54 protein-coding genes are annotated in these 57,671 nt (G+C 46.0%); 37 read left to right on the top strand and 17 right to left on the bottom strand.

The annotated features are described in order from the left end of the window. The first annotated feature begins 85 nt into the window (after window positions 1-85). On the top strand, window positions 86-820 hold the full coding sequence (locus tag H8K55_RS18945) for a lysophospholipid acyltransferase family protein (protein WP_186943636.1): 735 nt from the start codon (window positions 86-88) through the stop codon (window positions 818-820). A 26-nt stretch (window positions 821-846) separates the two neighbouring features. Here H8K55_RS18945 and H8K55_RS18940 read toward each other — a convergent pair whose 3' ends face one another. The 5 genes from H8K55_RS18940 to H8K55_RS18920 form a co-directional block, all read right to left on the bottom strand. Then, window positions 847-1,668, bottom strand: a complete 822-nt coding sequence (locus tag H8K55_RS18940) for a symmetrical bis(5'-nucleosyl)-tetraphosphatase (RefSeq protein WP_186943635.1) — start codon at window positions 1,666-1,668, stop codon at window positions 847-849. A gap of 7 nt (window positions 1,669-1,675) precedes the next feature. Beyond that, entirely contained in the window at window positions 1,676-2,782 is a 1,107-nt protein-coding gene (gene hemH / locus H8K55_RS18935; RefSeq protein WP_186943634.1) for a ferrochelatase, read from the bottom strand. Between the two features lie 69 nt (window positions 2,783-2,851). Next, a complete protein-coding gene (recN, locus tag H8K55_RS18930) occupies window positions 2,852-4,498 on the bottom strand; it encodes a DNA repair protein RecN (protein WP_186943633.1) in 1,647 nt (548 codons plus the stop codon). Window positions 4,499-4,678: 180 nt separating this feature from the next. After that, complete coding sequence (locus H8K55_RS18925; protein ID WP_186943632.1) at window positions 4,679-5,572, bottom strand: NAD kinase; 894 nt, start codon at window positions 5,570-5,572, stop codon at window positions 4,679-4,681. A gap of 170 nt (window positions 5,573-5,742) precedes the next feature. Beyond that, a complete protein-coding gene (locus H8K55_RS18920; protein WP_186943631.1) occupies window positions 5,743-6,213 on the bottom strand; it encodes a GNAT family N-acetyltransferase in 471 nt (156 codons plus the stop codon). A gap of 152 nt (window positions 6,214-6,365) precedes the next feature. Between H8K55_RS18920 and H8K55_RS18915 the strand changes: the two genes are divergently transcribed. From H8K55_RS18915 to H8K55_RS18900, 4 genes are all read left to right on the top strand, one after another. Then, complete coding sequence (locus tag H8K55_RS18915; RefSeq protein WP_186943630.1) at window positions 6,366-7,616, top strand: FAD-dependent oxidoreductase; 1,251 nt, start codon at window positions 6,366-6,368, stop codon at window positions 7,614-7,616. A 79-nt stretch (window positions 7,617-7,695) separates the two neighbouring features. Beyond that, window positions 7,696-8,385, top strand: a complete 690-nt coding sequence (locus H8K55_RS18910; RefSeq protein WP_230408713.1) for an HAD family hydrolase — start codon at window positions 7,696-7,698, stop codon at window positions 8,383-8,385. A gap of 69 nt (window positions 8,386-8,454) precedes the next feature. Next, window positions 8,455-9,501 (top strand): heat-inducible transcriptional repressor HrcA, encoded by a 1,047-nt coding sequence (hrcA, locus tag H8K55_RS18905; protein ID WP_186943628.1) that lies wholly within the window; start codon window positions 8,455-8,457, stop codon window positions 9,499-9,501. A 51-nt stretch (window positions 9,502-9,552) separates the two neighbouring features. After that, window positions 9,553-9,948, top strand: a complete 396-nt coding sequence (locus H8K55_RS18900) for a response regulator (protein WP_186943627.1) — start codon at window positions 9,553-9,555, stop codon at window positions 9,946-9,948. A 92-nt stretch (window positions 9,949-10,040) separates the two neighbouring features. On the opposite strand, the gene fur is transcribed toward H8K55_RS18900, so the two are convergent. Then, window positions 10,041-10,469 carry a ferric iron uptake transcriptional regulator gene (fur, locus tag H8K55_RS18895; protein ID WP_186943626.1) on the bottom strand — a complete coding sequence of 143 codons (429 nt, stop codon included), beginning with the start codon at window positions 10,467-10,469 and terminating at the stop codon, window positions 10,041-10,043. A 124-nt stretch (window positions 10,470-10,593) separates the two neighbouring features. Between fur and H8K55_RS18890 the strand changes: the two genes are divergently transcribed. The 24 genes from H8K55_RS18890 (at window position 10,594) to sodC (ending at window position 36,775) form a co-directional block, all read left to right on the top strand. Then, window positions 10,594-11,118, top strand: a complete 525-nt coding sequence (locus tag H8K55_RS18890; RefSeq protein WP_186943625.1) for an outer membrane protein assembly factor BamE — start codon at window positions 10,594-10,596, stop codon at window positions 11,116-11,118. Window positions 11,119-11,130: 12 nt separating this feature from the next. Next, complete coding sequence (dapB, locus tag H8K55_RS18885) at window positions 11,131-11,937, top strand: 4-hydroxy-tetrahydrodipicolinate reductase (protein WP_186943624.1); 807 nt, start codon at window positions 11,131-11,133, stop codon at window positions 11,935-11,937. A 73-nt stretch (window positions 11,938-12,010) separates the two neighbouring features. Continuing rightward, window positions 12,011-12,670, top strand: a complete 660-nt coding sequence (locus H8K55_RS18880) for a MotA/TolQ/ExbB proton channel family protein (protein ID WP_186943623.1) — start codon at window positions 12,011-12,013, stop codon at window positions 12,668-12,670. 10 nt (window positions 12,671-12,680) lie between these two features. After that, window positions 12,681-13,166, top strand: a complete 486-nt coding sequence (locus tag H8K55_RS18875) for an ExbD/TolR family protein (protein WP_230408712.1) — start codon at window positions 12,681-12,683, stop codon at window positions 13,164-13,166. 121 nt (window positions 13,167-13,287) lie between these two features. Next, window positions 13,288-15,915 (top strand): leucine--tRNA ligase, encoded by a 2,628-nt coding sequence (gene leuS, locus H8K55_RS18870; protein ID WP_186943622.1) that lies wholly within the window; start codon window positions 13,288-13,290, stop codon window positions 15,913-15,915. Between the two features lie 341 nt (window positions 15,916-16,256). Continuing rightward, a complete protein-coding gene (locus H8K55_RS18865; RefSeq protein ID WP_186943621.1) occupies window positions 16,257-16,775 on the top strand; it encodes an LPS-assembly lipoprotein LptE in 519 nt (172 codons plus the stop codon). A gap of 12 nt (window positions 16,776-16,787) precedes the next feature. Then, window positions 16,788-17,804 carry a DNA polymerase III subunit delta gene (holA, locus tag H8K55_RS18860; RefSeq protein ID WP_186943620.1) on the top strand — a complete coding sequence of 339 codons (1,017 nt, stop codon included), beginning with the start codon at window positions 16,788-16,790 and terminating at the stop codon, window positions 17,802-17,804. Between the two features lie 186 nt (window positions 17,805-17,990). Beyond that, complete coding sequence (locus H8K55_RS18855; RefSeq protein WP_186943619.1) at window positions 17,991-19,277, top strand: glutamate-5-semialdehyde dehydrogenase; 1,287 nt, start codon at window positions 17,991-17,993, stop codon at window positions 19,275-19,277. 41 nt (window positions 19,278-19,318) lie between these two features. Then, window positions 19,319-19,741, top strand: a complete 423-nt coding sequence (locus tag H8K55_RS18850; RefSeq protein WP_186943618.1) for a CopD family protein — start codon at window positions 19,319-19,321, stop codon at window positions 19,739-19,741. A gap of 96 nt (window positions 19,742-19,837) precedes the next feature. Continuing rightward, window positions 19,838-20,440 (top strand): 2-hydroxychromene-2-carboxylate isomerase, encoded by a 603-nt coding sequence (locus H8K55_RS18845; protein ID WP_186943617.1) that lies wholly within the window; start codon window positions 19,838-19,840, stop codon window positions 20,438-20,440. 257 nt (window positions 20,441-20,697) lie between these two features. Next, a complete protein-coding gene (locus tag H8K55_RS18840; protein ID WP_186943616.1) occupies window positions 20,698-21,918 on the top strand; it encodes a THUMP domain-containing class I SAM-dependent RNA methyltransferase in 1,221 nt (406 codons plus the stop codon). Window positions 21,919-22,175: 257 nt separating this feature from the next. Continuing rightward, window positions 22,176-22,331: a hypothetical protein gene (locus tag H8K55_RS18835; RefSeq protein WP_186943615.1), complete on the top strand. Its 156-nt coding sequence runs from the start codon at window positions 22,176-22,178 to the stop codon at window positions 22,329-22,331. A 197-nt stretch (window positions 22,332-22,528) separates the two neighbouring features. Next, window positions 22,529-22,987 (top strand): hypothetical protein, encoded by a 459-nt coding sequence (locus H8K55_RS18830; RefSeq protein ID WP_186943614.1) that lies wholly within the window; start codon window positions 22,529-22,531, stop codon window positions 22,985-22,987. 364 nt (window positions 22,988-23,351) lie between these two features. Next, window positions 23,352-24,824: an NAD-dependent succinate-semialdehyde dehydrogenase gene (locus H8K55_RS18825; protein ID WP_186943613.1), complete on the top strand. Its 1,473-nt coding sequence runs from the start codon at window positions 23,352-23,354 to the stop codon at window positions 24,822-24,824. A gap of 262 nt (window positions 24,825-25,086) precedes the next feature. Beyond that, on the top strand, window positions 25,087-26,304 hold the full coding sequence (locus H8K55_RS18820; RefSeq protein ID WP_186943612.1) for a multidrug effflux MFS transporter: 1,218 nt from the start codon (window positions 25,087-25,089) through the stop codon (window positions 26,302-26,304). Window positions 26,305-26,752: 448 nt separating this feature from the next. Further along, on the top strand, window positions 26,753-27,772 hold the full coding sequence (locus tag H8K55_RS18815; protein WP_186943611.1) for a porin: 1,020 nt from the start codon (window positions 26,753-26,755) through the stop codon (window positions 27,770-27,772). 293 nt (window positions 27,773-28,065) lie between these two features. Beyond that, window positions 28,066-28,599 carry a DUF3016 domain-containing protein gene (locus tag H8K55_RS18810; RefSeq protein WP_186943610.1) on the top strand — a complete coding sequence of 178 codons (534 nt, stop codon included), beginning with the start codon at window positions 28,066-28,068 and terminating at the stop codon, window positions 28,597-28,599. Between the two features lie 286 nt (window positions 28,600-28,885). Then, entirely contained in the window at window positions 28,886-29,566 is a 681-nt protein-coding gene (trmB, locus tag H8K55_RS18805) for a tRNA (guanosine(46)-N7)-methyltransferase TrmB (protein ID WP_222612543.1), read from the top strand. A gap of 216 nt (window positions 29,567-29,782) precedes the next feature. Then, complete coding sequence (locus H8K55_RS18800) at window positions 29,783-30,949, top strand: MGDG synthase family glycosyltransferase (protein WP_186943608.1); 1,167 nt, start codon at window positions 29,783-29,785, stop codon at window positions 30,947-30,949. A gap of 140 nt (window positions 30,950-31,089) precedes the next feature. Then, window positions 31,090-31,521: a hypothetical protein gene (locus H8K55_RS18795; protein ID WP_230408716.1), complete on the top strand. Its 432-nt coding sequence runs from the start codon at window positions 31,090-31,092 to the stop codon at window positions 31,519-31,521. A gap of 147 nt (window positions 31,522-31,668) precedes the next feature. Continuing rightward, window positions 31,669-34,542: a M16 family metallopeptidase gene (locus H8K55_RS18790; protein WP_230408711.1), complete on the top strand. Its 2,874-nt coding sequence runs from the start codon at window positions 31,669-31,671 to the stop codon at window positions 34,540-34,542. A gap of 94 nt (window positions 34,543-34,636) precedes the next feature. Beyond that, complete coding sequence (locus H8K55_RS18785) at window positions 34,637-35,593, top strand: peptidylprolyl isomerase (RefSeq protein ID WP_186943607.1); 957 nt, start codon at window positions 34,637-34,639, stop codon at window positions 35,591-35,593. A gap of 123 nt (window positions 35,594-35,716) precedes the next feature. After that, complete coding sequence (locus tag H8K55_RS18780) at window positions 35,717-36,124, top strand: VOC family protein (RefSeq protein WP_186943606.1); 408 nt, start codon at window positions 35,717-35,719, stop codon at window positions 36,122-36,124. Window positions 36,125-36,262: 138 nt separating this feature from the next. Beyond that, window positions 36,263-36,775, top strand: coding sequence for a superoxide dismutase family protein (gene sodC / locus H8K55_RS18775; protein WP_186943605.1), 513 nt, complete (start codon window positions 36,263-36,265; stop codon window positions 36,773-36,775). Window positions 36,776-36,900: 125 nt separating this feature from the next. Here the strand turns inward: sodC and H8K55_RS18770 are convergent, their stop codons facing one another. After that, window positions 36,901-37,164 carry a DUF2249 domain-containing protein gene (locus H8K55_RS18770; protein WP_186943604.1) on the bottom strand — a complete coding sequence of 88 codons (264 nt, stop codon included), beginning with the start codon at window positions 37,162-37,164 and terminating at the stop codon, window positions 36,901-36,903. Between the two features lie 420 nt (window positions 37,165-37,584). Between H8K55_RS18770 and aqpZ the strand changes: the two genes are divergently transcribed. After that, on the top strand, window positions 37,585-38,277 hold the full coding sequence (gene aqpZ / locus H8K55_RS18765; RefSeq protein WP_186943603.1) for an aquaporin Z: 693 nt from the start codon (window positions 37,585-37,587) through the stop codon (window positions 38,275-38,277). Between the two features lie 244 nt (window positions 38,278-38,521). On the opposite strand, the gene H8K55_RS18760 is transcribed toward aqpZ, so the two are convergent. Both H8K55_RS18760 and H8K55_RS18755 read right to left on the bottom strand, forming a co-directional pair. Further along, the gene (locus H8K55_RS18760) at window positions 38,522-38,713 is read right to left on the bottom strand and encodes a helix-turn-helix transcriptional regulator (RefSeq protein ID WP_186943602.1); all 192 of its coding nucleotides are present in this window, start codon (window positions 38,711-38,713) and stop codon (window positions 38,522-38,524) included. Continuing rightward, complete coding sequence (locus tag H8K55_RS18755; RefSeq protein ID WP_186943601.1) at window positions 38,710-39,126, bottom strand: hypothetical protein; 417 nt, start codon at window positions 39,124-39,126, stop codon at window positions 38,710-38,712. Before H8K55_RS18755 ends, H8K55_RS18760 begins: the two co-directional genes overlap by 4 nt. Window positions 39,127-39,837: 711 nt before the next feature. Here H8K55_RS18755 and H8K55_RS18750 point away from each other — a divergent pair. From H8K55_RS18750 to H8K55_RS18740, 3 genes are read left to right on the top strand one after another with little or no spacing between them, the layout of a single operon-like run. After that, window positions 39,838-40,557 (top strand): hypothetical protein, encoded by a 720-nt coding sequence (locus H8K55_RS18750; RefSeq protein WP_222612537.1) that lies wholly within the window; start codon window positions 39,838-39,840, stop codon window positions 40,555-40,557. Continuing rightward, complete coding sequence (locus H8K55_RS18745) at window positions 40,547-41,248, top strand: hypothetical protein (protein WP_186943600.1); 702 nt, start codon at window positions 40,547-40,549, stop codon at window positions 41,246-41,248. The genes H8K55_RS18750 and H8K55_RS18745 overlap by 11 nt, the downstream gene beginning before the upstream one ends. Before the next feature lie 12 nt (window positions 41,249-41,260). Continuing rightward, a complete protein-coding gene (locus H8K55_RS18740) occupies window positions 41,261-42,823 on the top strand; it encodes a Dyp-type peroxidase (RefSeq protein ID WP_186943599.1) in 1,563 nt (520 codons plus the stop codon). A 146-nt stretch (window positions 42,824-42,969) separates the two neighbouring features. Here H8K55_RS18740 and H8K55_RS18735 read toward each other — a convergent pair whose 3' ends face one another. Then, window positions 42,970-43,314 (bottom strand): hypothetical protein, encoded by a 345-nt coding sequence (locus H8K55_RS18735; protein ID WP_186943598.1) that lies wholly within the window; start codon window positions 43,312-43,314, stop codon window positions 42,970-42,972. 713 nt (window positions 43,315-44,027) lie between these two features. On the opposite strand from H8K55_RS18735, the gene H8K55_RS18730 reads away from it, so the two are divergent. Continuing rightward, window positions 44,028-45,581: a S10 family peptidase gene (locus H8K55_RS18730; protein WP_186943597.1), complete on the top strand. Its 1,554-nt coding sequence runs from the start codon at window positions 44,028-44,030 to the stop codon at window positions 45,579-45,581. Window positions 45,582-45,725: 144 nt separating this feature from the next. Here the strand turns inward: H8K55_RS18730 and H8K55_RS18725 are convergent, their stop codons facing one another. The 7 genes from H8K55_RS18725 to H8K55_RS18695 form a co-directional block, all read right to left on the bottom strand. Continuing rightward, window positions 45,726-48,125 carry a DUF6600 domain-containing protein gene (locus H8K55_RS18725; RefSeq protein ID WP_186943596.1) on the bottom strand — a complete coding sequence of 800 codons (2,400 nt, stop codon included), beginning with the start codon at window positions 48,123-48,125 and terminating at the stop codon, window positions 45,726-45,728. Window positions 48,126-48,416: 291 nt separating this feature from the next. Continuing rightward, entirely contained in the window at window positions 48,417-49,634 is a 1,218-nt protein-coding gene (locus tag H8K55_RS18720) for an ABC transporter permease (RefSeq protein ID WP_230408710.1), read from the bottom strand. Next, complete coding sequence (locus tag H8K55_RS18715) at window positions 49,583-50,740, bottom strand: ABC transporter permease (protein WP_186943595.1); 1,158 nt, start codon at window positions 50,738-50,740, stop codon at window positions 49,583-49,585. Before H8K55_RS18715 ends, H8K55_RS18720 begins: the two co-directional genes overlap by 52 nt. Before the next feature lie 22 nt (window positions 50,741-50,762). Further along, window positions 50,763-51,506, bottom strand: a complete 744-nt coding sequence (locus H8K55_RS18710; RefSeq protein WP_186943594.1) for an ABC transporter ATP-binding protein — start codon at window positions 51,504-51,506, stop codon at window positions 50,763-50,765. Then, complete coding sequence (locus H8K55_RS18705; protein WP_186943593.1) at window positions 51,503-52,756, bottom strand: efflux RND transporter periplasmic adaptor subunit; 1,254 nt, start codon at window positions 52,754-52,756, stop codon at window positions 51,503-51,505. The genes H8K55_RS18710 and H8K55_RS18705 overlap by 4 nt, the downstream gene beginning before the upstream one ends. A 198-nt stretch (window positions 52,757-52,954) precedes the next feature. Beyond that, on the bottom strand, window positions 52,955-53,881 hold the full coding sequence (hslO, locus tag H8K55_RS18700) for an Hsp33 family molecular chaperone HslO (RefSeq protein WP_186943592.1): 927 nt from the start codon (window positions 53,879-53,881) through the stop codon (window positions 52,955-52,957). 72 nt (window positions 53,882-53,953) lie between these two features. Further along, window positions 53,954-54,484, bottom strand: a complete 531-nt coding sequence (locus tag H8K55_RS18695; protein ID WP_186943591.1) for a gamma carbonic anhydrase family protein — start codon at window positions 54,482-54,484, stop codon at window positions 53,954-53,956. Between the two features lie 66 nt (window positions 54,485-54,550). On the opposite strand from H8K55_RS18695, the gene H8K55_RS18690 reads away from it, so the two are divergent. The 3 genes from H8K55_RS18690 to H8K55_RS18680 all read left to right on the top strand — a co-directional run bounded on the left by H8K55_RS18690 (window position 54,551) and on the right by H8K55_RS18680 (window position 57,459). Further along, window positions 54,551-55,402: a ferritin-like domain-containing protein gene (locus H8K55_RS18690; RefSeq protein ID WP_186943652.1), complete on the top strand. Its 852-nt coding sequence runs from the start codon at window positions 54,551-54,553 to the stop codon at window positions 55,400-55,402. 13 nt (window positions 55,403-55,415) lie between these two features. After that, the gene (locus H8K55_RS18685) at window positions 55,416-56,405 is read left to right on the top strand and encodes a flagella assembly protein FlgT middle domain-containing protein (protein WP_186943590.1); all 990 of its coding nucleotides are present in this window, start codon (window positions 55,416-55,418) and stop codon (window positions 56,403-56,405) included. Between the two features lie 172 nt (window positions 56,406-56,577). Beyond that, window positions 56,578-57,459, top strand: a complete 882-nt coding sequence (locus H8K55_RS18680) for an alpha/beta fold hydrolase (protein WP_186943589.1) — start codon at window positions 56,578-56,580, stop codon at window positions 57,457-57,459. Window positions 57,460-57,671 lie beyond the last annotated feature (212 nt).

Below are 57,671 nucleotides of genomic sequence, written 5' to 3'. Positions count from 1 at the left end.
CTCATCCCTCAAGTTGAATAGCTTGAGGGATTTTTATTGCCCGAATTTGCGTATTTATTTTTATTATTCTTCTGTTTGGTGATGCATGCCTAAATTGCGATTTGCCCGTGTACTTTTGCATGTATTTGTTGGTGTTTTGACCTGTGCGTTTATCTTTCCATTTATTGCTGCGGCGAAGCGCGAGGCTTTGGTTAAACGTTGGTCATTTCAGTTGCTCGCTTTATGCAAAGTCAAAGTGAAATTGCTTGATCAAAGTGGCGGGCAAATTCCTGAACATGCATTAATTATTGCCAATCACGTATCGTGGCTGGATATTTTTGTAATTAACTCGTGGCAAGCTTGTCACTTCGTGGCTAAAGCCGATATCCGCAGCTGGCCTATTGCAGGTTGGCTCAGTGCTCAAGCCGGAACCATCTTCTTGGCTCGCGGCAAGCAACGAGAAGTGCGCCGTATTTATGAAGGTCTGGTGCATCAATTGCGAGACAATAAGCGCATTGCTTTTTTTCCAGAAGGCACCACGGGTGCACAGGGCGGCGTATTGCCATTTCATGCGAACTTGTTCGAAGCTGCGATTGAAGCTCAGGTGCCGATTTTGCCATTTGCTGTGCGTTACGTTGACGCAAAAGGAGAATTGCATCCCGCGGCAGACTTCATCGGTGAGATGACATTTGCAGAAAGTATGCGATTGATTTTGCAATCAGAAGCAATGATCGCTGAATTGATACAACTGCCAATGATTTCCACTGATGGTGCACATCGCAGAGAAGTCGCGCAAGTTGCAAGAGAGGCAGTGGCGGATGCTTTGGGCGTTAAATTATGATCGTCGAGAATTATAATCGTCGAGAATTAAAATGGAGATTGATGTTGCGGGCTATCGACTTGCACGACTAAACGATCTTCTAAACGCACTGCCGTCAGTTTTCCACCCCACACACATCCAGTATCCAGACTGATCAGATTGTCGCGCAGCAGCAGTCCCAAGGTTGACCAATGCCCAAAGATCACTATGCAATCTTGCGTTTCGCGTGACTCTACATCGAACCAAGGTGTCAGATGTTCAGGCGCATTCGCTGCACCTTCTTTTAAATCAAAATCCATACTGCCATCGGCGTGGCAAAAGCGCATACGGGTTAAACCATTGATGATGCAGCGCAGACGTTCTGCACCTTCTAAGTCCTTGTTCCACTGCGTTGGTGTGTTGCCATACATCGTGTTGAGTATTGAGACATAGTCGTCACTGCGCAATTGGGTTTCAACTTCATGTGCAAATTGCAGAGTGGTGGACTTAGTCCAATTGGCGAACACGCCAGCGTGAACCAATAAATGCTGACCGATTTCTATGGCTAGTGGTCGATGACGCAACCAATCTAATAAATCGGCGCAGTCATCCGCTGCGAGTATTGCCTCTAGCGTGTCACTGCGATGCGAAGTTCGAATGTGATTGGCGACTGCTAGCAAATGTAAGTCGTGATTGCCCAATACGGTGTCGGCACGTGCACCCAGATTTTTTACCAGACGCAGCGTTTGTAAAGATTGAGGTCCGCGATTTACCAGATCACCGGCAAATAGTAATCGTGCCTGTGGATCGATGGCATCGATTTGAGCAATCAACTCGACTAATTGATCGTAGCAACCTTGGACGTCGCCGATAACAAAAGTGTTCTGCATATTGAATTTATTGTTCCGCGCCCACGCGTTTGGCTTCAGCACGACTGAGCAGTGCTTGCTGTTTTTCTTGTTCACGCATGCTGGCAGTTATCATAGTTGGCCAGCCTATTAAATGTTGCTCACTGATTTCTGCTAATGCGCGCAAGCCGTCAGGTGATTCATTTAGGCAGGGAATGTAGTTAAAAGTTTGGCCGCCAGCGGTTAAGAAGGCTTGTCGAACCTCCATCGCGATTTCTTCTAAGGTTTCTAAACAATCTGCCAAAAAGCCAGGGCAAACGACATCAATACGTTTGATGCCTTGCTTTGCTAATGCTTGTACAGTTGGTTCGGTATAAGGCTGCAACCATTCTGCTCGACCCAAACGCGATTGGAAAGTCACAACGTAGTCGTCCTTGCCCAAACCTAATTGTTCTGCGAGCAGGCGTGCCGTCTTATAGCATTCGCAATGATAAGGGTCGCCGCGCAATAAAAACGCTTTTGGCAAGCCATGAAAACTCATGACTAATTTTTCTGGCCGGCCATTTCTTTCCCATGCGTGCAAAATAGAATTTTTCAGCGCTTGTATATACGCTGGGTGATCATGGTAATGCTTGATAAAACGGAGCTCAGGTATATTTCGCGTTTGTTGATAGTGCTGTGTAATGGCGTCGAAGTTCGATGCCGTAGTGGTCGCAGAATATTGTGGATAGGCTGGCAAAATTAAGATGCGATCATAGCCCTCCGTTTTGAGTTGATTTAATACGTCAGGAATAGATGGGGAGCCATAACGCATTGCGTGCACAACATTGACTTCGTGCCCGCGTTCACCCAGATAGCCCTTCAGTAACAGTGCTTGCTTACGCGTATGAACCAGCAAAGGCGAGCCATCATTCGTCCAGATAGAAGCATATTTCTCAGCTGATTTCTTGGAGCGAAAAGGCAGAATGATCAGGTTTAAAATTAACCACCAGACTGCACGCGGAATTTCAACGACGCGTTGATCCCACAAAAATTGTTTGAGGTAACGTTTGACAGCACTAGCGGTTGGCGCATCAGGTGTACCAAGGTTAATTAAGACGACCGCTGTTTTTACTAATTTACCGTGTGAATAATCAGGTTCTTTGAGAAATGCCATGCTGTTCTTTCAGTCTTTAAATTTAGTAAGTGCGACTTCATAACTTCATGACTTCGCAACTTCATAACTTCATAGGGCAAGTAACTCACGCGCATGTTTGCGGGTGGTCGCCGTTATTTCTAAACCACCCAACATACGGGCGATTTCTTCCACGCGTTGCTTATTGTCGAGTGCGTTAATTTGTGAAAATGTCTGGTTGTTTTCTTGCGTCTTGCTGACTTCAAAATGTTGATTACCTTGACTCGCGACCTGCGGTAAATGGGTCACGCACAATACTTGGCGGTCTTGTCCCAAACGTTTAAGCAATCGTCCGACTACTTCGGCGACACCGCCGCCGATGCCACTATCGACTTCGTCAAAAATTAAAGTTGGGGTCGCCGTTGCACAGGAAGTAATGACAGAAATCGCTAAGGAAATTCGTGCTAATTCGCCACCTGATGCGACTTTGGCGAGTGGGCGTAATTGCACACCCGCATGGCCGGCGACCATGAATTCTATATTTTCTAACCCAGTTGAACTTGGTTCGCATGCGACTAAGTCAATTGCAAAACGTCCACCTGCCATACTTAGATCTTGCATCGCAGTACTTACCGCATTGCCCAAATCGCGAGCAATAGTCTGACGTTTTTCGCCGAGAGTATGTGCGTCTTTCAGATAGGCTTGCAGTGCCAGTTCTTCTTGTTTTTTGAGAGAATCTATGTCGGATGCGCCAGATAATTGTTCAAGTTGCTGCTGCAAATTTTCTAGCTCACTGATCAAGCCTTCTGGTTCTACATGAAAACGTCGCGCTGTGCTGTGCAGAGTTTCGACCCGCTGTTCCACCTGTCGTAACCGGGCTGGATCGAGTTCGACTCGACCTAAATAATCATTTAGGGCATAAGCACATTCTTGTAAATTAATTCGGGCGGATTCCAAAGACTCGATAATCGGTTTGAGTTTGCTATCAAATTCTTCTAATCTGCTCAATTTTTGCAAGAGCGCAGAGACTTGTGACAACACAGGATGGTCTGATTCGGAAATCGTATCCGCAGCCTCTTGCGCGCCTTCTAATAAGCTCGCGGCATGTGCTAAACGGCTGTGTTCTTGGGTAATTTCGTCCCATTCACCTTTTTTGAGTTGCAATTTGTCGAGTTCACCAACTTGCCATTCCAGGCGCTGACGTTCTTGCAAAATGTTTTTGGCATTCTGTTCAAATTCTTCTCTTTGTTTTGCCAGATTGCGCCAGTGCTTATATTTGCGACCAAGTTCGCTAGTCAGGGTTTGTAGACCACCTTGCATATCCAATAGATTTCTTTGCGCTTCACTTTTCAATAAAGATTGATGGGCGTGTTGGCCGTGGATGTCGACCAACAATTCACCCAACTCTCGGAGCTGTGCTGCGGTCGCGTTGATGCCATTGATGTAGGCTTTAGAACGTCCGGCATTATCGATGACCCGACGGATCAAAAGTTGATCATCTTCGGCGCTAAAGTCATGTTCCGCTAACCAATTCGTGGTCGCAAGATTGCAGGAAAATTCGGCGGAAATATCAGCTTTTTGCGCGCCTTCCCTGACCATGCTGGCATCACCACGCCCACCCAAAGTTAATGCGAGCGCATCAATCAAGATAGACTTACCTGCACCAGTTTCTCCGGTGAACACGGTAAAGCCAGCAGAAAATTCAAGTTCTATCGCATCAACGATAACAAAATCACGAATAGCAAGCGTACGCAGCATAGGTTTTGATCTATGTATAAATGAATTGAGATGAAATGAGGTGAAATGAGTTGAAGCGCGCTTGGCATAAATGCGCTCCAGCACAGGTTTGCGTATTTTACCTCAGGGAATTAAGCTGAGTACGACAAAATACTGTATTAATTCACAGGTCTTTGCGGGACAAAAGTCGGCGAAGGCACATTAATTGAGCGCGCCTTCTACCGATGGGTATTCATTCCAATGGAGTTTTTCACGCAAGGTATGGTAATAGTTCCAGTCCTCGGGATGTAAGAAAGTAATGTGATGGGTAGAGCGGCTAATGATAATTTTGTCTTTGTGATTGAGATTCGCAAAAGATTGCATATCAAAATTCACACTGGCATCGCGTCCCGCGACAATTTCAACACTGATGACACTGGTTTCGGGCAAGACGATCGGGCGGTTAGACAAAGCATGAGGGGCAATTGGCACCATCGCGATCCCACCCAAACTAGGATGTAATAAAGGGCCGCCAGCTGACAAAGCATAAGCAGTCGAGCCAGTGGGTGTTGAGACGATCAAGCCGTCCGAACGCTGGTTATACATGAAATGCTGATCGACTTCGACCCGCAATTCAATCATGCCCGAACCGGCACCGCGTGACAGTACGATGTCGTTAAACGCCACTCCGCTAAAAATTTGTTCGCCATCCCGAATTACGATGGCTTCTAACATGCAGCGCTGTTCGGCAATATGTCGACCATCCAAAATTTGCGTTACCGCAGGGATCATCTGGTCGCGCGGAATATCGGTGATAAAACCCAGTCTTCCTTGGTTAATGCCGATTAAGGGCACATCGTATGGCGCTAATTGACGGGCAATCCCCAGCATAGTGCCATCACCACCTAGCACAATCGCGACATCCGCAGTGCGGCCAATGTCTGTGACAGATAAGGCTGGAAAATGATTGAGTGCCAGATTCTGTGCTGAGTCCGTGTCGAATATCACGACATGCCCGGCAGCAGCTAAAGAATTTGCCAACTCAGTCAATGACTCACCCATGCCTAGGGCATTATATTTACCGATCAAAGCAATGGTTTTGGGTGATGTTGTCATAGGGCAGACGTTGGGGGTGAGTGAAGGCTTTAGATTACACTATTCTTAGGTAATTGGCGGTGTCTGCGAGATTAAAGTCCGCGCTTTGTTGTAGAGAAATGCAAGTAGGCATTTGTAAAACAAGCGGCACACACAAAGTATTCACAATAAGGCCTAACACCATACCGCGATTATTCTTGGTGTACGGTGACATTTTGCAGATCTAGAAAATAGAAAAATTCAGAATTTTTTCGATAACCTAAGGACTCATATAAAGCTTGTCCTTGGAAGTTGTCGCGTCCGGTTTCCAAGAATAGTCCTTTCGCTCCGGTCTCCATGGCAAACCGACGCGCTTGGTTCATCAATGCTCTGGCAACCCCGCCACGTCTGGCAGATTCACTGACAAACAAGTCGTTTAAAATCCATAGTCGTCGGGCAGATACTGACGAAAAACTCGGATAGAGCTGGACAAAACCTAATCCGTTTCCATGATTGTCGATCGCAAAAAAAATGACCGATTCCTCTCTTTGCAAGCGTTCATTGAGAAATTTGGTCGCCAAATTCAAGTCATCGTTTTGCTGATAAAACACACGATATGCATTAAAAAGTGGCGCGACAATGGCAAGCTCATTGACAGTGGCTCGTTGAATTGTGATGGTCATGCGAGATGCTCTCAGAAGTTGTGAAAATGGTGGTGTGTTGAAGCGGGCGGTGGGTTGAAGCGAGTACATAGTCTATAAAATCGTATAATCGAAACAATTTAATTGAATACCTCATTTAACACCGCATTTAACACTTTCGTTCATACTTTTTTATGCCTCATATTGCTATCGCTGGAGCCGGTATCGCCGGACTTGCATCCGCTATTTTACTCACACGTCAGGGACAGCAGGTAACTGTGTTTGAACAGGTCGCAGATCCGACGCCGGTTGGTGCAGGTTTATTGTTGCAACCAAGCGGGCAGATGATGTTACAAAACTTGGGATTGCTAGATCTGGTGCGCGATAAAGCGGCAATCGTGCATAGTTTAGAAGGTTATTCCGGCTCTTGGAAAACTTTGGATTTGCATTACAGTGCAGTACAACAAGAGTGGCATGGATTGGGCATACATCGTGCGCAATTGCATAGTATTTTGTGGAACTGTGCTTGTGAATCCGGCGTGAATATACAACTGGGAAATGGCATTGTCGATTTTGCGCAAGACCAGCAACAAGTTGTGGTCAAGCATCAACATGGAGAGTCCTTAGCGGATGGCTTGATTATTGCGAATGGCACTCGCTCGCAATTACGTGATCGTTTGGCGATTAAGCGAATTCATAAGCCTTACCCGTGGGGAGCTTATTGGGCAGTGTTAGATAGAGACGATTGGCCATTTCCTCATATCTTGATGCAGCGCTATCGTGGCGCGCATATCATGCTGGGAATCTTGCCAACCGGGATAAATCCATCGACCAATAAAACTTGTTACTCCCTGTTTTGGAGCCTGCCTAAATCCTCGTTTGCCGATTATCAAACTGCTGGCATGCCCGGATTAATAGAGCGCATACGTGCCGTCTGGCCAGAAGTGGCAGAGTGGTTGGCAAGTGCTTCATCTGACACATCAATTGCGATTGCCGAATATGCGGACGTCAGATTGGCGACGTATCATCAGCAAAATGTGGTCGTGCTCGGCGACGCTGCACATGCGATGAGTCCGCAACTAGGGCAGGGCGCGAACATGGCTTTGATCGACGCAACTATCTTGGCGCAATGTTTAATGCCGACTTCTGATTTTGATAAGCGCGATCATCTTGCTAGTGCCGCGGTGGACAACTCTTATTGTCCAAACATCGCTCAAGCATTCGCGCAATATTCGCATCGACGAAGCAAGCATATTGCTTATTATCAAATGGCCAGCCGTATCATGACACCTTTGTATCAATCCCGTTATTCCTTGGGATGGTTGCGAGATGTCGGTACTGTGGTAGGTCGCCATTTGCCAGCCGTGTATCGGCAATACATGCTGACCTTGTGTGGCGCAAAACAAGGGACTTGGGATTTGCGGGCTGAAATTGCCGATTTATAGTGTTTCTAACGCCTGTCGCTAAGCGGCTTAGGGTTTTCGTTTACACTAAATGCTTTATCGCTCGGAACACTTCGTCCCTATGAAAATCAAAGCATTAATATTTGACCTCGACGATACATTGTGGCCCGTCGTACCTGTGATCCAACATGCAGAAGCGACTTTGCATGACTGGATAACGACGCAGCTACCTTCAGTGACGGCGTCTTATTCAATTGCAGATTTGCGTGAGCGCCGACAAGCATTGGTATCGACTGATCCACGTTTTAGTTATGATCTGTGGGCATTGCGTCATACTTTGTTGCAGCAAGTTTTTGCTGAGCACGGCGCCGCGCCAGCTTTTGCTGATGAAGCAATGCAAGTGTTTGCCGAAGCACGTAATCGGGTGACTTTTTTCCCTGACGTAATACCCGTTCTTGATGTATTGAAAGATCAGTATATTTTAGGTTCGATTTCAAATGGATTTGCCGATATCAAGGCAATTGGCCTCGATCAGCATTTCTCTGTGTCGCTGGCTGCACATACGTTTGGATGCGCTAAGCCAGACTCAAAAATATTTCTGGCAATGCTTGATCACTTGAAATTGCCTGCTGCAGAGGTCATGTACATCGGCGATGATTTGCGTTTAGACGTCGGTGGTGCGCAGCAAGTTGGTATGGCAACTGCTTGGGTTAATCGGCGAGATGCCACGAATGCAGATTCGATGCCTTTGGAATTTAAGCCTGATTTCATTGTTAAAGACTTGCAAGAACTGTTGCGTCATCTTAAATAAGTCCCAAAGTGATTGTTGGGACGCGACAAAAACGATGCGTTTCTGCCTAAGCTAGCCTAAAATAAAACTATGCAACTCGATAATCGCGCCCAAACCTTATTAAAAGCCCTGGTAGAACGGTATATAGCCGACGGCCAGCCTGTTGGCTCACGTGAACTTTCTAAAATTTCTGGTCTGGAATTATCACCTGCGACGATCCGCAACGTGATGTCTGATCTGGAAGAGATGGGCTTCGTTACTAGCCCGCATACATCCTCGGGCAGAATTCCTACGCCACGCGGTTACCGCGTGTTTGTCGATCAATTATTGACGGTTCAAGAGTTAGATGAATCTGCTTTGGAGTCAGCCTTAGGTGTCAGACTGCAATCTTCGATTATTACGGGTTCGCCACAGAAAATTATTGCAAATGCGGCACAAGTGTTATCGTCATTGTCGCAATTTGCGGGTGTGGTAATGACTGCGCGTCAGGAGTCGATATTTAAGCAGGTCGAGTTCCTGCGTTTGTCCGAAAAACGCATACTGTTAGTGGTAGTTGCGCCGAATGATGAAGTGCATAACCGTTTATTGTTGACCGACGTTGATTACACGCCAACCCAATTGATACAGGCCGCCAATTATCTGAATCAGCATTTTGGCGGCCAAAGTTTCGATCAGGCTAGAATGAATATCAATCGGGAATTGCGGGAATTGCAAGGAGATATGAATCGCTTGATGCACGCTGCGCTGCAGGCGGGTGGTGAGGCGATGGAAGAGAATGTAGAAGATATGGTCATTTCTGGCGAACGTAATCTATTGAATGTGAGCGATTTGTCATCCAATATGAGTTCATTACGACGTCTGTTTGATTTGTTTGAGCAAAAGAGCGGTTTAATGCAATTATTGGACGTGTCGAGTAATGCATCGGGCGTCCGGATTTTTATTGGCGGCGAATCTCAACTAGTTCCTATGGAAGAAATGAGTGTGGTGACGGCGCCGTATGAAGTCAATGGCAAAATTGTCGGTACTCTGGGGGTGATAGGGCCTACTCGCATGGCTTATGAGAGAGTGATCCCAATTGTCGATATAACTGCCAAACTTTTGTCAAATGCTTTAAATCCTAATCCTTTGAATCATTAATGAAATCGTCAAAAGTAAGCTAAATAAACACTTATTTAAATATTTGAAAATATGTCAGACAATAAAGATATTTCAGTGTTAATTGTGGACGACAATGACATGACACGTGAGACTCTACGTGTAATTTTGCGTCACGATGGGTATAACGTTGTAGGCGAAGCGCATGATGGGGACAGTGCTTTGGAGGCTGCAACTCGATTAAAGCCGGATATTATTTTGTTGGATGTAGTGATGCCAAAAGTTAGCGGTATCGAGGCATTAAAAAGCATACGTATGATCATGCAGGATGTTTTTGTGCTAATGGTGACTGCGAATAAAGACCAGGATACGGTTTCCGAGGTAGTGAAAAGTGGCATTAGTGGTTATATTATCAAACCATTCAATGCTAAAAAGGTATTAGATACAGTGCAGGCAGTTGCGCTTAAAGTGCGGGCAAAACGTCAATAGAGGATTGGGGACTAGGCGGAGAAAGTGGCGTGTGATTTAGACTGCAGGCGAGGCAAGTTAAGTTGCGCTCGCCATATTTTTATGTAAGAGGTTTATTTCTTATTGGTGCAATTGACTTTAGTGCAATTTCCATACAATGCCAATGAATGTTCGGCAATCGCAAATCCACGTTCCTCTGCAATAGCGTGCTGGCGTTTTTCAATTTGATCGTCAAAAAATTCTTCCACTCGACCGCAATCCAGACACACCAAATGATCGTGGTGCGATCCTTCATTTAATTCGAAAATCGCTTTGCCGGTTTCAAAATGATTGCGATGCAGCAGCCCAGCTTGTTCAAATTGCGTTAAGACGCGATACACCGTCGCCAAGCCGACATCCATATTTTCAGTCAGTAAAATCTTGTACACATCTTCAGCAGTCAGATGACGGACGGTACTATTTTGGAAAATTTCTAAGATTTTCAGGCGAGGCAGGGTAGCTTTCAGTCCGCTAGCTTTCAGATCGGGCGTGTTATTTGTCATGTTTTCAGTCAAAAGAAGGCTAAGTGCTTTATGATATAGGGTTTTAGAGCTTGGTAAGAAATTTCTGTTATCTTATCTGAAGTTTCCCAGTTCGACATTCTTGCTTGAAAATTTGAGGTAGTTTATGCGATTCACTCCGTTTACAAAAATTCCTAAGCAATTGGCATTGCTCAGTGCAACATCTTTATTCGTATTGCTCTCTGGCTGCGCGACCCAGCAAGCCGTTGTGGCTGAAGCTGACGCGAATGCCGTTAAAGGCACGCAAATTGTCAAGCCAACTGGAGTTGATAAGTTATTTGGTTTTATTTCTCCGTACCGTATCTCGATTCAGCAAGGTAATTTTGTCTCACAGGAAATGGTGTCGCAGTTAAAAGAAGGTATGACGCGCGAGCAAGTTAGGTTTTTGTTGGGAACGGCTTTGTTGACAGATATGTTTCACGAAGATCGTTGGGATTATCCTTTCCGCATGATTAAACCGAATGGCGAAGTCATTTCTAGCCGTTTGGCGATTTTCTTCAAAGATAATACCGTCGCCAAATTTGAAGGTGGCAATTTACCTAACGAAAAAGAATATCTGGCGCATATTACAAACGCGGCAATTACATCGCGTAATGAAGGTTTGCCAGTCGAAACCCCTAAGAAAAAATAAGTTGAGTTAATTATGTCAGGTATGAAAATCGCTGTGGCCGGTGCATCTGGTCGCATGGGTAAAATGTTGATTGAAACTATCGTTGCTGCGGATGATGCAAGTCTCGCAGGTGCTTTGGATATTCCACAATCTGCCTTTTTGGGCACAGATGCGGGAATGTCGCTCGGTAAGCATACAGGTGTCAACATTGAATCTGAGTTCGCAACAGCTTTGGCTAATGCGGAATTTCTTATCGATTTTACCCGCCCTGAAGGCACGCTGGAGCATCTGAAATACTGCGCCGAACATGGCATCAAAATGATCATCGGCACGACCGGTTTTGACGATGCGGGCAAAGCGGCGATCGCTGAAGCTGCGAAAAAGACTGCCATCGTGTTCGCGCCAAATATGAGTGTTGGTGTCAACGTCACACTCAAATTGTTAGAAATGGCGGCGAAGAGTTTTTCCCATGGCTACGATATAGAAATCATCGAAGCTCACCACCGGCATAAAGTAGATGCGCCATCCGGTACTGCGCTCAAAATGGGTGAAGTCATAGCCGATACGCTGGGTCGTGATTTGAAAGAAGTTGGTGTGTTTGCACGCGAAGGCGTGACGGGTGAACGCGATCCATCATCGATAGGTTTTGCAACTATTCGCGGTGGCGACATCGTCGGCGATCATACCGTTTTATTTGCTGGGATTGGCGAACGCGTTGAAATAACGCACAAGTCGTCGAGTCGTGTGACCTATGCGCATGGTAGTTTGCGTGCTGCGCGTTTTTTGGTAGATAAAACGACTGGCTTGTACGATATGTACGATGTATTGGGATTGAATTAAGCCCTACCAAACTAAGCACAAACCAAATCAAAACTGCAGAAAACTGCGTTAAAGTTAAGCAAGAGAGTTATCGATGCCTATCACCTTGAGTCAATATTGGATGCAACTGGACGATTTAAGTCGCTCAGTGGCGGTATTTCTGATTTTGATGTCACTAGTAAGCTGGTTCACTATATTTGCTAAGTCTTGGTCTTTCTGGCGGATACGCCGCAGTACCTCTGCTTTGCACGCTTTTTGGAGTGCGCCTACGATAGAAGACGCGGTGACCGTGTTAGATGCACTTGACGTAGAGAGTATCTATACACCGATGGCAAAGCTAGGATTGGCAGCTGCTAATCCGCAAGCCAGAGCCAGATCCATTATGGCCAAAACTGATCTGAGCGACGTGATGACACGCGTTTTGCGCGAAGAATTAAATCGTGTAACAGTGCGTTTGGAGTCAGGTTTGACATTGCTAGCGTCAATCGGTGCTACTGCGCCATTCGTCGGTTTACTTGGCACAGTTTGGGGCATTTATCATGCTCTGACTGCGGTTGCAGGATCAACGGCAATTCAAATAGATTTGGTAGCTGGCCCTGTTGGCGAAGCTCTGGTCATGACCGGACTGGGATTGATCGTTGCGATCCCCGCCGTATTGGCGTACAACGCTTTCAATCGTATCAATCGCATTACTTTTGCCGAGTTAGATGGGTTTGCATTTGATTTGCACGCTCATTTGACGAAGGTGAACTGAGTATCTTGCTATGGGGTTTGGTCAATTCAAAAGCTTAGGTGGACGTTCTGGTAAACCTATGACGTCGATGTCCGACATTAATGTGACGCCTATGGTTGACGTGATGTTGGTGTTGCTGGTGATTTTTATTCTCGCGGCGCCGCTATTGAATCACGCGATTCGCCTTGATTTGCCGCAAGCACAAACGCAAGCTTTACCTCAAGATGCAAAAACTATCACACTGTCTTTTGATGGTAATGGTAAGTTATTTTGGGATACTGAATTGACTACGATAGATGATATCGAGCAGCGCCTGGCTTTGAGCGCAAAACAAAAGCCGCAGCCAGAAATTTTGCTGCGAGCAGATAAATCAACGCGATTCGAATTAATCGCGGAAGTGATGGCAGCAGCGCAATCCCAGGGATTGACCAAGATAGGTTTTGCCACAGAACCGAAAACATCTACAGCATCCGCAAAATCATCTGCGAAATTACTTGCAAATACCCCTAAAAAGTAAGCGAAAGCTGGCTTTTTCTCCTCTTGCTCCCTCAAATAACAGTGCTTTAGCCTTATAATCTAAGGTTCTAGTAAGTATCGCATTTCCTCAAAATTTAATTTATTTCTTCAATAGAATCGTCATGCAAGAAAAATACAGCCCAGCAGAAGTTGAACAAGCCGCCCAGCAGCATTGGACCGAGTCAAATGCGTTTAAAACGGTAGAAAACGATCCACGTTTCCCAAAAGGTAAATACTACGCCTGTTCTATGTTGCCTTACCCATCTGGTAAGTTGCATATGGGTCACGTGCGTAACTACACCATCAACGACATGCTGGCGCGTCAATTACGCATGAAGGGTTATAACGTCTTGATGCCTATGGGCTGGGATGCGTTTGGTTTGCCTGCAGAAAATGCAGCGATTGCCTACAAAAAATCACCGGCTGAATGGACTTACGCGAATATCGAAGACATGAAATCACAAATGCAGCCTTTGGGCTTGGCATTTGACTGGTCACGCGAAGTCGCGACTTGTGATCCAGATTACTATCGTTGGAATCAGTGGTTGTTTTTGAAGATGCTGGAAAAAGGCGTCGCCTACAAAAAAACGCAAGTCGTGAACTGGGATCCGGTTGATCAAACTGTATTGGCGAACGAGCAAGTGATTGATGGTAAAGGCTGGCGTTCAGGCGCCGTGGTAGAGAAACGCGAAATTCCAGGCTATTACTTCGGTATCACGCAATATGCAGAAGAGCTTTTGTCCAGCATCGATCAACTCGATGGCTGGCCAGATCAGGTGCGCACTATGCAGCGCAACTGGATCGGTAAGAGCGAAGGCGTGCGTTTCGCCTTCAGTCATGAGATCAAAGATGATTCTGGCGCACTGGTGCAAGACGGTAAGATGTATGTGTTCACGACCCGTCCTGACACGATTATGGGCGTCACTTTCTGCGCAGTCGCGGCAGAACATCCACTCGCCACAGTCGCTGCAAAAAATAACACTAAATTAGCCGCGTTCATTGAAGAATGCAAAGCCGGTGGCACCACCGAAGCTGAAATGGCGACCAAAGAAAAAGAAGGTTTGCCTACAGGTTTATTCGTCACCCATCCATTGACCGGCGAACAAGTTGAAGTCTGGGTTGGTAATTATGTTTTGATGACCTATGGCGACGGCGCAGTGATGGGCGTGCCAGCGCATGATGAACGTGATTTTGCGTTTGCGAAAAAGTATGACATCGCGATCAAACAAGTCGTTGCTGTCGAAGGTGAAACATTCACGACTGACGCTTGGGCGGAATGGTATGGCGACAAACAAAAATGCGTGACGGTAAATTCCGGCAAGTACGATGGCTTGAGCTACAAAGCAGCAGTTGATGCTGTTGCCGCTGACCTCGTCGCTAAAGGCGTAGGCGAAAAGAAAACCACCTGGCGTTTGCGTGATTGGGGTATTTCTCGTCAACGTTATTGGGGCACACCTATCCCTATCATTCATTGCGATGATTGCGGTGACGTGCCTGTACCTTATGAAGATTTGCCGGTGGTATTGCCTACCGAATGCATCCCTGACGGTTCTGGCAATCCTTTGAAAACGCATGCCGCTTTCTTGAACGTGCCTTGCCCGAAATGCGGCAAGCCAGCGCACCGCGAAACCGACACGATGGATACCTTCGTGGATTCCAGCTGGTACTTCATGCGTTATACCTGTCCAGATGCAACAACGATGGTCGATGAGCGCAATGACTATTGGATGGCGATGGATCAATACATCGGCGGTGTGGAACATGCGGTTTTGCATTTGCTGTATGCACGTTTCTGGACTAAAGCCATGCGCGATATGGGCTTGGTGAAAATTGATGAACCATTTAAAAACTTGTTCACGCAAGGTATGTTGCTCAACGAGTCTTACTATCGCGAAGAAGCAAGTGGTAAAAAGATTTGGTTCTATCCAAATGAAGTTGAAGTGCAACATGACGAAAAAGGCCGTCCGATTTCTGCCAGTTTGAAGAGCGATGGTCAGCCTGTGCAAATGGGTGGCGTCGAGAAGATGTCTAAGTCCAAAAATAACGTGGTGGAACCAAAAGACATTATCAGCCAGTTTGGTGCAGATACGGCACGTCTGTTCACGATGTTCGCAGGTCCGCCAGATCAAAGTGCTGCGTGGAGCAGTAGTGGTGTGGAAGGTGCATCACGTTACTTGCGCCGTTTGTGGGCAACAGCTTTGAAATTTTCCCCAAGCATTGCAGCAGGTGTAACTCCAGCAGCGAATTATGCGGCGGATGTGAAAGCATTGCGCTTTGAGGTACACAGCACGCTGAAACAAATCGATAGCGATTACGACCGTTTGCAGTACAACACGGTCGTATCTGGTGCGATGAAATTATTGAACACCATTGAATCGTTCAAATCTGAAGCAGAAGGTTCTGCCGCTGCAGTACGCGAAGCCTTCGGTATTTTGTTACGTGGCTTGTATCCAGTCTGCCCGCATATTACGCATGCTTTGTGGAATGAACTTGGCTACGTACAAGACTTGGGCGGCATCATCGATGCACCGTGGCCACAAGTTGATGCGGCTGCCTTGGTGCAAGATGAAATCGAATTGATGGTACAAGTGAACGGCAAATTGCGCGGTAGTATCAAGGTGGCGAAAGATGCCGACAAAGCGACTATCGAAGCGGCTGCGGTGGCGAATGAAAGCGCTGCACGTTTTATTGAAGGTGCGCCGAAGAAGATTATTGTTGTGCCGGGTAAGTTGGTGAATATTGTTGTTTGAGTTTGAGTTTGAGATTCAACTGCATTGCCGCAGAGTACGCAGAGACATTGTAAGTCTAATCCCCTCTCCCGCAAGCGGGAGAGGGCTAGGGGCGAAGCAGGGGTTTCGATCAGCATGCTGATCGCCTGCGTAGCGATACTCGCGTGATAGCGAGTATGCGCCCTGCAAGGGAGGGTGGTTCAGGAACGATGGAATTATTCAGAGGCGAAAAACAGTGTGGAATACCGCCTGTCGCCTTCAGTAATTTTATCCAAAACTGACCCCCCCTCATCCCCGACCCTTCTCCCGCTTGCGGGAGAAGGGAGTTTGAAATTCCTGTTGTAGAAAGAGTGAAAGCCTCCATGAGCATAAATCGTTTTCTGAAAATTGTTACTTATCTCGTTCTCGCAACGAGCATCAGTGCTTGCGGTTTTGCTCTGCGCGGCGCAGTCGTGTTTCCATTTCAAAGTATTTACGTAGGCCTGCCAGAAAGCTCAGCTTTAGGAGGTGAGCTCAAACGCAATCTGCGCGCTAACGGAAAAACCGAAGTGACGGCACAAGCCACCAATGCAGAAGTGATTTTGGATGTACTCGGCGAAACGCGCGACAAAGTGATTTTGTCCTTGAACAGCCAAGGTCGTGTCCGTGAATTTAATTTGATTTACAATTTAAAATTCCGTTTGCGCGACAAAGCCGGACGTGAAGTCTTAGAACCTACGACAATCAGTTTGAAACGTAATCTCAGCTTTAAAGAAAACGAAGTCTTAGCGAAAGAAGCGGAAGAAGCTTTGCTCTATCGCGATATGCAATCCGAATTGGTGCAGCAAATTATGCGTCGCCTAGCCGTCGTTAAGATGGATGCGCCAGCTAAATCAGATTAAGGCCAATCAGAAATGCAATTACGCTACGACGCTATTGATGCTCATCTCGCCAAAGGCTTGGCGGCGATCTATGTCATCTCTAGCGACGAGCATTTGCTAGTGCAAGAGACTGCTGACAAGATACGCAAAATCACCAAGGCGCAGGGTTTTTTAGAACGTGAGATTCTCACAGTTGAACGCTATTTTAAATGGGGCGAACTACTGGCAGCGAATCAATCACAATCCCTATTCGGCGATAAAAAACTGATAGACCTGCGCATCCCAACGGGTAAGCCAGGCAAAGACGGCGGCGCGGCTTTACAAGAATATGTACGTGATCTGTCGCCTGATAACATCACTTTAATTACCTTACCCAAACTCGATTGGGCAACGCAAAAAGCGGCCTGGGTCACGATGCTGCAACAAGCGGCGGTGTATATCGACATCCCGCTGATCGAGCGCCTTGCTTTACCGAATTGGATAGGACAACGGCTGGCAGCACAAGGACAAAGCGCCGATCGTCAAAGTCTGGAATTTATCGCGGATCGTGTCGAAGGTAATTTACTGGCTGCACATCAAGAAATACAAAAATTAGGATTACTGCATCCACAAGGCAAGCTCAGTTTTGAAGTGATCCATGATGCGGTCTTAAATGTCGCTCGTTACGATGTCTTCAAATTAAATGAAGCAATGTTGGTTGGCGATGTGGCACGCCTAGTCAGAATGTTAGATGGACTCAAAGGCGAGGGCGAAGCCCTGCCTTTAGTCTTGTGGGCGATGGCAGAAGAGCTGCGCACACTACTCAAATTAAAATCCGGCGTCGCACAAGGGCGCCCATTAGGGGCACTCTTAAAAGAGTACCGTATCTGGGGGCCAAGAGAAAAACTCATGGAGCCAGCACTACGTCGCGTCAGTTTAGCGACCTTGCAAGCAGCACTACAAGACGCTGCGCAAATCGACAAAATGGTCAAAGGTTTACGCGCACCGAAGTTCGCCGGAGATGCCTGGGATGCGCTTTTACATTTAGGCTTGCGTGTAGCGAAGGCATAAGGTTTTCAAAAGAAACGCTTAGCCGCAGAGGCGCAGAGATCGCAGTGATTTTGTAGGGTGCGCCATGCGCACCAAAACGCTGAAAAATCTCTACACTTCTTCGTCACCATTATGCAAAAAAACGGTGCGCACGGCGCACCCTACGTAAAATAGATTACGCAAAACAGATTTCAAAGTGAATAAAAAATGAATACGGTAACTGATGCGGATAGCATCCAACATTACATGCAAACGCTAGGTCAAAAAGCGCGCCAAGCATCGCGCGCCATGGCGAAAGCAGACACTGCCACCAAGAATCAAGCCTTACTGGCAATTGCAACAGCGATACGTCGTGAAGCACCAGCTCTGCGTGCAGCAAATGAACTAGACTTGGCTGCCGCCAAAGCTGCAGGTATGGAAGCGGCGATGCTAGATCGCCTGGCACTTAGCGATAAAGCGATTGCTACGATGGCTGAAGGCTTAGAGCAAATTGCGCGTTTGCCAGATCCAATTGGTGAAATCTCGAACATGAAATATCGCCCATCCGGCATACAAGTGGGACAAATGCGTGTACCACTCGGAGTGATTGGCATCATCTATGAAGCACGTCCTAACGTGACTGTCGATGCTGCTGGATTGTGTATTAAGAGCGGTAATGCAACCATCTTGCGTGGCGGTTCCGAAGCGATTAACTGCAATCGTGCTCTAGCCAATTTAGTTAAAGAAGGTTTGCGCACAGCCGGTTTGCCGGAGCAAGCGGTGCAAGTCGTCGACACTACAGATCGTGCAGCGGTGGGGGCACTGATTACCATGCCCGAATACGTCGATGTGATCGTGCCACGCGGTGGCAAGGGTTTGATTGAACGCCTGATGCGTGAGGCGACAGTACCGATGATCAAGCATCTGGATGGTATTTGTCACGTCTACATTGATGATAAAGCGGATATTCAAAAAGCCGTTAATATAGGATTCAATGCAAAATGCCATCGCTACGGTACTTGCAATACGATGGAAACTTTACTGGTGGCAGAGGGTATCGCCGCACAGGTATTGCCATTGTTGGCCGAGCGCTATTTAACTGAACAGGTCGAATTGCGTTGCGATGAAAAAGCTGCACAAATTTTGCATGCTTATCCGCATTTAGCGACTGCACAAGCGGCAGATTGGTCCACCGAATATTTGGCACCGATCTTGTCCGTCAAAGTTGTCGCAGATATGACGGCGGCAATCGAGCATATTAATCATTATTCATCCAAACACACGGAATCCATCATTACTGAAGACTACAGTCGCGCCATGGCATTTTTGCGCGAAGTCGACTCAGCGTCGGTTATGGTGAATGCTTCAACCCGCTTTGCCGATGGTTTTGAATACGGGCTCGGCGCAGAGATTGGTATTTCTAATGATAAACTGCACGCACGTGGGCCGGTTGGTCTGGAAGGTTTAACCTCGTTGAAGTATGTCGTGTTTGGTCATGGTGAAGTTCGCAAGTAAGTAAGACAAGCAAATAAGATACAACAATTAGAAAGTCCCCTATGCTATACGTGAAAGCATTTCACATTGTGTTCATCGCCTCTTGGTTTGCAGGCTTATTTTATTTACCAAGAATATTCGTGAATTTGGCGATGGAGACAGAGCCATCCACCACAGAGCGCTTATTAATGATGGCACGTAAACTCTATCGATTTATGAGTTTGTTAATGATCCCAGCTTTGATTTTGGGGCTATGGCTGTGGTTGGGCTACGGTATCGGAAAAGGACCAGGCAACGGCTGGATGCATGCGAAGTTAGCCATCGTCGTTTTGCTGATTGGCTATCACCACGCTTGCGGTAGTATTCTGAAAAAATTTGAAAATGGTCAGAACAAACGCAGCCATAAATGGTTCCGTTTCTTTAATGAAGTGCCCGTGTTGATGATGATTGTTGCGGTGATTTTGGTGGTGGTTAAACCATTTTAAGCCGTTTTAAAAATCGTGGTTTGAAAGTAGGGCGGGCGTAAGCCGCCAACGATGGTAAGTGGATGCATTGATTGACTAATCTGTGGAGTATCTTGCATGAGCAAAGTTTGTGATTACTATTTCGCCCCACATTCACCTTGGTCTTATTTAGGACATCAACGCTTCATCGACATCGCAACAAAACATAAAGTTAAAGTAGCGATAAAACCCTGTGATCTCAGTAGGGTTTTTGCTGCATCAGGTGGTTTGCCATTAGCCAAACGTGCACCACAAAGACAAGCATATCGCTTGATTGAGCTGCAACGCTGGAGTGATTTTTTGCAAGTGCCACTGCATGTGCAACCGCAGTTTTTTCCGGTAACGCCTGATCCAGCAGCGCGTTTGATTATTGCCGCCCAAATCGCGCATGGCAATGAAGTCGCATTGACTTTATCGACTGCGATCATGCGAGCTATGTGGTCAGAACAAAAAAATATCGCGGATGAAGCGACTCTGATTGGCTTGGCTTGCGATGCCGATTTAGATGGGAAGCAATTAGTAAAATCGGCGGAGACTTCAGCCGTTCAAGCCGACTACGATCGCAATACGAATGACGCGATTGCCGCCAATGTCTTCGGCGCCCCTTGGTATGTGTATAAGGATGAAGGTTTTTGGGGACAGGATAGACTAGATTTTTTAGAGCGTGAATTTGCTAGATAGATTGAAAGGTATTAGCTGCAGAAGCGCAGCGTACATAGAGCACTTGTAGGGTGCGCCATGCGCACCAGATCATTGCACATCACCGTATGTTTTATGTGGCAGAACAAAAAGACGGTGCGCATGGCACACCCTACTGGTTCAAATGATTCTCTATATACGCTGCGCCAGAAAAAAGATTTTGTAGTAATTTTTAGCAAGCCCTCAGGACACGCAGCGTGTTCAGAGTTTTTAAAACCATGACGGAAAAAAGGTCCCCCATGAAAACACGTTATTCCTATTTTTGCCCATGCCCACGCGGCTTGGAAACTGCCTTAGCAGAAGAACTCAACGAGATCGCTGATCTCAAATCCCCTAAGACTATCCACGTGCACACGCAAGTGCCGGGTGGTGTGCATTTTTCTGGCGAAATCACTGATGCCTATCGCGTCAATTTGCATTCTCGTATCGCTTCCCGCGTGCTGCTGCGCATGGCGCATGGCGGTTACAGCAACGAGAACGATATCTACGATATGACGCTAGAACAACCGTGGGAAGATTGGTTTGGCTATCACCACACCATCCGCGTCGATGTCACCGCAGTTAAGTCTCCACTCAAGAGTTTAGAGTTCACTACACTCAAAATTAAAGATGCGATCTGCGACCGTTTCCGCGACCAATTCACCCAACGCCCATCGGTCGATACCAAACAACCGGACATGCGTATCGTTGGCTTTTTAGACGCGCACAACTTCACGGTTTATCTTGACACCTCAGGCGAAGCGCTATTCAAACGCGGCTGGCGTTTAGAAACAGGGGATGCTCCATTGCGCGAAAACTTGGCAGCAGGTTTGCTCCGCACTTCAGGTTGGAAACCAGGCGTACCTTTATTCGACCCTATGTGCGGCTCAGGTACCATTCTGATCGAAGCGGCACAAATGGTCGCAGGCATTCCACCAGGCATGCGCCGCGAATTCGCCTTTGAAAAATTCGGCAGCTTTGTCGAAGAAGAATGGCAAGACATCAAAAACAGCATACGTGCCAATCCATTACCAACTGAACCTACGATTTTTGGTAGCGATATTTCTGGCGACATGGTTATCATGACGCGCAATAATTTGAACAAAGCGGGCATCAAATTTGAAGTCCCATTGAAGCAAATTGAAGCGCAAGAAATCAAAGCACCGACTGAAACACCAGGTATTCTTTTAACCAATCCACCGTACGGCGAACGTATCGGTGTGCGAGGTGATCAAAGCTTTGAACCCGACGATTTAGCACGCGAATTTTTCTCTGCGTTCAGCAGCACACTCAAACAGCGTTTTTCAGGCTGGAGCGTGTTTCTATTCACCGCGGATTTGGGTTTGCCAAAACTGTTGCGCTTAAAAGAATCTCGCAAAACACCGTTTTTTAACGGTGCATTGGAATGTCGTTTGTTCCGTTTTGATATGGTGGCTGGGTTTAATCGTAGAGAGGCGGCTAAGCCAAAAGACGCTGAGTAATTTTGATGTTTCGTAGGTGCGAATAGCTTAGCGTATTCGCACGTATGGACTCATCGAAATGGGGCATGTTAAAGCGTAGCCAATTATCTGCACATCGAACAATGCGAACACCGAATATACGTGCGACTACGTTTCACTAATCACATCTACGGTGCTGGGAAGTTTAGTGTTATGTTTTATTAAGTTTTGGGATGGTAAGGGATACGGATAATCCGCTGCGAGAATAGTAGAACCCGCCCCTTTTTATCCCCGGTGCGATGGCAATCACACCGTTAGGTAGCCAATGGCGCTGGCCGATCCATATTCTCGTGTGGGCAACGACACCAGCAAGTCCAGTAACTACCAAAGAACGGCCACCATTCATGGCGGTCGATCAGGCCTGGTTCGATCGCTTATTCGTGAGAAAATCATGATTAAGATAAAAACCAAAGCAGTAAAGGTGGAAATCAATCTTTGGGCAATTACAGCAATTTTACAAGTGCTCATTAATTGGCTTTCCTCCTAGTGTAAAGTGAGGCGGCTAGCGCCGCCTCACCTACCTAACAACATCCAAATATAGCCTTACAATCGACGAAAACTTCGTCTAATCTGTTTAACTTAAGGTGTCACAGTGTCTATTCTCACATTTACGCTACATAGAAAAACGCTCAAAGTGTCTGCGCTGGAAGGTAGGTTTACCGAGAAATTGTCGTTTGAAGCCAGATTTCCTAAAGGAGACAGCTTGTCTACACAAGAAGGCAAGCAAGTGAAAACTGGATATGTTGAAATAGTTTTTGAAAAAACGGAATACGAAACCGAAAAAATTTATTTCATAGATGCATCAGAAGACATTGATACTGGAACTGTTTACCCTCCAAGCATTTCTTTCTTTGCAAAAGTAACGCCAGATATTTTCGCGTTAATCAGAGACTCAAACACGAACACCACATTATCATTGAAACTACAGACAGACATGTTGGGGCCTATTCAATTCAATGATCCAATGGGAGAAGCGAAACTTTGGGATATATCACTACAGAATCCCGTTGTAGTTGAGTCATATGAAATCACTCTGTCACATTCCGAATGATACCAATCGAATAAGGTTAGATCATGAAAAAGCGTCACGATTTGAGTCGTTTCTTGGACGAGCCATGTTTCCTTATGCGTGAATGAGGGCATATGCAAAAAGCTTTTGCTAAGTTCCGCGAGAATTAGCTTTGTCTGAAACTATAAAAAAGAAAGTTACGAATAACCTGGTTCCTAACGCCGATCCATCAATCAATCGCCTGAAGCTGTCGATAGCTCTTAGCCTAAAACAAGCAAGCCAAACACTTTTGGCGTATCCTTACATCTTTCCATACAGCATGAAAGTTAGGCGTTTCTCCAAAGCGCGACTATTCTTTTTGCTTGCCATCTCATCACTCTCAAATTCGCTTCATTGACTGAACACCATGACTTCCTACACACGTCCTCGACTCAAAGACAGCGCACTAATCCATGACCAAGCTTTTATCCAAAACAACTGGATAGAAACTTCCACAAAATTCACCGTCAATAACCCAGCAACTGGAGCCTTAATCGCCGAAGTAGCGAACCTAGACATCTCACATGCACAAGACGCGATCCACGCCGCGCAAACTGCCTTACCAGCCTGGTCGGGTTTAACAGGCAAAGAGCGCGCGAATATTTTGCGTAAGTGGTTCGATTTAATCGTGGCGAATGCGGATGATCTTGCCGCCATCATGACCGCGGAGCAGGGTAAGCCTTTGGCGGAGGCGAAGGGCGAGGTTTTGTATGGCGCGAGTTTTGTTGAATGGTTTGCCGAGGAAGCGAAGCGAGTTTCTGGTGATGTGCTGGCATCGACCTGGGCGGATAAGCGCACTTTGGTGTTGAAGCAGCCTATCGGTGTGTGTGCGGCGATTACGCCTTGGAATTTTCCTTTGGCGATGATCACACGTAAGGTCGCACCGGCTTTGGCGGCGGGTTGCACGATAGTGATCAAGCCTGCTGAGCAGACACCTTTGTCGGCGCTGGCTTTGGCGGATTTGGCTTTGCGTGCGGGCATGCCTGCTGGTGTGTTGAATGTGGTGACTGGTGATGCTGAGCAGTCGATCGCAATAGGCCGCGTGCTGTGTGGTAGCTCGGTGGTGCGGCATTTATCGTTTACTGGTTCGACGCCAGTCGGTCGTATTTTGATGCTGCAGTGCGCGCCGACTTTGAAGAAGCTCGCTTTGGAGTTGGGTGGCCATGCGCCGTTTATTGTGTTTGAAGATGCGGATGTTGATGCAGCGGTAGAAGGTGCCTTGCAATCGAAGTTTCGCAACGCTGGACAAACCTGTGTCTGCACCAATCGCTTCTATGTACACGAGTCTCTGTATGAACAATTTTTAGAAAAATTTGCACTGGCAAGTAAGAAAGTGAAAGTCGGCGATGGTACTGAGGTTGGCGTTAAACAAGGACCTTTGATTGATCAGCAAGCCTTGGAAAAAGTGGAGGCACATGTTGCCGATGCGATTGTACATGGCGCTCGTTTGATGGCAGGTGGTAAGCCGCATGAAAAAGCGGGATTATTTTTTGAACCAACCATCATCGCTGACGTCAATCATCAAATGCTAGTCATGCGTGAAGAAACTTTCGGTCCGGTAGCAGCCGTGATGCGTTTTAGTAGTGAAGAAGAAGTAATCGCCGCGGCGAACGATACGGATTTTGGTTTGGCGGCGTATTTTTATTCGCGTGACATTGGTCGCGTTTGGCGTGTTGCTGAGAGATTGGAATACGGTATGGTCGGTGTGAATACCGGATTGATCGCGAATGAAGTGACGCCGTTTGGTGGTGTGAAGCAATCGGGGTTGGGGCGCGAGGGTTCTAAGTACGGGATGGATGAGTATTTGGAAATGAAGTATGTTTGTATGGGTGGTCTTTAGGATGTTGAGCGCCAATCTTGGGAGATCGTTTGTTGTCAATTGATTTGCGGTGCGCACGGCGCACCCTACGTGCTTTAATGGCTTTTGTTGTTATGGCTTGAAAAGGTGTTCCTTAGTAGGGTGCGCTATGCGCACCGTTTTGAACCTTGTCGGTTGATGTTTGGTGCGCACGGCGCACCCTACCGCGCAACATTAGTTTGTAAGTGTTGGTTTGTAAATGTTCGTTTGTAAATGTTAGCTTGTAAGTAAGTGAAGGAATTTCATGCGTTCCAAAATTAAACTCAGTAATGCTGGACTAGCGACTCTGCTGGCAGCATTGTCTATGCTGGGGCCATTTTCTATTGATACCTATTTGCCTGCGTTTGGTTCTATTCAGGCCAGTCTGCATGCTTCTCCCATCGAGGTGCAGCAGACTTTGACGGCGTATATGTTGTCATTTGCTGTGATGACCTTGTGGCATGGTGCTTTGTCGGATTCGTTTGGGCGTCGTAATGTGGTGCTAATTGCTTTGGTGGTTTTTGCGATTGCATCGTTTGGGTGTGCGTCTGCGCATACCGTGCATTATTTGTGGGTGTTCCGCATCATGCAAGGTGTGGCCGCGGGGGCAGGGATGGTGATTGGTCGCGCGATTGTGCGTGACTTGTATGAAGGTGCGCCTGCTGAGCGCCTGCTTTCTATGGTAACGATGATCTTTTCAATTGCACCAGCGATCGCGCCGATTATTGGTGGTTGGGTTGTTTATCACTCTGATTGGCGCACGATTTTCTTATTATTGTTTATTTATACCATCTTGCTCTTTATCGGCTGTTACCGTTATTTGCCGGAATCATTGCCAGTAGAAAAACGTCAGGCATTTAATGTGGATTTTTTATGGACCAGTTATCGCTCTGTGTTTAAATCGCCCGGCTTCCATTTTATGGCAGGTACGATTGCGTGTAATTTTGCGGGTTTATTTTTGTTTATTTCATCTGCGCCCGCGTTTATTACGCAGCATTTAAAACTCGATGCACAAAGTTTTGGCTGGCAATTTATTCCTATGGTCAGTGGAATTTTTCTCGGGTCATTGGCCGCAAATCGTTTGGCAGGGCGGCTTAAAATTGCACGGCAAGTGGCGATAGGTTTTATGTTCATCATTAGTGCTGCCAGCGTCAATTTAGTATTTCACTTCTTCTTTCCACCGATGCTGCCATGGTCAGTAGTGCCAATGTTCTTATATGCTTTTGGTATGTCCATCGTGTTTCCTGGTGCGACTTTGATGGTGTTGGAATTGTTTCCCCATATTCGCGGCATCGTGGCTTCTTGTCAGTCTGCTTCAGTGACTTTGTTAAGTGCATTTGTCGCAGGTGTATTGGCGCCGGCACTTGATCATTCGGTGTTGTCATTAGCGCTCGGACAGTTTACGTTCGCTGTGCTTGGTTTATGTTTATGGTACGCCGGTCGTTCGTATTCCCGTTCGCACAGTGATGCTGGACATCATTGAACTTAACATTTCGTATTCAATTCACGTACTCGCTACCTCCACTCTCACGCACTAAATGACCACATGGTTTGTGGTCAATTAGTGACAATCAAAATTCCCCTGCAGAAAAATTGTTACGTCATCAAGTTGTCATTTTTGCTGACTACACTGCGTGCTGTCGTTGGATCGCTGTGTTGGTTCAAGGCTTTAACCCAGATATTCCATTAGGCGCACCTGCTGTGCTATTTGTGAGTTGACGGTGCATTTTCGGTCACTTTTGCTGCTCTTCGTTGTCAATAGCTCGCTATTGACGCCTCATTCGCAACAAAATTGTCTCAAAAAGTGCATCCGCCATCATCACAAATCCTAATGGAATATCTGGGTTTAAATAGACTTGTATACCGTTTTTGCGGCAAGTTTTTATCTGTTGCAGCAAAAAACAATTTTTTAATTTTCAGGAACTAAAACTATGAAAAAATCAATTCTTGCACTGGCCGCTTTGTCTACATTAGGTGCATTTTCCAGCGCAGCTATGGCGCAAACATCTGTCACTGTCTACGGTATCGTTGACGCTGGCGTAGCTTACAAAGATGCAGGTGCAGGCAAGCTCACTTCTTTGGATAGTGGTTTGAATTCCACATCACGCCTGGGCTTTAAAGGTACTGAAGTGTTGAATGGTGGCTTGAAAGCAAACTTCAATTTGGAAATGGGTTTGAAATCTGACACAGGCGCAAACGATGCAGCATTGTTCGCACGTGGCGCATGGGTAGGTTTGTCTGGTGATGATTTTGGTTCTGTGAATTTGGGTCGTCATAAATCTTTGACTTACATCTACGGCGCACAAATCGATCCGTTCATGGATGGTTTGTTGGGTAAGACAGATCTGATGTTCAAGATCAATAATGTACGTGACAACTCCGTCACTTACACATCAAATAGCTTCAGCGGTTTCTCAGTTGCTGCTCAATACGGTTTCGGTGAAAAAGCGGGCGATGCAACAGCAAACCGTGTGACTAGCGTTGCTGCTTCTTACATCAATGGTCCGTTGAACGCGAACATCGTTTGGGATCAAATGAAAGATGCCAATGGTAATACAGCAGTTGGTGGCGAAAAATTATTGGCTGGTGCATCCTATGACTTCGGCAAAGATTTCTACGGCATTAAATTGAATGCGATGTATGAAGAAATCAAAGGTACGACAAGTTTGACTAACTTGAAAGAAACCAAAGAACAGTTATACGTTGTTGGTGCTTCTATCAAAGAAGGTGCAAACACATTCATCGTTAGCTACACAGACTCTAATGTTAAAACTAGCGTGAACGCAAATTCAAATCGTATCGCTTTGGGCTATACCTACGATTTGTCTAAGCGCACGAACTTGTACGCTTCTGTTGCAAACGTGAAAAATGAAAAGTCGATCAAAACTTTGGCTGACGTGAACGGTGCAACTGCACGCTTGTTCAACTTCGGTATCCGTCATAAGTTCTAATACTGAAGTCTTAATACTGAAGTCTTAATTTTGAAATCTTAGTGCCGAGATTTGAACTTCTCAGTATTTAATTAAGACCAAGTTTAGGCTTACATCAAGTCATGATGCCGCTCAGCAAATTGTTGAGCGGCATTTTGTTTTGGCTCAAAATTTTGTTGATTCTTATCAATAACTTCGTACTGCGTAGTTTGTCTAATTTTGTCTCAAAATATTAAGTAAATGTAATAAGCCTTGTTGCCGACTTTTTTTGCTCTACAATGCAAGATAATTGATTTTGTAAGCGAGGTGACATCATGAAAAAATTCTTATTAACATTATTCGCGTTGACTTGTTATTCAAGCTTTGCGGCGGCAGGCGAAGTGAAAGTTAACTGGGGTAAATTAGACGACTTTACTGAAATAAATCCAGGACATGAGACTAAAGAACATTTTCGCGAACGTCTGACGAAAGAGTTTGAAGATGTTTTTGCTGCTTTGGCAAAAAAATTACCTGATGGTTATCAATTGACGGTCAATGTCAGTGATATCGATTTAGCAGGCGATATTCGCCCTGGTGCTTCCTTCAGTGTGAGTCAGATTCGTATCATGCGAGAAATTTATTGGCCGCGTATGAATTTCAGTTATGAGTTGAAAAATTCTCAACAAGAAGTGATTGCTCAAGCAAAAGAAGAACTGCGTGACATGGATTACTTGCATAGAGTTCGAATTCCCTCTGGCAGAACATCGTTTGAATATGAAGAAAAAATGCTCAATGACTGGTTTAAAAAACAAGTGATGACCGGAGTTTTTCCAAACAATGATGTAAAAGCCGTTACTGCGAATAAATGAACTTGCTTTATTGAATTATTAAAATAGTCATTAATGCGAAAGCCAAGCCCACTTCAGGTTTGGCTTTTTTATTTTGAGTTTGCTGATTGCGTCTGCCAATTGAGTTTGCCAATTACGGCGTAAGCCACGTAAAATGGCGCCTTCCCGAATTTAGTCGCTATGCACTTGCCTCCAGCAAAGGCCGTGCGCGCTAATTCCTGTTTTAGCTCTTCAAAATATACTCATGTCTACAGATCAATCCCCGCAAGATGACACGCCTGTGTCAAGTGATGAACCGCGCAAACAAATGTTTTACGATCCGACCGAATATAGGATTCGTAGTTTCGTGACTCGCGCTGGACGTGTGTCAGAGGCGCAATCCAAAGCGATTGAGAATCTGGGACCGAAGTTCATGATCCCTTATCAAAAAGCGATTCTCGATATTGACACTGCATTTGGTCGCCAAGCACCAACTATTTTTGAAATTGGTTTTGGTATGGGCGAAACTAGTGCGAAAATTTCTGGCCTGATGCCTGAGAAGAATTTCATCGGTGTCGAAGTGCACACGCCGGGGGTTGGCAACTTATTGAAACTGGTGGATGCCGAAGGTTTGCAAAATCAGCGCATTATTCAACATGATGCTTACGAAGTTTTGACGAATATGATTGCGCCAGAATCCTTAGCTGGCGTGCATGTGTTTTTCCCTGATCCATGGCACAAAGCACGACATAATAAACGTCGTTTGATTCAAGGTCCTTTGGTCGCTTTATTGGCGTCGCGTATTCGGTCTGGTGGCTATATTCATTGCGCGACGGATTGGGAAGAATATGCAGTGCAAATGTTAGAAGTATTAGGTGCGGAACCTAGTTTGAAAAACACGGCGGAAGGCTATGCACCGCGACCAGATTATCGCCCAGTTACTAAGTTTGAAAACCGCGGTTTGAAGTTAGGACATGGTGTGTGGGATTTAGTGTTTGAGAAAAAATAATTAGCTTCGATTAGCTTTATTTAGCTACGTTCACCTTGGTGTCAACACCAGATATGCTTGATTAAAATGCAGAGTGATTGATAAATCTCTCTGCGTTTTTTATTTGCAGTCTATTGATTAAATTTTGCTTTCATGTTTTGTCACTTTATTTGTCACCTCATTTGTCACCTTATTTGTCACCATCTTGACATCTAAGATCTCTACAATCTGCCGACTATGGCAGACAATACTCAACATTCCGGTAAAAAAATTCTCCTCTTAAGTGTTTCCGCTGGCGCCGGGCATGCGCGCGCCGCCGAAGCGATACGCGCTTATGCCGCTATCGCAGATCCCGCAAGCACGGTGATTCATCTGGATGTGATGGATTATGTGACCAGCGGATTTCGTCAGATTTACACTGATTTTTATCTCAAGTTGGTAAATCATGCACCGACTCTATGGGGCTATCTGTATAACTTTACGAATGAAGTGAAGCGCGATAGTTCGATAGAGAAATGGCGGCGCGGACTAGAACGTTGGAATGCCAAAAAGCTCTTGCGTGAAATTCAATCCTTCCAAGCGGATGCCATCATCTGTACGCATTTCTTGCCTGCCGAAATGTTATCCCGTCTGATTGCGCGGCAAGAATTAAATTGCCCAGTGTGGGTGCAAGTGACAGATTTTGATTTGCATAGAATGTGGATACATGAGGGCATGGCGGGCTACTTTGCAGCGAATCAAGAAGTGGCGTTTCGCATGCGTTCGCAGGGAATAGCTGCTGAACGTATTCATGTCACAGGCATCCCCATCATGCCCGCTTTCGCGCAAGCACCCACACGTGCAATTTGTGCGTCTGAGTTCGGACTCGATCCCTCCAAATTGACCATCATGCTAATGGCGGGCGGCGCTGGTTTAGGTCAGTTAGATCAGTTAGCAGCGCAGTTATTGCAGATGCGATTTGAGCAGATGGATGAGGCGATTCCATTTCAATTAATTGTCTTGTGCGGAAAAAATACTAAAGCTTTGCAAGCACTGCAAAATTTGGCGTTGACTTGCCCGCGGCGCTTATTTCCGATTGGCTTCACTTCTCAAGTTGAGCGACTGATGGCTTGCGCTGATTTGATCGTCACAAAACCTGGTGGCTTGACTACCTCAGAATGTCTGGCGATGGCTTTGCCCATGATTGTGAATGCGCCGATACCAGGGCAAGAAGAACGTAATGCAGATTATGTGATGGAGCAGGGGGCTGCGCTCAAGGCAATTGATAATCTGGCGTTGGAATTTCGTATCAGAGAATTGATTGCACATCCCCAACGACTCAACACGATGCGAGAACAGGCAAGGCGTCTTGGGAAAGCAAATGCAGCACAATCGGTCTTTGATATTGTCAGCGCAAATTTGTAATCATGTAGCGTATCTAACAGGAAAAATTCATGCAGATCAGTGGGAATCGTGGCGCAAAACTTGATGAGGCAGTCAATGGAAACGTCAATGCAGCATTCAATTTTAAAGGCCTGTTACTAACGATACTGTGGGTTAGCTTGATGGCAGTTTTTTTTGCCGAGGTAGAAATACAGATCGAAGGTGGAGCCGGTTGGGCGACTAGTTTGCCAACCTGGCGTATCGAGCAACACTGGCTACTCGATATCTTTTGGGGCGGACGTGCCATGACGGGCTACCATGCCTGGGTGTTTCCATTCATCGCGATGATCTTTCACTTGCCGTTCTTCTTTCTGCAAACCTGGAGCTGGAAATTGCAAGCACGGGCTTTGGCCTGCATTATGTGGTTTTGGATAGTGGAAGATTTTTTGTGGTTTATCTTGAATCCGGCTTTTGGCTGGGCGCGCTTTAATCCGCAAGTGGTGTTTTGGCATAAACACTGGTGGTGGGGCGCGCCACAGGATTACTGGACTTTTTCTGTGATCGCTGTTGTATTTTTTTGGTGGTCATTTCGACACAAGTTGCGGGTGCATTAAGAGTTTTTCACAGTGTAAAAAGTCAGTTCGCGTGCTTAGAATTTGATCTGTTGCAGATACGGGCTAGGTTCGCGACGATAGGATTTGTTTTATTTGCAAAATGAGAGTAATTTGCCCGCTATTCTTGTTTATTTATGTGGAAATTGTATGCGTGCATTGATGTCTCGTTTCTCCGCTGTATGCTTGTTGTCTTCTCTTACGTTTTCCACCTACGCAATTTCTGCAGTTCCGACTACGCCGCATGTCGCTAGTGCTGATACCAGCGTAAATCAATTTGCAGCGCAGAACTTGATTCCTTATTCGCCTAAGTTAAGCAAAGGGCGCTTGGCAAATGGCTTGACTTACTATATTCAAAAAAATACTAAGCCTGAACAAAAAGCCGAATTGCGTCTGGTCATCAAGGCGGGATCGATTTTGGAAGACGAGGATCAGCTCGGGCTTGCGCATTTCACCGAACACATGGCATTTAATGGCAGCAAACACTTTCATAAGAACGCCTTGATTTCTTATCTGGAGTCGATAGGCGTGAAATTCGGTGCGGATTTAAATGCTTATACGAGTTTCGATGAAACCGTCTATATCTTGCCGATCCCTACTGATAAACCAGACAATTTAAGTAAGGCCATGTTGGTCTTGGCGGATTGGGCAAATGGCCTGCAATTGGATCACGCTGAGATTGATCGTGAACGTGGTGTGGTATTGGAAGAAGCGCGTTTAGGTAAAGGCGCTGTAGACAGATTACAGAAGCAAATTTTACCGAAGATTTTGCACGGATCTTTGTATGCTGATCGTCTGCCTATCGGTAAAGAGCAGACGCTCAAGACTTTTTCTTACGATGCGCTCAAGCGCTTTTATCGTGATTGGTATCGGCCTGACTTAATGGCAGTCGTGGTCGTGGGGGATGTTGATCCAGTCAAAACAAAAGCGCTGATCGAGAAAAATTTTTCCACATTAAAAAATCCAGTAAAACCACGACCAAGAGCGGTGGCGACCATTCCTTTGCAAAATATTGCAGAAGTAGTCATTGCCACCGATAAAGAAGCCAATCTTTCCACTGTAAGTATTTCGCAGTCACGCTACTTACAAAAGAATGACGGTAAGTTTGGTAGCTATCGCGAGCGTCGCATACAGAGTTTTTTTAACGTGATGTTGAGTAATCGTTTGCGTGAATTAGCACAATTGCCCGAACCGCCATTTTTGGGTGGTGGCAGTGGTATCAATCCTTTAGTGGCCGATTATTACGAATTAAATTCTACTGCGGCAATAGGCAAGGCTGGTGTGCAGGCGGCGATTGACGCTTTGCTGCAAGAAAATAAGCGTGCTGCGCTTTATGGATTTAGCGCAGCCGAGTTTGCACGCGCTAAATCGAATTCGCTACGCAATCTGGAAAATGTTTATAACGAACGTGATAAAGCGCAGTCGGCCGATTTGGCGGCAGAATTTATTCGTAATTTCTTAGCAGGCGAAGCTATCCCGGGTATCGAAGCAGAATATGTTTTTCATAAAGAGATTGTGAATGGCATCAGTCTGGAAGAAATCAATCAGTTTACGAAAACAGTGTTGATTAATCAGGCTCCCAAATTAATCGTCTATCAAGGTAGTGATCAGCCAGAACATCCAATTCCAAGCACTGAACAATTGTTGGCGATGGTCAAACAAGCAGAGCAAAAAGAGGTGTTGGCGTATACCGAAAAAGCGGTGACGAAGTCCTTATTTGAAAGCCCGCCACAAGCGGGCAGTATCGTCAGTGAAATTAAGAATGTTCCTTTAGGTACGACAGAATGGACACTGAGCAATGGCGTCAAAGTTGTATTGAAACCGACTGATTTTCAGAGCGATCAAATATTGTTGAGCGCCACGCGCGCCGGAGGAACATCACTGATCCCTGATGCAGATTTCTTGCAGGCGCGCTATGCAACAACGGTAGTGGGAGCGATGGGTGTCAAAGATCTCTCACCTATAGAGTTGAGCAAATACCTGGCGGGAAAGAGTGCCAGCGTGTCGACCAATTTTGGCGAAAATTCAGAAGGTGTTTCTGGCTCTTCAAATAAGGCAGACTTAGAAACAATGCTGCAAGTCATGTACTTAGCAATGACGGCGCCGCGTCGCGATCCGGCTTTGTTTCAGTCTTTCGTTGGCAAGCAGCAAGATGCTTTGCGTAATCAGATGGCATCGCCGTTTGCTGTTTTTCAAGAACAGTTTATTCAGGCGACTTATCCAGCACATCCGCGCGTACCAGTGTTAGCAAAACCTGAGCATATCGCACAACTCGATTTAGATCGCTTGATGGCGATTTACCAGTCACGTTTTTCCAGTGCCAAAGGTTTCGCTTTTTTCTTGGTCGGCAGCTTTGAGATAGAAAAAATCAAACCGCTGTTACTCACTTATCTTGCAAGCTTACCGACCTCGGATGTCGCTGTCGGCGTGAAGGATCATGGCTTGCGTCCCCATACCGGTATCATCAAGAAAGACGTCTATGTGGGCAAAGAACAGCAAAGTATGGTGACCTTACAAATGCATGGTGAGCGCACGATGAGCATTCCTGAGCGTATGCGTTTTTCTGCCATGATAGAAGTCCTGCAATTACGTTTGACTGCCAAGATGCGTGAAGAATTAGGTGCGGTGTATAGTCCACGCGTGACATCCTCCACCAGATTAATTCCCTATCAAGGCTATTCCGTCGTATTGGCTTTGCCGAGTGGACCTGAACACGTCGATAAATTGTTGCGCAGTAGTTTTGCTTTGATTGCGCAAATGAAGGCGGCTCCGGTAAGCGAGGAAGAACTAAACAAAGTCAAAGAGAATTGGCTAAAAAATCGTAAAGAGGATTTGAAGACAAATACTTTCTGGCTATCGATGTTAAGTAGTGCACTACAACAGCGTGAAGATCCTGCGCATATTTTTACTTACGAAGACCGTGTCAAACATCTGACGCCAAAAGACATACAAGAGGCCGCAAAAATTTACTTGGATACGAATAATTACATTCAGATAGTGATGTACCCCGAAAAGGCGCAGTAGTTAGTGCAAAGATGGAATTGCGGAACTTTTGCCTTGGAATATTTTCTTAGTCCTTTGGACATTGCTTACAAAAATAATAGGAAAGAAATTTATCATGAAATCTGTCAATCAAATTGCAGTTGCTGTCGCGGTAGTTGGTATCTCAGTCAGTTCTGGTTTTGTCGCGGCGCAAACAAAAGCGCCAGCAGTTAAGTCTTCAACCGCGACCCAAGCAAAGTCTTCAACAATGCTAAAAGCGACCATGGCGGACGTGTTGAAAGCTTCACAAGCAAGTGATTGGCGCTCATTAAATCCAGAAAATACTTTGTATCTGGAGATGGATAAGGGCCGGGTAGTGATAGAACTGGCTCCTGAGTTCGCGCCTAAGAATGTGGCTAACATCAAAGCCCTGGTCAAAGAAGGCTACTTTGACGGCTTAGCCATGATACGTTCGCACGATAACTATGTTGCGCAATGGGGTGATGCCAGTGAAAAGCGCGAATTTAAAACAGCGGCAAAGAAAGTGGAAGGCGAATTTACGATCAAATATCAGAAGGACACCGAGTTCACTCGCTTACCTGATGCTGATGGCTATGCGCCGCAAGTTGGACATGCCAATAGTTTTGCCGCTGCGCGCGATCCCAAAACTCAAACCACTTGGCTCACGCATTGTTACGGTGCGATCGGGGTAGCACGTGGGAATGAAACCGATAGTGGCAATGGCAGTTCTTTGTATGCGGTGACTGGTCACGCTCCGCGTAATCTGGATAGAAATATCACGGTGGTTGGTCGCGTGATGTACGGTATAGAATTACTTTCCAGCTTACCACGTGGCACAGGCGCTTTAGGATTTTATGAAAAAGCAGAGGAGCGGACACCGATCAAGACCGTGCGTCTCGCTGCGGACGTGCCTGAAGCTGAGCGGTCTAAGTTGGAAGTGTTTCGTACTAATACCACGAGCTTTAAAGCACTGGTAGAAGCGCAAAGAAACCGTGGCGGCGATTGGTACAAATTCGCAGCAAACCATATTGAGTTGTGTAACGTGCCGATTCCGGTGAGAGTTGTAAAGTAATGTGATGGCAGGTAATGAGGCGTGACAAAGAGCGATTGAGATGTAATTTAGTATTTTTAGAAAATATGAATGATTGTGCTAAATTGACTTCTGTTACTTTAGAAAATTCAGCGAAAATTTGCCATGATACCCATCCGTGAAATTGACCATTTAGTACTACGTGTCGTTGATCTTGATCGCATGTTGCATTTTTATTGCCAAGTTCTTAGTTGTACTATCGAACGTCGTCAAGATGAGATCGGCCTGGTGCAATTGCGCGCGGGGCGTTCTTTGATTGATTTGGTTCCGGTTGACGGAAAATTAGGCAGCATGGGCGGTGCGGCCGCGGGCAAAGAAGGACGCAATCTTGATCACTTATGCCTGCGGGTCGAGCCTTTTGATGAACAAAGTATACGCCAGCATTTGTCCATGCACGGCATAGAAGCCGGTCCCACCGCTTCACGCTACGGAGCCGAGGGTGAAGGACCTTCTATTTATATTGCTGATCCTGAAGGAAATGTGATCGAGTTGAAGGGCGCTCCAACACCTTAGCGCAGTAAAAAAACTTTGATATTGCAATTGTCTGCTTAGGCAGTATGCTTCTGTTACAGTGCGTAACTACCTTGTACATACGGGTAAGGATCCATTTGTTCACATTGGTGTGCTAGTTCGATCAACAGGGAGAAAAATATGAAAAGTTTGGCGCTAGTGTTGTTATTGACATCTGCCACCAGTATGGCAGCTGATCTGGTTGTACCCATGCATTTAGTCGATGAAAAAGGAGTTGGCGTCAGTGTGGGGAAAATCACAGTGACTGAGTCAAAGTATGGACTGGTATTGACGCCAGCAATGCAGGGTTTAAAGCCAGGTTTGCACGGCTTTCACGTTCATCAAACGGGCAGTTGTGAGCCTAAAGAAAAAGATGGCAAGATGGTTCCTGCTGGCGCTGCTGGCGGACATTATGACCCAGCTGGCAGCAATGTCCATGGCACGCCGTGGGGTGACGGACACCTGGGTGATATGCCAGCTTTGTTCGTGGACGAAAATGGCTCTGCGACACATGCAGTGCTTGCGCCAAGATTGAAATTGAGCGATTTAGCTGGACGTTCTATCATGATCCACGCAGGTGGCGATAATCATGCAGACCATCCTGCTATGTTAGGTGGTGGTGGCGCGCGTGTTTCCTGTGGGGTGGTGAAGTAATTTGATGATATGCCGCAATCAGGCAGCCAGTGGCCAGCGAAAATCTTAGAAATTAGCCAGTGTGTCAAACCACTGGCTATTTTTTTTGCTTCAATTCTTAATTAATTTCTTAGTGCAAATTTTGCTCAGGCAGCGACTAAGAAATCAATCACAATCTCACCCGGCTCACGTGAAATATAAGCCATCTTAATTTTGTCGCCAAAGTGATCGCCAATTTGATGCAGTAAGGGAATAGGATCATGGTCATTGCAAAAACGCATAGTCTCTCCTGGCATTAGAGCCGACAAAGCGCCAAAAATAGCAGCGTGACGAAAACGTTTCGCAACGCCTCGCGCATCAAAAGCATAGGTTCCAGCATCGCCAATCGGGCGTGAGCAATCGTGTGACATAGTGTTCTCTCTTTAAATAATATTGCATGATGAAAGCGACTTTGTCGTCGTGTAGAAATGTCACCGTGATTTGAGGCTGAAAATTTCTAACGTCGAACAACTGCAATAAGACTAAAGTGAATTGCTGGCCAAGGCGACTACAAAGGGTGATATAGGAGCGTTCTCTTGATGGACATCATTTTTTGGGATTGGTGATTGTTAGTAAATCAAGAAAAGCGAATTAATGTTAAATTAAGTTTATGTTGCTTGACCCAAACCCATACTCGCCCCAAGATGTCATTTGTTGATTTCTGAATATGCTTCGTTAGACCTGCTTATTTAGATCAGCCTATCGGAAATCAAGATCGATAAACACTTAACTGAATTTAGCTTAGTTTAGCTTAATTCAATTTAATTTGATTCAATTCAAGGGGGGAAATAATGAAGCAATATGGCGCAGAATTTTTCGGGACGTTTTGGTTGGTATTTGGTGGCTGCGGTAGCGCAGTATTGGCTGCCGGTTTTCCTGGTCTTGGTATCGGCTTTGTCGGTGTTTCGCTAGCCTTTGGTTTAACGGTGTTGACGATGGCTTATGCGATTGGTCATATTTCTGGTTGTCATTTGAATCCAGCGGTATCAATCGGTTTGTGGGTGGGTGGTCGTTTCCCGGTTAATCAATTGTTGCCCTATATCGTGGCACAAGTTGCGGGTGGTATCGCTGCTGCCGCGATTTTGTATCTAGTTGCCAGCGGTGCGCCAGGATTTGATGTCAGCAAGGGATTTGCCTCGAACGGTTACGGTATGCATTCGCCTGGCGGGTATTCGATGATGGCCGCATTTTTGATCGAAGTCGTATTAACGATGTTCTTCTTGATTGTGATTTTGGGGGCGACAGATAAGCGTGCTCCAGCAGGTTTTGCACCGATTGCGATTGGTTTATGCCTGACTTTGATTCATTTGATCAGTATTCCTGTTACCAACACTTCTGTGAATCCTGCTCGCAGTACGGCGGTAGCGATTTTTGTCGGTGATTGGGCGGTCGCACAATTATGGATGTTCTGGTTGGCACCGATAGTCGGTGCAGTGTTAGGTGCGACAGTTTATCGTTTTATTGCTATTGGTGACGATAAATAAAGCTTCAGCTTTGGTGTGCTGATTTCACTTTTGCTAGGCTTGCTAGTGAAGTTTGCAGACTAATATTTTAAAAAAAATCCACCAAAATATTCGGTGGATTTTTTTTGATCATCAAAGTTTCTTTGCGAGTTTGAAGTTGAAGTTGAAGTTGAAAATTGAGCTGCCAATTACGCGTAAATTTTTCTCAGTGTGCGTCGGTTACGTGTAATGTTGTCTCGGGGTGACGCTAATAATTTTCCTCAGCTTAGTCGACAAAAAAGATGTGTTCTATCGGCTTCTCGAATAATTTGCTGATCGTAAAAGCGAGTGGCAAACTTGGATCATAGCGCCCAGTTTCGATCGCATTCACGGTTTGCCGTGATACCTCCAAGTGATCAGCTAAAGTTGCTTGGCTCCATTCCCTTTGTGTGCGTAGTTCCTTGACGATATTTCTCATGATTCACGCTCCAGCAGAATTTTGCGAATCATGCTGACGACTAGCCAACTACCCATAAAGATCCCATAGATAATGAAGCCACTTAACTTGGGATAGTCTATGCCTTCTAAAAAGCCATAACTAAAGCTAAAGAAGGCCGTAATGCCACCCGCAATTGCCACCACTTCCAATACCCAAACCCGTAGATATTCATCCATCCTTTGAAAGTGGCGAATGATCGCCCAAAACGCACCTAGCGCAGGAATCGTGGGCGTAAGAACGAGCAGTGTGCGTAGCAATCCATCTTCCATTTTTTTTGCAAAGTAAATTGAGATGAAAAGCACGAGGATATAGGCCAGTACACTGAGTCCTAGTTCGTTGCCATATTTCTTGGCGTCAGCTTTGTCTTTTTTGGAGAATTCTTTGTTGAACATGGAACGTCCTTTATAGCCAATTTTGTGGCCAATTATTAGTCAAATTTACTTAAGCTCTTAGTTCAAAAAAACAGAACAACAGAAGAGCAAAAGCAACGAGTTTGCCCGGTATCTGCAGCATTTGCAGCATTGCTTTGCATCGCTGAAACTGATTCGATATGTAAAGCATGTTTGACATCATAATTGAATTATTGGCGATGTCAAGTCTCCTTTACAAAATTTGTGTGTCTAGTTCACTTATTGTGGTTTCGAATTTCTTAAAGTTCTGGCGCATGGTGTTTTGAACGGTGTTTTCAATCTTTGTCGCATAAAACCGCAAAAGATAGAAATGGCATTCATTTTGCTTACTAAAATCTTGTTCATCAGAAATGCGACGAATACAAGAAATAAGTTTTCTATTATTTGACTTTATCAATTCAAAATAGCAAAATATTTCTCTATTCATAAGTAAAAATACTACTTTTTCAATATGCGTAGGCATGAGTGAAAAATGATTTTTGAACTTCATGATCTGAAGCAATTGAGGTAATTGAAGCAATTGACTCAGTCGAATGAGATTGTTTTGCACCCAATTTTTAACTTTTTGATCTAACTAAGTAAGTAGCAAATTAAGTAGCTAAGTGAGTAGCTAAGTGAGTAGCTAAGTGAGTAGCTAAGTGAGTAGCTAAGTAACAAGCCGAGTAATTTAACTAATTAAGCACGGGGATAAGCATGTCCAATATCGCGGGTAAAGCCTATGCCATGAATGTGATTACACCAATCCGTTGGTACACAGTCTGGCTGAACAAATTGATTTTCTGGATCGCCTTAAAAAAGCCATCGACCTTACGTGGCTTGATTACTTTGTCGCTAATTCATTACGCACGATGGGTGATTATCGGCAAAGATAAGTTTCCGCATCTGGATCCACAGCAACCCAAAGAACAATTGAATTACTCGTACATGCTGTTTTTCAGTAACTTCAATGGTAGCTGGGATCAATATGTTGACTCCTTCACATTCGCGATACCTGGTGGACTTGATTTGTTTTGGAAGTGGAATATTCGTTACCCCAAGTCAGTACCTTTGACTCCATTTCATAACTACATTCGCTATAACCAGATTGAGACGATTCATTACTACAACGCTTATCCGTTGGCTGCGTCAAATGATGTGAAAAGTGCGAAAGCCGTGAAGGATGCCTTAATAGCCTTTCAGAAGCAGGCACTGGATGCAAGTGACGAAGATTTCATGAAGCGTTACAACGCACTCGTGCGTGGTCTACAACACGATTTGGGTGATATGCATCCAACGCCAATTATTAGTATGTCTGCATATCAAGTGCAGCGTCGCGAGCGTTGGCATGATGGTCGTCTGAAAAAAGAAATCGCTGAACAGGCTTTGAAAGAGAGAAATGTTACGGTAATTGAGGGAGAACAACATGGGCGGTAACGTCAGCGGCAAGGCCTATGCCTTAACAATATTGTCACCAATTAAGAATGCATACACGCAAGAAGAAATTGCCTACGCAGATGTGATTCGTGATCATCTTCAAAATTGGAATTTCGAAAATAATAGTCCGATGGCGAAAGTTCCTCAGACCTATTTGTGCCGATTCTTTGTGCTCGATGATGTGTACACCGAGTCGCAACCAACTGGTGGAGCATTGGATACTTTCAGCGATTTTTTACCGGCAGTTCCCGATTCCGTACGACGCAATACGGTACCAAAAGAAGATCATCTGAAAAATCGTTACCTGGTGTTTTCTTGTAACTTTCATGGGGGTGAAAATGCCGATTTAGATGGTTATTTGCGCGGCATGTGGAATGCGATCAGTGATCGTATCAAGGAGCTTTGGCATTATTGTTACGGCTTCGAAAAAGTACATGATGCGGAGTCTTTTATTCGCTACATGAAGCAATGCCAGTTGGAGGCATCTTTATTTTTTAACGGTTCAAATGATGAGTCTTTGCCTGAGCAATTAAAAGCCTTGTATCTGAAACAGGAATTCGCCAAGTTTGTGATTGATAACCAAGGCTTAGATGCCTCGCACATCAAAGTCAATCTTCAGGCATTCATGCAACGTGTTGCGCCAACTAATTTAACCGCACCGACTTGGGCTGCTGGTAAATATCGAATTTAAATAGGTGATTCTGTGACTAAACAATTAGATCTGACCGATATCCAGGGAAATGTGATTCGCGCCTATGGACGTTTTGGCTATCCCGTCGCACGTTATGTGTTCTTGAATATTCGTGATTCTGAAATCGCACGTGATTTTGTCGGCGCTGTCACTAAGCGCGTCACCAGTTCGGTCGAGTGGGGCGATGGTCCCGGACAAATTAAACAACCGAATTGGACGGTCAATATCGCCTTCGCCTATCAAGGTTTGAAAGAACTTGATTTGCCACGGTCTTCTTTAATCGGATTCTCACATGAGTTCGTCGCAGGGATGAAAGATCGGCGTGACATTTTGGGCGATGATGGACCAAGTTCACCAGAAAACTGGGATCCAATTTGGGTGGGCAATCGTCAAACGCGTGAGCAGGATGTGCATATCTTCATTTCACTCAATGCCCGCTTGCCAGCTTTACTGGAAGAAAGTTACGCTTGGTTAAAGGCCTTGGTCGCCGAGCACAAAGACGGTGTCGTCATCCTTGGTGGTAATCGAGGTGATGATGGTGTGTTGCTCGACTACCAGGATGTCAATGTGGTGATGGAAGATGGCAAGCCAACCTCGAAAGAACATTTTGGCTATACCGATGGCATTAGTGATCCTGTGTTCGAAGGAACGCCGAGCTATGATTTGAATGTTGAAGGCCGTGGTAAGCAAATGGAAGACGGTAGTTGGGCACCGTTAGCGACTGGTGAATTTTTGCTTGGTCATATTGACGAAGCGCATGAATATCCACCAGCGCCACAGCCAGTCTTGTTATCGCGAAACGGTACTTATATGGTGTATCGTAAGTTGCATGAAAACGTTGCGACTTTCGATTCCTACCTAGAAGAGCATGGCAAGAAATACCCGGGTGGTAAAGAACTACTTGCTGCGAAATTTGTTGGACGCTGGCGCGACAACGGCGCGCCTTTAGTGAAAGCGCCAGATGCAGAAAGTAAGGCCAAGTTTGATATGGCTTTGATGGGTTCGGATAAAGATGGTAAAGACAAGTTGTTGAGCGACTTTACTTACGACGATGATATGAGCGGCGCGAAGTGTCCGTTCAGCTCGCATATACGTCGGATTAATCCACGTGCTTCTTTGGAAATGGTGAAGGGATCTAAGCCAGGCAGTATGATTTTTAACGAAGGTGCTTTTGATACGCCCGGCGCGCTTACAAATCGCCGTCGCTTGCTGCGTCGTGGACTTCCTTATGGTCATGTCAAAGATCGTACGCGTGATGATGGCAATCATGGCATTATCATCATGATGCTTAATGCAGATATCAATCGCCAGTTTGAGTTTGTACAACAGCAATGGATTAATTACGGAAATGATTTTCAGGCGGGTAGTGATAAAGAAATTTTGCTCGGCAATCACAGCGCGGATGAAAAATTTCCGAGTAAAGCGGTATTGCAAGTAGATCCCGATAGTGATCAGGCACCTTACTTCCTGAGCAAGATTCCGCGCTTGGTAGAAACGCGTGGCGGTGAATACTTCTTCATCCCAAGCTTAACTGCATTGCGAATGATTGCGATGGGTGTGGTTGATCCTACTTAGCTGCTTGGGGATATGCGTTAGTGTCCGTCAGCTTCCGTCAGTGGGGTTTATGATTGGATCTGCATCATTAACAGCTAGTTGTAGTTTTTGTAGTTCAAAAAAAAGCGCAGATTTTTGCGCTTTTTTGTCTTGAACTGAACGAAAGCTTATTCAAATTCTTCCGCTAAGTTTTTCCATCCCTTGGTTTTAGCGAATTGACAGAATTCTTCGGGCGCTTCCAATACGATCATTTTTCGTTCTTGCAAAATTGGGTCAGTGGCTTCAAAGTCAGGACCAACATAGCCTACCGCGCGTAGCTGCTCCATGATTTGTTGAACCAACACTTTGTCGCGGAAACTACCTGCCTCTATCGCGACAGCAAAATCGACAAATACATCAATTATTCCATAACCCTCATCGTAAATACGTATGCCTTTGATGGCGTGTTCTTTACCATTGGAATCATTGGCTTTAAAGCTGCCGCAGATTTGGATATCGGTATCGTTGCTCATCTGGGTATTTCCTATTGTATGTCTTATGAAAATGTACGGAGTAATTGCCATTGGCAGGAATTCAAGATTATACCGATAGTCTTCAATCTAAAGAAATTTGCCTCTATCCTAGGGCCTGTTGACATATATTTTAGGCAAGCGAATGCGTGCAAATGGGCACAGGGCTAGGCTATCGCTTTGGGAAAGATCCCTTGCAAGGGATCTTCGTGACGTCAGCGGACAGCATGCTGTCCGAAACCCTGACTGCACCGCAAGCTGCGCAGTAGCGGGTTTTGAACACTATGCACTATAAGCAGATTGCAACAACGCCATGTGCCCATTTGAGCCATTCCCGAAGGGTTTCAATCAAAACGCACGATGGACAGCGTTGCATCTCTTGCTGTGGCGGCCAGCCGCAGCGGCGAGATGTGCCTTGCCATCCTGCATTTTGATTGAAACGCTTGACTAAAATATATGTCAACAGGCCCTAGTGTTCACTTTGTGTGGACGATTTTCAATTTGTACTTGTCGCAGGGAACTAATCAAGCGATTTAACTTCCAATTACTAGATTCTGATAGCGGCGATGTGAAATTGAGTTGAATTAAATTCATTGAAAATGCCCGTAGAATCGTCGCTCAAGATGTTCGTAGTCGTGTGCGCATCTTGAGATCTTTGCCCAACATAACAAGCTAATTAATTAACAAGCAAAATAAAACAAGGGAATACCGAGACTATGAAGACCACAAAATTACTACTCGCCAGCATGACACTTTGTGTTGCGAGTGCCTACGCACAAGAGGCTAGCAATCCTGCAAGTCCGGCTGCAAGCGGCGCTGCGCCTGAAAAAGCGAAAGCAGTCGCTGCCCAAAATGAACGCGTATTGCCAGCGGAATCGGCAGTGCATTCCACTGGTCAGGTGACGATCAAAGGCAAGGCTGTGCCTTACAAAGCGACTGCAGGTACACAGCCAGTATGGGATAAAGATGGCAAAGTCATCGCGTCTTTGTTTTACACTTACTATCAGCGTAGCGATGTCAGTAATAAAGACAAACGCCCTTTGGTGATTTCATTTAACGGCGGTCCGGGCTCGGCATCTGTGTGGATGCACGTTGCTTATACCGGCCCTAAGATGTTAAATATTGATGACGAAGGCTACCCGTTACAGCCGTATGGTGTGCGCGATAATCCGCATTCGATTTTAGACGTTGCTGACATCGTGTATATCGATCCTGTGAATACGGGTTTTTCGCGCATCTTAGATGCTAAGGCAGATCGTGCACAATTCTTCGGCGTGAACGCTGATATCGCTTATCTGGCAGAGTGGCTCAATACTTTTGTTTCACGTAATAGCCGTTGGAATTCACCGAAGTATTTGATTGGTGAAAGCTATGGCACGGCACGTGTGTCTGGTTTGGCCAAAGAGCTGCAAAATAATCATTGGATGTATTTGAATGGCGTGATTTTGGTATCGCCCACCGGCTTAGGCATTAAGCGTGAAGGGCCCGTGAATGATGCTTTGAGTTTGCCGTACTACACGGCGACCGCATGGCATCACAAAGTATTACCAGCAGATTTGCAGAAGCGCGATCTGAACGATTTGTTGCCTGAAGTTGAAAATTTCACCTTGAATGAATTTATCCCGGCTTTGTCTAAAGGTGGCTTTATTGATCCGGTACAGAGACAACATATTGCCGCCAAAGTCGCGCGTTATGCAGGGGTGTCTGAAACGGTGATCATGCAACATAATTTGGCAATGCCACCATCTTTCTTCTGGAAGGAACTCTTGCGTGGACGTGGTCAGACTGTTGGGCGTCTCGATTCTCGTTATCTCGGCATTGACCGCATGGACGCAGGTACAGGTCCAGATTACAACGCTGAGTTAACTTCTTGGTTGCATTCCTTTACGCCTGCGATCAATCACTATTTGCGTGACGTGTTGAAATACAAAACCGATGTGAAGTACAACATGTTTGGCCCTGTACATCCGTGGGATAACAGCAATGATCGAACCGGTGACAACTTGCGTCTGGCGATGGCAGAAAATCCGTATATGCGTCTGATGGTGCAGTCCGGCTATTATGATGGTGCAACGAATTATTTCGACGCGAAATATACGATGTGGCAGATTGATCCTAGCGGCAAAATGAAAGATCGTATGGAATTCAAAGGCTATCGTAGTGGGCACATGATGTATTTGCGCTCAGAAGATTTGGCAAGCTCGAACGAGCATATTCGTGAGTTCATTAAGAAAGCAACGCCAGCGAATGGACAGGCTGCGAAATATTAATCTGCCGAGTGATTGATTCGGTAGTGATCGTTTACAGGACGTAAAAAAGGGACTCAACAATTGTTGTTGAGTCCCTTTTTTATTGTGTTAGCAAATGAGTCGACAAATTAGCCGACAAATTAGCCGACAAACTAGCAGACGAAACTATCGTTCATTGTTTTCTTTTTTGTTTTCTTTCTTATTTTCAGCGCCTTTTTCGCGTTCTTGCCGTTCAGCTTTGACTGGCTGCGCTGCTTCACGTCTGACTTCTGGCGCAACAAATCGAGGCTCAACCGCTCTGACTTCTTGACGTGGCTGTGGCATTTCGCGCTGTTGTGCTTGTGGGCGCTCGATTTGGCGTTCAATTCCACGTTCCGCACGCTCTGCTCGTTCGATGCGTTCAGGACGTTCAAAGCTACGTTCAGGGCGACGCTCCACACTACGTTCGTTCATGGTTTCTACCGGGCGACTGACAGGCACAGCCGCACTTGGATTAGCTGGCGTATTTGATGGAACAGGCATAGTCCGGTACTCGCGTATCGGGTCTTGGCGCGGTTGATTGATCACTGCACGACTTGAATCATCTGCACGGTCTATGGTGCGTTCATTTGTGCGCTCAATCGGCCGTTCAACTGGGCGCTCAATTTGTCGTTCAATTGAGCGTTCACGTTGTGCTTGATTCGTAGGATCAAAACGATCGGTGCGAATCCGATTTTCATTTCTATCACGACCCCGGTCTGCGTTCATTTCTTCCGTCGTGCGAATGCCAGAAGAACTCGTCACTGGAACGGGTGTTTGTACTGCTTGTGCAGCCTGTGTAGTTTGTGCAGGTAGGTTGTTTGTTGGATTCCGTGATTCGATCTGAGCAGGTCGGTCGAAGCGACTAGGATTACCGTTGTAGCGATCATTCGTCGCGTTATTTGTGCCGTTATTTGCACCATTATTTAAGCCATTATTTAGGCCGCTATTGTTCGCACGCGGGTTCTGTCTCTGATTCGGTACATTCGTCGGGCGATTATTTGGGGCTCCATCGTTGGATTGAGTCAAGTCGTTGCGATTGGAACCAGTCACCACAGGGCGTCCGCGGAACTGATCGTTCTCCTGCCAATTGCGTGGACGTGCGTCACCAAAACGATTATTTCGGTCGGGTGTTAAATTCGGTCCTTCATCATGCACCCGCATATTTTTTACATCGGCTTGCCTGACGGACGATGCTGCAGGAAACACATGTTCTCCACGAACAAAGGTCTGTGTTGGCACAGAAGTGACTGCGTTGTGTACAAACTGATTGCGATAGGCATGATGTTCGTTATCAAACTGATTGCGCTCATTTCGGCCACCGCGATTGATTACCGTCGTCTTATTGATGATGACAGTTTGATTTAAGTTTTGAATGTAACGGGTATTGCGAGTGTAATAAGGACGATAAACTTCGCCAGGACCTAAAGGGAACCAAGCGACTGAAGGTCCAAAACTGGTGCGGCTTTGTAAGCTTATACCTGCACTGAGGCCACCGCTGCCCACGCCGACAAAAGCGACTAAAGCGGGCGCATAGATAGGGCGTTGATGGCGTTCAAAGCGGCCTGGTATCCAACCCCAGCGTTTGCCAACAAAAGCCCAACGACCATAGTGATACGGTGCAAAACCCCAAGGCGAACGATCCACCCATGTCCAACCCCAAGGCGCTACCCAAACCCACTGACCGTCTCGATAAGGTGCCCAACCCACAGAAACGCCGCGTGGATACCAGATTGCACCAAATTCCAGATGTGTTTCCCAGCCACCGTATTCATCTAATTGCTGGTAACCAACCATATCGCGCGGAACGAAGCGTGCAGAAAGCGAGTTGTCTTCAGCGCGATCACGATCTGCCGCCCATTGATCAAAAGTATCAAATGGTGGCACACGCACAATTTGTGTGTGATTTAGATTGGTGCCGGCAAAGCGGGTTTGTTCACTACTGCGTAAGCTCACGACATCGCGATCCCCTTGCGCAACACCGAGGCCATGACGCACGATGACAGTCGTCGTGTTGTCATCGTTCACATTAATCCGGTATTCGCCAGGTTCTTGGATAGAAAAACGCAAATTCGGCGTATTCACCTCGATATTTTCGCGTTCTTGCATAGCACGTACGCGGAACACTAAAGTGCCCTGTGAGAGCTGGAGTTGCGTATTGTCATCGGTGAGGTTAATTAAGCTGAGACGTGTGCGCTCATGCAAGCGCAAGGCGTTCGCACCAATTTGTAGTTCGGCACGACCATTATCTGCAACGAATACGCTATCACCACTAGAAATTGGACGATTGGGGATCAACGGTCCCCATACATTGCTGCCAGCATCTGCAAAACTAATATTGCCAAAGGAATAACCAACGCGAGCAATTCTGCCTGGAGGTTCGTATTGATCTGCATTTTGTTCGTTGACGGCTTGGTTTATTGGAGGAGGGCTTTGTGCCCATACTGGATTTGCCAGCATGAGCGCGCTCAATGCCAAGGCCGATAATTGAAAGCTCGGTTGAAAAATTGATTGAAAATTCGTTTTGCTGGGTCTAAGCATATTCATGATGTTTCTTTCAGACATTTGAATAAATTGAAAGAGAGATTCGCGGTACCTGTCATGACTTAACGCGGTGAGGGTGGTTTTGGATGTCACAAAAATTTACAAAAACAAAAAATAATTTGAATTTGGTTTAGGCCGACCTGCCGCCTTGTTTGAGCTCGGTTTGTGCCTGCTCTGAGTCTGCTCTGAGTCCGCTCTGAGCCTATGGCGAGCGTACTTTAAGCTTAATTTTAGTGAATTACATGAGTACTAGCGAAGGCTTTTACGCCTACTTACAATTCTTAGTCGTTAATCTTAAGATTCACGCAAACAATCAACAATCTTCATTCTGGCAGCGCGCCAAGCAGGAATGAAGCCGCCAATAAAGCCCATTCCTAGTGAAAACAGCAAAGTTTGCAAAACGATTGCTGGGGTCATTTTGAATTGAAATGCTAATTCGCTAAATGTTTGGAAATTAGTCGTGGAAATATCGACGGTTTGCATCCAGGATGCCGCAAACAAACCGATAACGCCGCCCACTAGGGATAGCAATAGGGATTCGGCCAAGAAGGCAATAAGCACAGCACTGCGTCTGAATCCTAAAGCACGTAGGCTACCGATTTCACCTATCCGTTGCGCTACCGCAGCAAACATGGTGATCATCGCACCAACGATGGCACCTATGGAGAAAATGATCGATAGGCTTAATCCTAAAATACGAATAAATGTGGTCAGGGCTTCACTTTGTTCCGCATAAAATTGTACTTCCGGTTTCGCATCGATTTGCAGACGTGGATCATTGCTAATGGCTTTTTGTAAGGTTTCGGCGGCAGCTGCATCGCTTAGGCGGAATACCATAGTCGAATACGCATTGCGCCGGAAGGCTGCCATCATTTGTTCATTGTCGCCCCAAATTTCGCTATCAAATCCAGTTTTGCCAGAATCGAAAATTCCGACTACCACCCAGTCTCTTTGTGCGAAGTGTAGGGTTTCACCTAAGCCCGTACCGCGAAAACCTTGCGCAATCGAACGTCCAGCGATGATCTCCGAAGTGCCAGGGCGAAACATTCTACCTTGCACCATTTTCACCTGTGGTCGTAACTCTAGGCCTAATTCGGAGGTGCCACGCACCGTGACATTGCTGGGTTTGCCATTACTACGTTTAGGTAGATTGTTTAAGACTACTGGTTCTTTACTGACTAAAGGCTGGCCTTGTCGATTAGTGGCGATGCCAGGCAAACTGGCAATGATGGCGGCTTGATCCCGCGTGATACCACTATTGATTTCGGCACCGGCACCTTTGCGCAGCACCAAAATATTATCGGCTTGCCCAGTAGCGACTAAGGTCGCACGTATTCCTTCACTCATCATTAAGACGACGGTGAACACGAAAATGACTAAGGCCATACCGCCAGCCGTGAGCAGTGTGGTGACCCGTCTGACCCAGAGATTACGCGCAATATAAGAGAAAGGAATTGCCTTCATGCGACGTGCCTCAAACCATTGACGATATCGATGCGGCTCATCTTCCATGCAGGCCAAGCTGCTGCGACTACACCGACGATGACGGCGGCGAATAATTGTAGCGCCATCGTGGTATCGGAAACTCTGAACACCGGAAACAGCGTTCCCACCGATTTAGCAAAGGCAGCGGCAATTGGGAGCGTCAATAAAAGTCCCGTACCTCCACCGATTAAGGCAATGACCAAGCTTTCACCAAATAAGAGTTTGACGACAAAGCTAGGTGAAAATCCCAATGCTTTCAGCGTTGCATATTCTGCCAAGCGTTCGCGTGCCGTCATGGTCATGGTATTGGCCATCACCGCCATGATGATAATGATGATGACGAAGCTAACCGCATTGACAGCCACCAAAATCGCTTCGCTCATAGACACAAATCCGAGTTGGAATGCTTTCTCAGTTTCGGTTAGGGTTTCACCTAGAGAGTTTTTAAACAAAGCGTCAATACGTTCAGACACGATAGGTGCGTTGTCCGGTTCGTTGATGCGCACCACATACACTCCGACATAATCAGCGCTGCGTTTCAGACGTTTTCGATTTGATTCCGCTAGTAGTTGCCAATGAAAGAGTAATTGAGATTCATCTGTTTTAGCATCGACGCCGTCCCAGATTCCGCGCAGGGTAAATGTCCAGGTGCCCGGAAATATCGTGCCGCGAATGGGAATCTGGTCGCCGATTTTCCAGCCATATTGGTTAGCCAATTTACGTCCGACAATCGCGCCTTGCCGATCTAAGATGAAGGCTTTCTTTTCTTCTTCTTTCAAAATATATTCAGGATACAGCGCCAAATAACTGGCAGGTTCTACTGCAAATTGAGGGAAAAAATTACGCTCGGTAATGTAAATTCCGCCGAACCAATTTGACCAGCTAACGCCTGTTACACCTTCGACATTGCGTAGACGCTCAGCGTAGTTAAGTGGCAAAGGGAAGGTCAGTGAAATAGAGTTGCGCGTAATTAAGCGCACGCTAGAGGTGCCATCAACGCCCGCATACCACGCATCGATAATCGTACGCAGGAGCCCAAATGCACAGATCGCTACGACCAGACCGACCATGGTCAACACAGTGCGTAGTTTGTGACGAAAGGCGTTCTTAAGTAGGAGTCGGAAGATGAACATGGTTTGCGCGTGATTGTGTAGACTACAGCGACAAACTTGCCGGGGATGGAGGCATTGCACTGACAATGTTTTCGTCAGGCACTAGTAAACCTTTTTCTAAGTGCACTAAGCGATGTGCACGTGAAGCTGCTTTTGGATCATGTGTCACCATAATGATGGTCTTGCCGAGATCGCGATGTAAGTTCTCGAGTAAATCTAATACTTCGCTCGCCGTTACACGATCTAAATCACCTGTCGGTTCATCTGCTACGATCAAGGCAGGATCAGTAACTAAAGCGCGGGCGATTGCCACCCGCTGCTGCTGACCGCCAGAAAGTTCATTTGGATAGTGATCCATGCGATCCGTTAGGCTCACCATTTCCAGCGCAGCATTGACGTGGGCTTTGCGTTGTGAACGAGAGAGATTGGTTAGCAATAAGGGAAGTTCAACATTTTCGAAAGCATTTAATACGGGCATTAAATTGTAGAACTGGAAAATGAAGCCAACATTGGCAGCACGCCAGTCTGCGAGTTGACCTTCACTGAGGTTAGCAATGTTGACGCCTGCAATTTCTATTGTGCCTGAGGTCGGTTTATCTATGCCAGCGATCAGGTTTAATAGCGTACTTTTTCCCGATCCACTCGGTCCCATCAATGCGAGAAATTCGGCTGTCTCTACATCCAGATTCACACCTTCCAAGACTGGAATGATTTGCCCGCCACGCGTATAGGATTTATCTAAATCGCGGATGCGAATGATGGGTGGCAAGGTGGAATTCGCACTCATTTGGTCGCAACGCTGACTTTTTTGCCAGCCTCCAATTTGTCATTGGGTTGTAGAACGAGTTTGTCACCCGATTGCAAATTTGCCGTGACTTCTTGGTTGTCGCCAATTTTTCTGCCCAAGCTCACCGTAAGCATTTCCAATTGATCGTCTTTCACCCGAAACACGACTTTTTTCCCTTGATGTTCAATCACTGTTTTAGGGTTGATTGCTAATACTGGTTTTTGTTCTGTGTCAGTGGCGGCTTGTGACAAGATCGTGACCTTGGCGCTCATTTCGGGCAAGATGCGTGGATCGAGTTTTTCAAAACGTATCTTGGTCATGACAGTCGCTTTTGCCCGGTCAACGGTGGGAACTATGCCGACAATATTTCCGCGAAACCGACTATCTGGTAAAGCGTCTAATGTGATTTCGACTGGTTGACCAATGGCGGCTTTCGCGAGGTTGCTTTCGGATACATCTGCTTCAACCTCTAAGGTCGTCATATCTGCCATCGTGACGACGGCACCTTGACTGCCAGCGGCGTTGGAGAACGGTGTGATGATGTCGCCGACATTCGCATTCTTATTTAAGACTACGCCATCAAATGGCGCACGAATTTCTGTGAAGTCTTGATTGACTTGTTGTATGCGTAATTGGGAACGTGCCACCGCTACGCTTGCCTGCGCTGAAGTAATAGCCGCTTTAGCTGCATTCACACGTTTGAGCGCTGCATCCATCGCTTGACTGGAAATAAAACCTTGAGTTTGTAAACCTTGCGCCCGTTTCAAATCAGCTTCTGCATTCACTAATTCCACATTGGATTGTGCTACTACAGCTTCGGTTTGGCGTACATTGGCTTGCACTGCCGCAATCGCTGCTTGTACATCGCTGGCATCGAGCTTGGCGATGATTTCACCTTGCTTGACTTTGCTACCTTCACGCACGTTGAGCCAGATCAGGCGTCCTGTCGCTTTACTCGCGACCGCGGCGCGCCGTTGTGCGACGACGTAACCGGATGCCGTTAATTGTGCATATTGTTGTGAAGGGTAAGTGGTAATTACTGAACTGACTTGAACTTCTTGTGGGCGCGGGCGCAGCATGAACGCGCCTGCAGCGATGATCGCTACAAGGATCATCAGCCATTTACCCCAATTCTTTTTCTTGCTGGTAAGTGGCGAGCTGCGGTCGATGCGTAATTGTTTGAGAGTTGCACCGACGTTGGCGTTGGTGCCGGTGTTAGTGTTGGCATTGGAAGAATTAGTGTCGTTCATGTTGTTTTCAGTAAGGTGAATTGTGAAGCACATGTGAACTGAATTTGATTTTCTTTGAGACGTTTCACTTTTCTTGTTGATGTTTTTTATTGATGGCCCAAGCCGGAAACAAGTGAATAAAAAATAAAAAAAGAAAACGTAAAAAAGAAAATCAAGATATTAAAACTATTCTAATCGAAAACTCTTCACTAATCTCAATTAGTGTTTGCTATGACTAGGCTTGATAATTCCCTCTGTCAAAGTCTGCGCCGTAAATAACTGCGCACAATCTACCTGATCAAAACTATAGTGTTTGCCACAAAAATCACAATTGATATCGAGTTGGTTTAACTCCGCAATCGCGGTACTAACTTCAACTTCACCTAGCATCTTCAGCATGTCACCTACTTTTTCGCGTGTGCAATTGCAGTGGAATTCTGGATGCACGGGTTCAAAAACGCGTAAAGTTTCTTCCCAGAATAAGCGCGTCATCAGGGTTTCTATGTCGGTGCTCAAGAGTTCTTCTTGCTTGAGTGTGCTTCCCAAAATCACAGCGCGATTCCAGGCTTCGGTTTCATCTTCGACACTGCTTTCAGTACCACCATGCTTTGGTAGCTTTTGCAGTAAGAGGCCGCGTGTGACCGTGCCATCAGCTGCTAACCAGAGTTTGGTATCAAGCTGTTCGGAACGCATCATATAATTTTCGATGATGGTAGAAATTGATTCGCCGTCGAGTGGGACGATGCCTTGATAAGCTTGCTGCCCCGGCATTTTGTCGTTTGGATCTAAAGTGATCACGAAACGTCCCTGACCATGGCTATGGACTAAGTCACTTAAAGTCGCATCGTCAGCGATCACGGCGTTGGCTGCAAGTTTAGCAGTGGCACGCAAACGTAATTGTGAATCACATTCAACGACCAATAATTTAATAGGGCCGTCACCGTGGATCTGCATCACCATCGTGCCATTAAACTTCAAATTGGCGCTGAGCAAGGCTGCCGCCGCTAACAGTTCACCTAAGATCGCTTTGACTGCTTGAGGATAGGCTTGATGCGACAAAATTTCTTGCCAGGTGTTTGGCAGTTCGACTAATTCACCGCGAACGCCGGCATGCTCAAACATAAATTTTTGTAGATTGTCTTTCACTGTATTTCCTTGAATTTCTTTAACGATGATGTTAGTAGTGGATTTGAAATTGATGCCGATGATTACTCTGCATCAATCCGTATCGATTCGTTTCAATTGAGTCTTATACTCTTGCGCCCGACGCACATAATTGTGGGTGTTGGCTTGCATGTTGGCGATCGCTTCGTCGCTCAAAGTGCGGATAATTTTGGCAGGTGAGCCAACGATAAGGCTATTATCCGGGAACTCTTTACCTTCCGTGACCAATGCACCTGCACCGACTAAACAATTCTTGCCTATTTTGGCACCGTTGAGTATCACCGCTTGAATGCCAATCAGACTGCCTTCACCGATACTGCAGCCGTGCAACATCGCTTGGTGGCCGACCGTGACATTTTTGCCGACAGTTAAGGGATAGCCGGGATCAGTATGTAATGTGCAAGATTCTTGTAAATTGCTGTTTTCGCCGATATGAATTAATTCATTGTCGCCACGAATGACGGTGCCAAACCAGACACTGGCATATGCGTCAATTTGAACTTTGCCTATGACTTTTGCGCTATCGGTAATGTAGGCGCTGGAATCAATTTCAGGAGAAATGTCGCCTAACTGATAAATAGCCATGATTCTTCCGTAAAATAGAGGGATTAAGTGAGATTAACAATTAGCCGTCATTTTACCGCCCAACGCATGAATTCACCGATACTTAGTACTTTTTCTGATGTCGTTTCAATAAGTTCAAACATTCTTGATTTACGTCAGCTCGCCTTGCATTGGCTGGCTGAATCTGATGCCAGAGCGAAAGCTGCTGGTGTGATCGCGATGCGACAAGCTTGGTTGGCTGGCGATTTGCAACTCGACATGCAAGCAGATTTGTTGGCGTCAATGGCTATCCCCGGACGACCAGATAAACCTGATCTGGTCGCTCCTTTAGAAGTTAAACGTCGTTCGATGGCGACACCTGAAGGGCGCGCCAGCCTGATCCATGCACTTGCGCACATAGAATTTAATGCGATTAATCTGGCTTTGGATGCTGTTTGGCGTTTTCCCAACATGCCGGAAGCATATTACGTCGATTGGCTGCAGGTAGCGCAAGAAGAAGCGTATCACTTTGGTTTGTTGGCCGATCATTTACTGACGCTGAACTATCAATACGGCGATTTTTCTGCGCATAATAGCTTATGGGAGTTAGCCGAAAAGACACAAGCTGACGTATTGGCGCGTATGGCTTTAGTGCCACGTACGATGGAAGCACGCGGCCTAGATGCGACGCCAGCCTTGCGCGCAAAGTTGGCGCAAGTGAAAGACCAAGCCGCTGCGGAGATTTTGGATATTATTTTGCGTGATGAAATTGGTCACGTTGCGATAGGGAATCGCTGGTTCGCCTATCTATGTGAACAACGTCAATTAGAGCCTATCGCTTGCTTTGCTGCATTGGCTACGGAATTTAGAGCACCACAACTACGTGCACCGTTTAATGTACCAGCACGGCTGGCGGCGGGTTTTACCCAAGAAGAATTGCATGCAATGAAAATTGAATAAAAAGGACGAGACTATGCAGCAAGGAAAACTATCAGGACGTGGTGCTGGGCTAAACTTATTTCAGACTAAGTACCGTGCCTGGGGTGTGTTGGCTGTGGTCATGATTTTGTCGTTGAGCCAGACCGCTTGTGGTTTGTTTTCTAAGCCAGCGCCTGCGCCCTTGTCAGAGCAGCGTGTCTTAAAAAAGAAAGTCGTGATGACGGGGTTTGCGGTCAATGTACCGGCTCAGGTACAGGATCTGGACGACGTTGCGCAGGGCTTGCCACGTGAATTATTGAGTCGCTTGGAACGCTCTGGCAATTTCTTGGTACGTCAATCTAAGGATTTGTTGTCCTACGATTTGAAACAAGAGGCACCGTCTGCAAAATTGGTTAAACAAGTCGCAGCAGAAAATGATGCGCAATTTGTGATCTCTGGCGAAATCCGTAATGCTGGTGTGCGCAGCGACAAAAAATATTTTGGATTATGGGAAAGTCGTAGTCGTCACATTGAAATTGAATTGGTGATTTACGATGGTGTGACAGGCGCTTTTTTACAGCGCCACCATTTATATCGCCCAGCAGAAGACGATAGCAAGATCGGTAGAGATATACCATTCGGTAGTGTCGCATTTTATGCAACCAACTATGGTAAGGCCATCGATGCGGTGTTAGAAGAATCAGTCGGCTGGATTAGAAAAGATCTGTCTAGTTTTCCTATGATTGCGAAGATCGTTCAAGTAAACGGTAAGCGTTTGGCATTAGATGTCGGGGTGTCATCGAATCTGGTCGTGGAAGATATGGGACTGGTCGTGTCTGATTTTGATGAATTACCTGTGATCGGCATGAGTTCTTTACAGGCGCGACCGCTGACTTATGGAACGCCACAAGCAAGTATGGGGCGAATCAAAATACAGCAAACGCAATTGCAACTTGCGGTGGGTGAGCTGGAAGGTGAAGCCGTAGTCGGTGCAGTGAAGGTCAAAGTTGGTGACTATGTACGGTTTGATGGCGCCAAACCCTGAAATTGTACTTTGCCATGATGTACGGAAAGATGCATTAAAAAAATATGCTGAGAATTAAAGAAGCCTTGTGAAGAGAAATCTCACAAGGCTTTTTTTGTGTGTTGCAGCAATTTATTCATGATAGGTTATAATAATCGAACGGTCGTACTATTTTTATCTAAAGGTTAACATCATGAAATCCAGCCGTTCTGAATTCGTCGCTCTGCGTGGTTTGAATATGCACGTACGCCATTGGGGTAGTCCCGATGCACCGAAGTTGTTCATGGTGCATGGCTGGATGGATGTCGCCGCATCATTTCAATTTGTGGTGGATCGCCTGGCGCAAGACTGGCATGTGATTGCTCCTGATTGGCGTGGTTTTGGTTTGACTGAATCCCCAGCAGTCGAGAGCTATTGGTTCCCCGATTATGTTGCTGACCTTGATGCGATCTTGCATCATTATTCACCTGAACAACCAGTCAATTTATTAGGCCACAGCATGGGGGGGAATATTGCCATGATTTATGCTGGAGTACGCCCAGAACGCATCACCAAGTTGATTAACCTGGAAGGTTTTGGGATGCCAATGACGCAGGCAAAACAAGCACCAGGGCGTTATCGTAAATGGTTGGATGAATTGCGCGAAGTACCGACTTTGCGTCCGTATGCGAGTGCGGCAGAAGTCGCCGGACGCTTGCAGAAAACTAATCCACGCTTGTCAGATGCACGTGCAACATTCTTGGCGCAGCATTGGGCTAAGGAAAATGCGCAAGGTCAATGGGAATTGTTAGCCGATCCGGCGCATAAAAATTCTAGTCCCTTGCTGTATCACGTCGATGAAGTTTTGCAATGTTGGCAAAACATCGCAGCACCCGTACTTTGGGTCGAGGCCAATGATACTGACATCTGGCGCATGATAGGTTCGAAAGAAGAAGCTCGTGTAGAGATAGATCGACGCATGAAGTTTATACCGAACATGCAAACTAAAGTCGTGATGGATGCCGGTCACATGCTGCATCACGATCAGCCTGAAGAATTGGCTGTGATGTTAGAAGCGTTTTTGAAAACGCATTGAGTAAATAGGTAATTAAATAATAGGACTTATCGTTGAGGTTGTTTGCAAGGCGCAATCGTATTGGCGTCAAGAATAAATGAGGTCAAGTAGATACTGTTATCCGAGTCAAGCAGAATGCAAGCTTGAATCGAAAGGCTTGCCGGATTTTAGTACGCCAAATGCGACATGAATGAGTTTTCTCATCATGGCACCAATAATGACCATGGGAGGTT

Source organism: Affinundibacterium flavidum, assembly GCF_014284175.1.
Lineage (GTDB): Bacteria > Pseudomonadota > Gammaproteobacteria > Burkholderiales > Burkholderiaceae_D > Undibacterium > Undibacterium flavidum.
This window is presented reverse-complemented; position numbering and strand designations above follow the sequence as displayed.

Bases quoted from the DNA above. Each gene is read 5' to 3' on its own strand.
- H8K55_RS18710 (WP_186943594.1), bottom strand. From the start codon at position 51,506: ATGAGTGCGAATTCCACCTTGCCACCCATCATTCGCATCCGCGATTTA.
- H8K55_RS18835 (WP_186943615.1), top strand. From the start codon at position 22,176: ATGGCAATCACACCGTTAGGTAGCCAATGGCGCTGGCCGATCCATATT.
- H8K55_RS18940 (WP_186943635.1), bottom strand. From the start codon at position 1,668: ATGCAGAACACTTTTGTTATCGGCGACGTCCAAGGTTGCTACGATCAA.
- H8K55_RS18770 (WP_186943604.1), bottom strand. From the start codon at position 37,164: ATGTCACACGATTGCTCACGCCCGATTGGCGATGCTGGAACCTATGCT.
- H8K55_RS18800 (WP_186943608.1), top strand. From the start codon at position 29,783: ATGGCAGACAATACTCAACATTCCGGTAAAAAAATTCTCCTCTTAAGT.
- recN (WP_186943633.1), bottom strand. From the start codon at position 4,498: ATGCTGCGTACGCTTGCTATTCGTGATTTTGTTATCGTTGATGCGATA.
- H8K55_RS18755 (WP_186943601.1), bottom strand. From the start codon at position 39,126: ATGTTCAACAAAGAATTCTCCAAAAAAGACAAAGCTGACGCCAAGAAA.
- H8K55_RS18925 (WP_186943632.1), bottom strand. From the start codon at position 5,572: ATGACAACATCACCCAAAACCATTGCTTTGATCGGTAAATATAATGCC.
- H8K55_RS18690 (WP_186943652.1), top strand. From the start codon at position 54,551: ATGAATTCACCGATACTTAGTACTTTTTCTGATGTCGTTTCAATAAGT.
- hrcA (WP_186943628.1), top strand. From the start codon at position 8,455: ATGCAACTCGATAATCGCGCCCAAACCTTATTAAAAGCCCTGGTAGAA.
- H8K55_RS18695 (WP_186943591.1), bottom strand. From the start codon at position 54,484: ATGGCTATTTATCAGTTAGGCGACATTTCTCCTGAAATTGATTCCAGC.
- H8K55_RS18750 (WP_222612537.1), top strand. From the start codon at position 39,838: ATGTCCAATATCGCGGGTAAAGCCTATGCCATGAATGTGATTACACCA.
- H8K55_RS18815 (WP_186943611.1), top strand. From the start codon at position 26,753: ATGAAAAAATCAATTCTTGCACTGGCCGCTTTGTCTACATTAGGTGCA.
- H8K55_RS18875 (WP_230408712.1), top strand. From the start codon at position 12,681: ATGGGGTTTGGTCAATTCAAAAGCTTAGGTGGACGTTCTGGTAAACCT.
- H8K55_RS18910 (WP_230408713.1), top strand. From the start codon at position 7,696: ATGAAAATCAAAGCATTAATATTTGACCTCGACGATACATTGTGGCCC.
- trmB (WP_222612543.1), top strand. From the start codon at position 28,886: ATGTTTTACGATCCGACCGAATATAGGATTCGTAGTTTCGTGACTCGC.
- H8K55_RS18725 (WP_186943596.1), bottom strand. From the start codon at position 48,125: ATGAATATGCTTAGACCCAGCAAAACGAATTTTCAATCAATTTTTCAA.
- H8K55_RS18810 (WP_186943610.1), top strand. From the start codon at position 28,066: ATGAAAAAATTCTTATTAACATTATTCGCGTTGACTTGTTATTCAAGC.
- H8K55_RS18915 (WP_186943630.1), top strand. From the start codon at position 6,366: ATGCCTCATATTGCTATCGCTGGAGCCGGTATCGCCGGACTTGCATCC.
- H8K55_RS18715 (WP_186943595.1), bottom strand. From the start codon at position 50,740: ATGTTCATCTTCCGACTCCTACTTAAGAACGCCTTTCGTCACAAACTA.
- H8K55_RS18730 (WP_186943597.1), top strand. From the start codon at position 44,028: ATGAAGACCACAAAATTACTACTCGCCAGCATGACACTTTGTGTTGCG.
- hemH (WP_186943634.1), bottom strand. From the start codon at position 2,782: ATGGCATTTCTCAAAGAACCTGATTATTCACACGGTAAATTAGTAAAA.
- H8K55_RS18825 (WP_186943613.1), top strand. From the start codon at position 23,352: ATGACTTCCTACACACGTCCTCGACTCAAAGACAGCGCACTAATCCAT.
- H8K55_RS18840 (WP_186943616.1), top strand. From the start codon at position 20,698: ATGAAAACACGTTATTCCTATTTTTGCCCATGCCCACGCGGCTTGGAA.
- H8K55_RS18705 (WP_186943593.1), bottom strand. From the start codon at position 52,756: ATGAACGACACTAATTCTTCCAATGCCAACACTAACACCGGCACCAAC.
- fur (WP_186943626.1), bottom strand. From the start codon at position 10,469: ATGACAAATAACACGCCCGATCTGAAAGCTAGCGGACTGAAAGCTACC.
- H8K55_RS18745 (WP_186943600.1), top strand. From the start codon at position 40,547: ATGGGCGGTAACGTCAGCGGCAAGGCCTATGCCTTAACAATATTGTCA.
- H8K55_RS18920 (WP_186943631.1), bottom strand. From the start codon at position 6,213: ATGACCATCACAATTCAACGAGCCACTGTCAATGAGCTTGCCATTGTC.
- H8K55_RS18685 (WP_186943590.1), top strand. From the start codon at position 55,416: ATGCAGCAAGGAAAACTATCAGGACGTGGTGCTGGGCTAAACTTATTT.
- H8K55_RS18845 (WP_186943617.1), top strand. From the start codon at position 19,838: ATGAGCAAAGTTTGTGATTACTATTTCGCCCCACATTCACCTTGGTCT.
- H8K55_RS18820 (WP_186943612.1), top strand. From the start codon at position 25,087: ATGCGTTCCAAAATTAAACTCAGTAATGCTGGACTAGCGACTCTGCTG.
- aqpZ (WP_186943603.1), top strand. From the start codon at position 37,585: ATGAAGCAATATGGCGCAGAATTTTTCGGGACGTTTTGGTTGGTATTT.
- H8K55_RS18790 (WP_230408711.1), top strand. From the start codon at position 31,669: ATGCGTGCATTGATGTCTCGTTTCTCCGCTGTATGCTTGTTGTCTTCT.
- H8K55_RS18680 (WP_186943589.1), top strand. From the start codon at position 56,578: ATGAAATCCAGCCGTTCTGAATTCGTCGCTCTGCGTGGTTTGAATATG.
- H8K55_RS18880 (WP_186943623.1), top strand. From the start codon at position 12,011: ATGCCTATCACCTTGAGTCAATATTGGATGCAACTGGACGATTTAAGT.
- H8K55_RS18780 (WP_186943606.1), top strand. From the start codon at position 35,717: ATGATACCCATCCGTGAAATTGACCATTTAGTACTACGTGTCGTTGAT.
- dapB (WP_186943624.1), top strand. From the start codon at position 11,131: ATGTCAGGTATGAAAATCGCTGTGGCCGGTGCATCTGGTCGCATGGGT.
- H8K55_RS18850 (WP_186943618.1), top strand. From the start codon at position 19,319: ATGCTATACGTGAAAGCATTTCACATTGTGTTCATCGCCTCTTGGTTT.
- holA (WP_186943620.1), top strand. From the start codon at position 16,788: ATGCAATTACGCTACGACGCTATTGATGCTCATCTCGCCAAAGGCTTG.
- H8K55_RS18865 (WP_186943621.1), top strand. From the start codon at position 16,257: ATGAGCATAAATCGTTTTCTGAAAATTGTTACTTATCTCGTTCTCGCA.
- H8K55_RS18890 (WP_186943625.1), top strand. From the start codon at position 10,594: ATGCGATTCACTCCGTTTACAAAAATTCCTAAGCAATTGGCATTGCTC.
- H8K55_RS18795 (WP_230408716.1), top strand. From the start codon at position 31,090: ATGGCAGTTTTTTTTGCCGAGGTAGAAATACAGATCGAAGGTGGAGCC.
- sodC (WP_186943605.1), top strand. From the start codon at position 36,263: ATGAAAAGTTTGGCGCTAGTGTTGTTATTGACATCTGCCACCAGTATG.
- H8K55_RS18760 (WP_186943602.1), bottom strand. From the start codon at position 38,713: ATGAGAAATATCGTCAAGGAACTACGCACACAAAGGGAATGGAGCCAA.
- H8K55_RS18900 (WP_186943627.1), top strand. From the start codon at position 9,553: ATGTCAGACAATAAAGATATTTCAGTGTTAATTGTGGACGACAATGAC.
- H8K55_RS18785 (WP_186943607.1), top strand. From the start codon at position 34,637: ATGAAATCTGTCAATCAAATTGCAGTTGCTGTCGCGGTAGTTGGTATC.
- H8K55_RS18945 (WP_186943636.1), top strand. From the start codon at position 86: ATGCCTAAATTGCGATTTGCCCGTGTACTTTTGCATGTATTTGTTGGT.
- leuS (WP_186943622.1), top strand. From the start codon at position 13,288: ATGCAAGAAAAATACAGCCCAGCAGAAGTTGAACAAGCCGCCCAGCAG.
- H8K55_RS18720 (WP_230408710.1), bottom strand. From the start codon at position 49,634: ATGGAAGATGAGCCGCATCGATATCGTCAATGGTTTGAGGCACGTCGC.
- H8K55_RS18855 (WP_186943619.1), top strand. From the start codon at position 17,991: ATGAATACGGTAACTGATGCGGATAGCATCCAACATTACATGCAAACG.
- H8K55_RS18735 (WP_186943598.1), bottom strand. From the start codon at position 43,314: ATGAGCAACGATACCGATATCCAAATCTGCGGCAGCTTTAAAGCCAAT.